This is a genomic window from Rahnella sp. NRRL B-41462, from assembly GCF_003263525.1.
GTDB lineage: Bacteria > Pseudomonadota > Gammaproteobacteria > Enterobacterales > Enterobacteriaceae > Rahnella > Rahnella aceris.
Genome location: NZ_JYDF01000081.1, coordinates 57,672 through 101,864 on the forward strand (window position 1 = coordinate 57,672; position 44,193 = coordinate 101,864).

Sequence of the window (44,193 nt, forward strand, 5' to 3'; positions counted from 1 at the left end):
ACACAGCGTGGTCAGCACCAGGAAACCGACAAAACCCGTCAGTGCAGCTGCACCGTCTTTGTCTTTGGACATGCCATACGCCACACCGATCGCAAACAGTACGGACATGTTTTCAATAATGGCGGAGCCAGATTTAATGAAAAATGCCGCCAGCGCATTGTCTCCCCCCCAACCCACAGGGTCGATCCAGTAACCGACGCCCATGAGGATTGCGGCGGCTGGCAACGTAGCAACGGGCACCATTAATGCCCGGCCAATCTTTTGTAAATAACTCAGTATATTCAACATTCCCCCTACTCGCCCGTAAGCGAATCACCAAAGTAGTTTAATTAGTATGTTTACTACCTTTTACATTTACCGTTCCGATTTAACCAACTGCAATTGCGAGTGTAAAAATATTATTTCGTATCGCAAATTAAAACCTCTCTTTTTGTGAGATTTGTCACCAAAAAGAGGTCATAACATGCCATTTCACTGGTCAATACACCAAACTTATTTTATCATTAAAAAAATCCAGACGGTATTGTGCCAGTCATAAACCGTTGCGGTGGTTTACGCTTAACAAGACCGCCCTGAACCCAAAACTGCTTTCTGACTTATTGTCCCGCGCTAGCACTTCTGCGGAGGACAGACACATTATATTCAATATTCTGAAACTAAGAGGTATCTGATGAGACTTATTCCATTAAACACCCCCACTGAAGTTGGCAAATGGGCTGCACGTCATATTGTTGAACGCATCAACGCATTTAAACCCACTGCTGACCGCCCTTTTGTTCTGGGCTTACCAACCGGTGGTACGCCGCTCGAAGCTTACAAACATTTAATCGCCATGCATAAAGCAGGCCAGGTTAGCTTTAAGAACGTAGTGACCTTCAACATGGACGAATATGTCGGTCTGCCGCAGGAACACCCTGAGAGCTACCATACGTTTATGTACAAAAACTTCTTTGACCACGTTGATATTCCACGCGAAAACATCAATCTGCTGAATGGTAATGCACCAGACGTCAACGAAGAATGCCGCCAGTACGAAGCGAAAATTAAGTCTTACGGCAAAATTCACCTGTTTATGGGCGGCGTGGGTAATGACGGTCATATCGCATTCAACGAACCAGCCTCTTCTCTGGCTTCCCGTACGCGTATCAAAACCCTGACCCATGAAACCCGTATCGCGAACTCACGTTTCTTCGACAACGATGTCTCTCAGGTGCCAAAATACGCCCTGACCGTTGGCGTGGGCACGTTGCTGGACGCAGAAGAAGTGATGATTCTGGTGACCGGCCATGCGAAAGCGCAGGCGCTGGAAGCGGCAGTTGAAGGTAATATCAACCATATGTGGACCATCAGCTGCCTGCAATTGCACGCGAAAGCCGTTATGGTGTGTGACGAACCGTCCACCATGGAACTGAAAGTCAAAACTGTTAAATATTTCCGCGAGTTAGAAGCGGAAAATATGAAAAATCTCTGATCCAAAATTATGCCCAAAGCCAGTCGGGTTGCGGCAAGGCGGCAACGAGCGAATCTCCGGGAGCTTACTGAAGTAAGTGACCGGAGTGAGTGAGGCAGCCAACGCAGCAGCAGCGTGACTGGAGAAGGGCAAACGTACTAGGGGGCATGATGTACGCTTTAGTGAACGGCCGGGTCTATACCGGTCATGACGTTCTGGATAACCACGCGGTGGTCATTGCCGATGGCAAAATTGAACGTGTCTGCCCGGTAAGTGAATTGCCGGCGAATGTGGAAACCCGCAGTCTGGATGGCGCCATTCTTGCCCCCGGATTTATCGATCTGCAACTTAATGGTTGTGGCGGCGTGCAGTTCAACGATTCACTGGAAGCCATTTCAGTAGAAACGTTAGAAATCATGCAGAAAGCCAATGAGAAATCCGGCTGTACCAGTTTCTTACCGACGCTGATTACCTGTAGCGACGACTACATGAAACACGGTATCAGCGTGATGCGCACCTATCTGGAAAAGTATCCGAACCAGGCACTGGGTCTGCACCTTGAAGGCCCCTACCTCAGCCCGCTGAAAAAAGGCACGCACAACCCGGCCTTTATCCGCCTGCCAGACAGCGCGATGATTGATTTTCTGTGTGCAAACGCGGACGTGATCACCCAACTGACGCTCGCACCCGAACAGGTTGATGCAAAATATATCCGCCAGATGCGTGATGCAGGAATAGTGATTTCCGCAGGCCATTCAAATTCCACCTATGCTGAAGCCCGTGCCGGTTTTGCCGCAGGTATCAGCTTTGCTACGCACCTTTATAATGCAATGCCAGCCATCACGGGCCGTCAGCCTGGTCTTATTGGTGCAATCTTCGATACGCCAGAAGTCTATACCGGCGTGATTGCTGATGGTCTTCACGTTGACTGGGCGAATATTCGCAATGCGAAAAAGCTCAAAGGCGAGAAGCTGGTGCTGGTCACTGACGCAACGGCTCCGGCTGGCGCGAATATTGATGAGTTCATTTTTGCCGGTAAAACAATATACTACCGTGACGGACTCTGTGTGGACGAAAACGGAACACTGAGCGGCTCTGCGCTGACGATGATCGAAGCGGTACAAAATAGCGTCGAACATGTTGGCATCGCGCTGGACGAAACGCTGCGTATGGCAACGCTTTATCCGGCACGCGCCATTGGTGTTGAAGACCAACTGGGCAGCATCGAAGCAGGTAAAGTCGCCAACCTCACCGCGTTCACTCATGATTTTAAAATCACAAAAACTATCGTTAATGGTGACGAAGTTTAATTGAGCGGATAACAGCATTGATGACAACTGGCGGACAGCAGGCACAAATCGGCAACGTTGATCTGGTTAAGCAGTTAAACGGCGCGGCGGTTTACCGCCTGATTGACCAACAAGGTCCCATCTCGCGCATTCAGATTGCTGACATGAGTCAGTTAGCGCCCGCCAGTGTGACCAAAATTACCCGACAATTGCTTGAGCGCGGGCTGATTAAAGAAGTTGATCAGCAGGCTTCCACCGGAGGGCGCCGCGCTATTTCTATCATCACCGAAACCCGCCCTTTCCATACCATCGCAGTACGTCTTGGTCGCCATGATGCGACGATAACGCTTTATGATCTCAGCGCAAAATCGCTGGCCGAACAACATTACGCCCTGCCCGAACGCACTCAGGAAACCCTGGAGAACGCGCTGTTCGAGGCTATACAGCAATTCATTGAACTAAATCAGCGCAAAATCCGCGAACTGATTGCCATTTCCGTCATCCTTCCGGGGCTGGTCGATCCGAATAAAGGCATCGTGCGCTATATGCCGCATATCAGCGTGGGCGCGTGGAAATTAGTCGATGCGCTGGAAGCCCGGTTTAAAGTCACCAGTTTTGTCGGCCACGATATCCGCAGTCTGGCGCTTGCCGAACACTACTTCGGTGCAACCCGCGACTGTCAGGACTCCATTTTGGTTCGTTTACACCGTGGTACCGGTGCCGGAATCATCGTTAACGGCCAGATTTTTCTCGGCAGTAACGGCAACGTCGGTGAAATCGGCCATATTCAGATCGACCCGCTGGGCGAACGCTGCCACTGCGGTAATTTCGGCTGTCTGGAAACCGTTGCGGCTAACGCTGCCATCGAAAATCGGGTGCGCCATTTACTGACGCAAGGCTACGCCAGCAAGCTGAGTCTGAATGACTGTTCAATTTCGGCGATCTGCAAAGCGGCCAACCGCCACGATCCGCTGGCAACCGAAGTCATCGAACACGTTGGCCGCCAGCTGGGTAAAGGGGTGTCGATCGCGATAAATCTGTTCAACCCGCAAAAAGTCGTGATTGCCGGCGAAATCACCGAAGCCGATAAGGTTCTGCTTCCGGCAATTCAGAACTGCATTAATGCGCAGGTTCTGAAAGATTTCCGCCGTAATTTACCGGTAGTGACCTCTGCCCTGAATCATCAGTCAGCGATTGGTGCGTTTGCCCTGGTTAAACGGGCGATGCTGAATGGCGTTCTGTTACAGCGTCTGATGGAAAATTAAGACGTGCTATAGTATCTGGCTGCCAGGAATGGGACTGAAAATGTGGGTTTGGAAATTATGACGATAAAGAACGTAATTTGTGACATTGATGGCGTGCTGTTGCACGACAATACCGCAGTACCTGGCGCCGATCGTTTTCTGGCGCGGATTCAGGAACAGGGAATGCCTCTGGTTATTCTCACTAACTACCCTTCCCAGACAGCACAGGATCTGGCAAACCGCTTCGGCGCTGCCGGTCTCGACGTGCCTGAAAGTGCATTTTTCACCTCTGCGATGGCCACAGCCGATTTCCTCAAACGTCAGGAAGGCAAAAAAGCCTATGTCGTCGGCGAAGGTGCGCTGATTCATGAACTCTATAAAGCCGGTTTTACCATTACCGATATCAATCCTGATTTCGTGATTGTCGGCGAAACCCGTTCTTATAACTGGGACATGATCCATAAAGCCGCCTATTTCGTGGCAAACGGCGCGCGCTTTATCGCGACAAATCCTGATAACCACGGACACGGTTTTGTTCCTGCCTGCGGCGCATTGTGTGCACCGATCGAAAAAATTACCGGACGCCAGCCATTTTATGTCGGCAAACCGAGTCCGTGGATTATCCGTTCGGCGTTAAATAAAATGCAGGCGCATTCCGAAGATACCGTCATTGTGGGGGATAATCTGCGTACTGACATTCTGGCGGGCTTCCAGGCAGGTCTGGAAACCGTTCTGGTGCTGACTGGCGTTTCCACGCTCAACGATATTGAGGGAATGCCTTTCCGTCCGACCTGGATTTACCCTTCAGTTGCCGATATCGACGTGATTTAAGCGTTTCCTGCCACTGCCTGAAAACGAGTCTGGAGCTTTATTCAGGCTCTTTTTTTTGTCTTGCCGTCTGATTTTTATCCACTTTTCTCTTTTTTTGAATCCTCCTCAATTTTTGGCGATTAAATTAATAATCCGCTAATAGAATCGCTATAAAACTGGTGATTCATCAAAGATCACCCACCATCAACCAACTATTTATCAGAAGAGCGTTAAACCACTTGCACAACATAGGGGTTTTGACGCATTTTCATAGTCAGCAACGCAACAACGCCGGGCTAAAACTGAAAGAACGGCAACGTTGATCCTCATTCGTAATCATAAAAATAACAGCCAGAGAAAGGTCGTTAGGGAGAAAGTCATATGTGTTCAATTTTCGGTGTGCTCGATATCAAAACTGACGCTGTCGAGCTGCGCAAAAAAGCGCTGGAACTGTCGCGCCTGATGCGTCACCGCGGACCCGACTGGTCCGGTGTGTTTGCCAGCGATAAAGCCATTCTGTCGCATGAGCGTCTGTCCATTGTCGACGTGAACAACGGCGCACAACCTTTGTACAACGCAGCACACACCCACGTTCTGGCTGTGAACGGCGAAATTTACAACCATCAGGCTTTGCGCGCAGAACTGGGCGACAAGTATGAATTCCAGACCGCATCTGACTGTGAAGTCATTCTGGCGCTGTATCAGGAAAAAGGCCCTGCCTTCCTCGATGAACTGCAAGGTATGTTCGCCTTTATTCTGTATGACACAGAAAAAGACGCGTACCTGATTGGCCGCGACCATCTGGGCATTATCCCGCTGTACATGGGCTACGACGAACACGGCAACATGTACGTCGCTTCAGAAATGAAAGCGCTGGTGCCGGTTTGTCGCACCATCAAAGAATTCCCGGCAGGCAGCTATCTGTGGAGCCAGGACGGTGAAATTCGCGAATACTACCAGCGTGACTGGTTTGACTTCGAAAACGTCAAAGACAATGTGACCGACGCTGCAGCGCTGAAAGATGCGCTGGAAGAAGCGGTAAAAAGTCACCTGATGTCTGACGTGCCTTACGGCGTGCTGCTGTCCGGTGGTCTGGATTCCTCCGTGATTTCCGCCATCACCAAGAAATTTGCCGGCCGCCGTATTGAAGATAAAGATCAGAGCGAAGCCTGGTGGCCGCAACTGCACTCCTTTGCCGTCGGTCTGCAAGGTTCACCGGACCTGCGCGCTGCTCAGGAAGTCGCCAACCATTTAGGCACCGTGCACCACGAAATTCACTTCACCGTGCAGGAAGGTCTGGATGCTATCCGCGATGTTATCTATCACATTGAAACGTATGACGTCACGACTATCCGCGCATCAACGCCGATGTATCTGATGTCGCGTAAAATCAAAGCGATGGGCATCAAAATGGTGTTGTCTGGCGAAGGCGCAGACGAAGTGTTGGGCGGCTACCTGTATTTCCATAAAGCACCAAACGCTAAAGAATTCCATGAAGAAACCGTGCGTAAATTGCTGGCCCTGCATATGTATGACTGTGCGCGTGCCAACAAAGCCATGTCAGCCTGGGGTGTTGAAGCCCGCGTCCCGTTCCTGGACAAAAAATTCCTCGACGTCGCGATGCGTATCAACCCGAAAGACAAGATGTGCGGCAACGGCAAGATGGAGAAACATATCCTGCGTGAATGTTTCGAGTCTTATTTGCCACACAGCGTGGCCTGGCGCCAGAAAGAACAGTTCTCTGATGGCGTAGGTTACAGCTGGATCGATACCTTAAAAGAAGTGGCCTCTCAGCAGATCACCGATCAACAGCTTGAAACTGCACATTTCCGTTTCCCGTACAACACGCCGACCTCGAAAGAAGGCTACCTGTACCGTACGATTTTTGAAGAGTTATTCCCGGTGCCAAGCGCGGCTGAATGTGTGCCTGGCGGGCCGTCAGTGGCCTGTTCTTCAGCGAAAGCTATTGAATGGGACGAAGCGTTCAAAAACATGGACGATCCTTCTGGCCGTGCCGTTGGCGTGCATCAGTCCGCTTATAAATAACCGATTTACCGGTAAATATCCTTGTAGCAAACGGGCCTCTTCAGGCCCGTTTTTTAATGGGTAAAGTCAGTAAAAATAATGTCTTTTGTCCAATTAATCACCAGAGTGGTTATAAGCCAGACAAATGGACGCCGTCAGGCCTTTTTCTCCAAAAAAGGTGTTGACGCAAAACGGTCATATACGCATAATGCGCCCCGCAACGCCGATGAAGGTAGCGCGAAAAAAGATGGCTACGTAGCTCAGTTGGTTAGAGCACATCACTCATAATGATGGGGTCACAGGTTCGAATCCCGTCGTAGCCACCATCTTTTTGCGGGAGTGGCGAAATTGGTAGACGCACTAGATTTAGGTTCTAGCGCCGCAAGGTGTGCGAGTTCAAGTCTCGCCTCCCGCACCATTTCCAGACATCGGCAGCACAGTTGGGGTATCGCCAAGCGGTAAGGCACTGGTTTTTGATACCAGCATTCCCTGGTTCGAATCCAGGTACCCCAGCCATACTTCTTTCTGTATAATTGGTAAGCACTTGAAATTTATTATTAAGTTAGTTAAATTAGTGCTTGAAGTTTTGAAGTAAGTCAGTAGAATTTGGCTACGTAGCTCAGCTGGTTAGAGCACATCACTCATAATGATGGGGTCACAGGTTCAAATCCCGTCGTAGCCACCATTTTACTTGCAGTACACTACTCAAAAGGTAGTGAGAAACAAAATTGGGGTGTCGCCAAGCGGTAAGGCTCTGGTTTCTGATACCAGCATACCCAGGTTCGAATCCTGGCACCCCAGCCACATTAGAAAGGCCTGCTTTTTAGCAGGCCTTTTGCTTTTCTGTATTTTAAATATTTATCTAAAAATAGAGGTCTGGTGGAGATGTTTTCCCACCAGCCTTGACGTCATTAAATCCCCAATGCGTATTTAAGTGCTTTGGTTTTCAGTGCGCCCGTACGTTGTGCGGTCATCAGCGCCAGATTACGCAACGCTTTCACCGGTGCCAGATCGTTACTGAAGGCGGTATAGAATAAATCCATCCCACTTTGCATCAGCAGATTATCCAGACGACGCTGACGCTGATAGCGCAGTAAGACTTTCTCGCTGCTCCACGCTTCATCATGATCACGCGCCTTTTCCAGCACCGATAACAATGCTTCCACATCACGGTATCCCAGATTGACGCCCTGCCCTGCCAGAGGATTGATGGTGTGCGCTGCGTCACCCACCAGCGCCAGCCCCGGTAAGACATAACGCTGAACGTGACGGCGAACCAGTGGGAATGCACCTGCGGATATTGCTTTCACTGTGCCCAGCCGTGCCGGGAAAGCCTGCATCACTTCTGTCGTAAGTTGCTGCATATTCAGCGTTTTCAGATAACGGATACGCTGCGGGCTGTCATACCAGACCAGCGAGGCCTGATTATCAAACAGCGGCAGGAACGCCCGCGGGCCGGAAGGGAAAAATTGCTGCCATGTCACGTACTGATTCGGCGTTGCGGTTTCGACATGAATCAGCATACAGTGCTGGCGGTATTCCCAGCCATCCACACCAATCCCCGCTAACTGCCGCACCAGGGAATTCGCACCATCGGCAGCGACCACAAGTGGCGTGCGCAGTAATTCACCCGTAGTCAGTTGCAAAGACCAGGTTTTATCATCGTGCTGCAAAAGGTGACGCAATTTTGCCGGGCACAAACGGGTCAGACTGGTGAGGGCATCAAACTGTTGCCACAGCGCCAGCTGAAGTACCCGGTTTTCGACCATGAAGCCCAGTTCCGGCAATCCGAGAGACTGCGCATCAAATTTCACTTCAGAACCGTCAACTTCCCAGGTTTCCAGGCGGCGGTATGGGACTGAGCGCATTTTCTCAACCGCACCCCACGCACCCAGTTTCTGTAAAAAGCGCACAGACGCACAACCAATCGCGGAGATACGCAAATCAGCCGGCGCTGACGGATCAAACCCGGCAGGTTCTTCATTCTCTATCAGAGCAACCTGCAATCCCTGCTGCGCCAGCCCCAGGGCTGTGGCAGCGCCCACCATGCCGCCACCCACAATGACTGCATCAAATGTCTTCTCAGAATTATTCATTTTATTCCGGCTTTCTGTTCAGTTCATTATGCGAAGTGTACCGGATTTTTGTGTTGGCATCAGGGCCTAAGCTGCTTTCCTGCACTGGTCAGCACTGGAGTGAGGGTTTACAATAGCGCCCCTGAACTATGCTATGCACTGCGGCACTGCCGATCTAACGTTTCCCGTATTGAGTACTGACACGCTGATGACTAAAAAACTGCACATAAAAACCTGGGGCTGCCAGATGAATGAATATGATTCATCCAAAATGGCTGACCTTCTCGACAGCACCCATGGTTACCAGCTGACGGATAACGCTGAAGAAGCAGACATTCTGCTGCTGAATACCTGCTCAATAAGGGAAAAAGCGCAGGAGAAAGTGTTCAGCCTGCTCGGACACTGGAAATTACTGAAAAAGAAAAACCCGAATATTATCATTGGGGTGGGTGGCTGCGTCGCATCACAGGAAGGCGAAATGCTGCGTAAACGTGCGCCTTGTGTCGACATCGTCTTCGGTCCGCAAACCTTGCATCGTTTACCGGAAATGGTGAACCACGTACGTGGCACCAAAAGCCCGGTCGTGGATATCAGCTTTCCTGAAATCGAAAAATTTGACCGCCTGCCGGAACCGCGCGCAGACGGCCCGACCGCTTTCGTTTCCATCATGGAAGGCTGCAACAAATATTGCAGCTTCTGTGTAGTGCCTTATACGCGCGGTGAAGAAGTCAGCCGCCCGTGCGATGACGTATTGTTTGAAGTGGCACAACTGGCCGCGCAAGGCGTGCGTGAAGTTAACCTGCTGGGCCAGAACGTTAATGCGTATCGTGGCGATGCGTTTGAGGGTGGCGTGTGCACCTTCGCTGAGCTGCTGCGTCTGGTGGCAGCGATTGACGGTATCGACCGTATCCGTTTCACCACCAGTCATCCGGTGGAATTTACTGATGATATTATAGAAGTCTATAAAGATACGCCTGAAGTGGTGAGCTTCCTGCATCTGCCGATCCAAAGTGGTTCCGATCGCATTCTGACGATGATGAAGCGTCCTCATACAGTGCTGGAATATAAATCGACTATCCGCAAGTTACGCGCCGCGCGTCCTGATATTCATTTCAGTTCAGATTTTATCATCGGTTTCCCTGGCGAAACGAACGAAGATTTTGAACGCACGATGGATTTGATTGCGCAGGTGAATTACGACGTCAGCTTCAGCTTCATCTATTCTCCGCGTCCGGGCACACCGGCGGCAGATATGGTTGATGATGTGAGCATGGATGAGAAGAAACAGCGTCTGGCGCTGTTACAGGACAGAATCACACAGCAAGTCATGCGCTTTAGCCGCGCCACGCTGGGTACTGTTCAGCGTATTCTGGTGGAAGGCACGTCCCGCAAGGACATTATGGAGCTGACCGGCCGTACCGAATGCAACCGCGTGGTCAACTTCGAAGGCACACCGGACATGATTGGTAAGTTCGTTGATGTCGAAATTGTCGACGTGTATGCCAACTCACTGCGCGGTGTGGTTGTCCGTACGGAAGAACAGATGGCGCTTCGCCTGCATGAATCACCACAATCAGTTATCGAACGCACCCGCAAAGAAAATGAATTGGGCGTTGGACTATATCAACCCTGAACCACCAGAATAATGCACAGCCTGAAATCAACAGGGCGCTCCGGCGTCCTGTTTCTTTTGAGATTTTCGGTAATAACCTCATCATAAGGGTTTAATTTTCCAGCAAAGGCCGCATATCCGGATGACGGTGCCTGCAACTGCTGCCACGGCGCAGCATATTTTGCCAAGGGCATGTATTATTAAGTCAGGTATGGTTGGCGGCTGAAAGCAGTGACTCAGCCGGGTGAAATGACAACTGGTCCGAAGTGACCCAGAGGATTCGTTTGAACGTTGTAACACAAGAGATTTTACTGGAGCCCGAAGACAACCAGCGTTTGCTGAGCCTGTGCGGGCCGTTTGATGACAATATCAAACAACTGGAGCGCCGGTTGGGCGTTGAAATCAACCGTCGTGATAACGCGTTTAAATTGGTCGGAAAGAGCCTGCCGGTTGCGGCAGCCGCCGACATCCTGCGTGATTTATACGTTGACACTGCGCCGCTGCGCGGTGAGATCCAGGATATCGATCCTGAAAAAATTCATCTGGCGATCAAAGAAAGCCGGGTGCTGGAACAAACAGCAGAAAGTGTGCCCGACTTCGGCAAAGCGGTCATCATCAAAACCAAGCGTGGCATGGTGAAGCCGCGCACGCCCAATCAGGCGCAGTATATCGCCAACATTCTCGACCACGACATCACCTTCGGGATCGGTCCTGCAGGTACCGGTAAAACATATCTGGCCGTGGCTGCTGCGGTGGATGCGCTGGAGCGTCAGGAAGTGCGCCGCATTCTTCTGACCCGCCCTGCCGTTGAAGCCGGTGAAAAACTGGGCTTCCTGCCGGGGGATCTCAGTCAGAAAGTTGACCCATATCTGCGCCCGCTGTATGACGCATTGTTCGAAATGCTCGGTTTTGAGAAAGTTGAAAAACTGATTGAGCGCAACGTTATTGAAGTCGCCCCGCTGGCTTACATGCGTGGACGTACATTGAACGACGCTTTTATTATCCTTGATGAAAGCCAGAACACGTCTATCGAACAAATGAAGATGTTCCTGACCCGTATTGGCTTTAACTCCAAAGCGGTGATCACCGGTGACGTGACGCAAATCGACTTGCCGCGTCATCAGAAATCAGGGCTTCGTCATGCGATTGAAGTGCTGTCGTCAGTCGAAGAACTCAGCTTTAACTTCTTCCACAGTGAAGACGTGGTACGTCACCCGGTCGTTGCGCGCATTGTTGTTGCGTACGAAGCCTGGGAAGAAGAAGATCAAAAACGCCGCGATGCGATTGCCGCAGAGCGTAAACATGAACATCAGAACAGCTCAACACAACAGGCCAGTCAATGAACACGGTAATCCTCGATTTACAAATTGCCTGCGAAGATGCAGCAGGTTTACCGTCAGAAAATGATTTTCAGACCTGGCTTGAAGCGGTTCTTCCTCAGTTTCAGGAAGAATCAGAAGTCACAATCCGTCTGGTCGATATCCCTGAAAGTCATGAACTTAATATGACTTATCGTGGGATGGATAAACCGACCAACGTGTTATCCTTTCCGTTCGAAGCACCTCCTGGTATGGAGATGCCGCTTCTTGGCGACCTGATTATTTGTCGCCAGGTTGTGGAGAAAGAAGCAAAAGAGCAGGACAAAGAACTTCTGGCTCACTGGGCGCATATGGTCATTCACGGCAGTTTGCATTTGCTGGGCTATGACCATATCGTTGACGAAGAAGCCGAAGAAATGGAATCGATTGAAACTGAAATCATGCAGGGTCTGGGGTATCCGGATCCGTATATTTCAGAGAAAGAAGATAACTAAGCTTCACAGTAAACTCGCGTAATGCCTGCCTGATAACGTGTTTATCCGCAGGCGTTTCGCATAATTTTCACTAACTACGAGTAAAAAAAACCAAACGCCATGAGCGATGACCATTCACAAAATAGTGACAGCCCCAGTCCCAAGAAGGGCTTCTTTTCCCTTATCCTTAGCCAGCTTTTTCACGGTGAACCAAAAAACCGTGGCGATTTGGTTGAGCTGATCCGTGATTCAGAACAAAACGATCTGATCGACCCCGATACCCGTGACATGCTGGAAGGCGTGATGGATATCGCCGAGCAGCGCGTCCGGGACATCATGATCCCACGTTCACAAATGATCACGCTAAAACGCAACCAGCCGCTGGAAGAGTGCCTCGATGTCATTATCGAATCTGCACACTCACGCTTCCCGGTGATCAGCGAAGATAAGGATCACATTGAAGGCATCCTGATGGCCAAAGACCTGCTGCCGTTTATGCGCACAGAGTCTGAGCCATTCAGCATAGATAAAGTGCTGAGAACCGCGGTCGTTGTCCCTGAAAGCAAACGCGTAGACCGCATGCTGAAGGAATTCCGCTCACAGCGTTACCACATGGCGATTGTCGTTGATGAATTCGGCGGCGTTTCAGGTCTGGTAACCATCGAAGATATTCTCGAACTGATCGTCGGCGAAATCGATGATGAGTACGATGAAGCAGAAGATCTGGATATCCGCCAGCTCAGCCGCCATACCTACACCGTCCGCGCACTGGCACCGATCGAAGATTTTAATGAAGTGTTCCGGACCCATTACAGTGACGACGAAGTCGATACGATTGGTGGTCTGGTCATGCAGTCATTCGGCCATTTACCGGCGCGTGGTGAAAGCATTGAAATTGACGGTTACCTGTTCAAGGTTGCGATGGCCGACAGCCGTCGTATCATTCAGGTTCATGTAAAAATACCGGACGACGCGCCGCAACCGATACTGGAAGAATAATTACTTCATGGCAATTGCCTCTTTATATCAACGCCAGCGGGTTCGCGCCCTGCTGGCGCTCTTTTTCGGTGCCTGTGGCACGCTGTCATTTTCCCCTTATGACTTCTGGCCTGCGGCGATCATTTCGCTGTGCGGTCTGCTGGCATTAACGCTCGATCGTCGTCCGGCTCAGGCCGCGCTCATCGGCTTTTTCTGGGGAATGGGTCTTTTTGGCAGCGGCGTAAACTGGGTGTATGTCAGCATCGCCACGTTTGGCGGCATGCCGGAAGCGATCAACCTTTTCCTGGTGGTCTTGCTGGCAGCGTATTTATCGCTGTACACGATGTTGTTTGCCGGCTTGTTCAGCAAACTGTGGCCGAAAACCACCTGGTGGAAACTGGCACTTGGCGCGCCCGCCTTGTGGCAAGTTACTGAATTCCTGCGCGGCTGGGTGCTGACCGGTTTCCCGTGGTTACAGTTCGGCTACAGCCAGATCGACGGTCCGCTGAAAGGCCTCGCGCCGATTACCGGCGTCGACGGCATCACGATTTTACTCACCTCGCTGAGCGGACTGATTGTGTACGCGGTACATCAGCGTCGCGTCACACCGGGAATTATCGCTGTTGCCATGCTGTTACTGCCGTGGCCGCTGCGTTATATCCACTGGTATCAGGAACAGCCAGATAAAACGGTCGATGTGGCGCTGGTTCAGGGCAATATTCCACAGTCCATGAAATGGGATCCGAAAGCGCTGGAAAGTGCGCTGCAGACCTATCTCGATCTCAGCCGCCCGTACGTGGGTAAATCCAGCATGATCATCTGGCCGGAATCAGCAATTTCAGACATTGAATCCGATCAGCAGGGCTTCCTGAGCATGGTGGATAATATCTACCGCTCACACGGCACCCAGTTAATCACCGGCATTATCGATGCCCGTCGCAATGAAGAAGGCATGAAAGTGTATAACAGCGCCATCGTGCTCGGCGGTGAAAAGCCCTATCACTATCCTGACGGAAACCGCTTCAACAAACATCATCTGGTGCCTTTTGGAGAGTTCGTACCGCTGGAAGCCATTCTTCGCCCGCTGGCACCTTTCTTCGATTTGCCGATGTCCGGGCTGACCAGTGGTGATTACGTGCAGAAACCGTTGTTTGTCAGTGGCCTGAATCTGACCACGGCGATTTGTTACGAAGTCGTCTTCGGCGAACAGGTGCGCGACAATCTGCAACCGGATACTAATTTCCTGCTGACAATTTCAAACGATGCCTGGTTTGGTCATTCGATTGGCCCATGGCAACACTTCCAGATGGCACGTATGCGTTCGCTGGAACTGGGTCGCCCGTTGCTGCGCAGTACCAATAATGGCATTACCGCCGTCGTTGATGCTCAGGGCGATGTGACCCACGAAATTCCGCAGTTTACCCGTCAGGTGCTGAACGTGAAGGTCACACCGACAACGGGTATGACACCTTATGCCCGGGCTGGCTGGTGGCCGGTGTGGTTTGCTACGGCAGTCATGGCGGCAGTTGCGCTGTGGTTGGGTCGCCGTAAATCCTGAGTACAAGCGTTTTGTTTCTAAAACAGGCACCTCCGGGTGTCTGTTCTTTTTTGTAGCACCCCTTTTTAATCTCAATACCCCTCCCCTTTTACCTGCTGCCGATTGTTTCGACTGCGGCATTAAGCGCTGCCGATTTGCCCGCTTATGAAGTTAAATCAGGCCATTTGGCACGACTCTTGCTACATCTGATTGAAAGATATCTGATTAGTTACTTTTTATGACAGGATGCATCATTTTGGTACAAACAGGCTGCTCCTCATGCACTTTCCGGGTGCATAGCCGTTTGATTGCTTTGATTTGGTGCGTGTCTCGTCTCAAAAAAGAAACAATGTGGTTTCATAATATTCACATTCAGCTATTTTCTAGCTTCATATGACGAGGCATTAGTACTTTCTGATCCCTGAGTTTGGATCCCTAATGACAGCAAGGAGTTGGACATGCAATTGCGCAAATTGGCGTTATCAGTACTGTTGGCAAGCGTTACCGTGAGCAGCTTTGCTCACGCAGAAGAACTGACCGGCACCCTGAAAAAAATTAAAGACAATGGCGTTATCGTGGTGGGTCACCGTGAATCCTCAGTGCCATTCTCTTACTACAACAACGAACAAAAAGTTGTGGGTTATTCACAGGACTATTCTGACGCTATCGTTGACGCAGTGAAGAAAAAACTGAACCTGCCTGACCTGCAGGTCAAAATGATGCCAATCACTTCGCAGAACCGTATCCCGCTGCTGCAAAACGGCACCTACGATTTCGAATGTGGTTCAACCACCAACAACCTGGAACGTCAGCAACAAGCAGCCTTCTCTGACACCATCTTTGTGATCGGCACACGTCTGCTGGTGAAAAAAGGTTCAGAGATTAAAGATTTCACTGACCTTAAAGGCAAAACTGTTGTTGTAACCTCCGGTACGACTTCCGAAGTTCTGCTGAACAAGCTGAACGAAGAGAAAAAACTGGATCTGCGCATCATCAGTGCCAAAGACCACGGTGACTCCTTCCGTACGCTGGAAACTGGCCGCGCAGTGGCCTTCATGATGGATGACGCCTTGCTGGCCGGTGAACGTGCGAAAGCCAAGAAACCAGACAACTGGGAAATTGTCGGTACGCCGCAATCCAAAGAAGCTTATGGCTGCATGATGCGTAAAGACGATGCTGAGTTTAAAAAACTGGTTGATGACACCATCGTGCAGGCACAAACCTCCGGTGAAGCAGGCAAATGGTTTGAAACCTGGTTCAAAAAACCGATTCCTCCGAAAAACCTGAATATGAACTTTGAGCTGTCCGATGACATGAAAGCTCTGTTCAAAGCGCCAAACGATAAGGCGCTGTAAGTCATACCAAATGGACGGGTATAACCAAGAGAAGAGTGAAAAGTGACTAAAATACAAGGTTGGACCACCAACCTGTGATGATACAGATGCGGGGTGGTCGTTCCCCACCCCGCATTCTTTCCCATTCACTTTAGGCGGATTGCGTCATCACTCAGATGGGTAAGCCTTTACCCGCTTTACGGAGTTTTTATGTCAATAGATTGGAACTGGGGCATTTTTCTGCAACAAGCCCCCTTCGGTAACACCACTTATCTGGGTTGGATTTGGAATGGATTTCAGGTCACTGTCGCACTGTCAATTTGCGCATGGATAATCGCCTTCCTCATCGGTTCTCTGTTCGGTATTTTGCGTACCGTCCCCAACCGCATCCTTTCGGGTATTGGTACCTGTTACGTCGAATTATTCCGTAACGTGCCATTAATCGTGCAATTCTTCATTTGGTATCTGGTGGTCCCTGAACTGCTGCCTGAAAATATCGGCATGTGGTTTAAATCCGAACTGGCGCCTGACGTACAGTTCTTCACTTCCTCGGTAATTTGCCTCGGGTTGTTCACCGCCGCCCGTGTATGCGAACAGGTGCGTGCAGCCATCCAGTCCCTGCCAAGCGGACAACGCAATGCCGGACTGGCGATGGGCCTTACGCTGCCGCAAACTTACCGCTATGTGCTGTTGCCCAATGCTTACCGCGTGATCGTGCCGCCAATGACCTCTGAGATGGTTAATCTGGTGAAAAACTCCGCCATTGCCTCGACCATTGGTCTGGTTGATATGGCCGCACAAGCCGGTAAGCTGCTGGATTACTCCGCGCATGCGTATGAATCATTCACTGCAATCACCGTTGCTTATGTCCTTATCAATGCCGTCATCATGCTGCTGATGCATTTCGTAGAACGTAAAGTCCGCCTGCCGGGCAACATGGGAGGGAAATAAGCATGCATGAATTCGACTGGAGTTCTATTGGTCCCGGCCTGCCCTATCTGTGGCAAGGCATGGTCATTACGCTGAAGATAACGTCGCTGGCGATTGTAGTCGGTATTTTGTGGGGCACCCTGCTGGCGGTCATGCGCCTGTCAACGTTCAAGCCGATCAGCTGGTTTGCCTCGGCTTACGTCAACCTTTTCCGCGCGGTTCCGCTGGTCATGGTGCTGTTGTGGTTCTATCTGATTGTGCCGGGCTTTCTGCAAAAAGTGCTCGGACTGTCACCTAAAACCGATATCCGCCTGATTTCTGCGATGGTCGCGTTTGCGTTATTTGAAGCGGCGTATTACTCGGAGATTATCCGCGCAGGGATTATCAGCATCGCACGCGGTCAGTCTTCTGCAGCGCTGGCGCTGGGTATGACACAGTGGCAGTCGATGAAGCTGGTTATCCTGCCGCAGGCTTTCCGCGCGATGGTGCCGTTACTGCTGACGCAGGCTATCGTTTTGTTCCAGGATACTTCGCTGGTGTATGTTCTGGGCCTCGCAGACTTCTTCCGCAGCGCATCTAATATTGGTGACCGTGACGGTACGCTGGTTGAGATGGTGCTGTTTGCAGGACTTATTTACTTTGTTATCAGCCTTTGTGCTTCCTTGCTGGTGCGTTATTTGAAGAAAAGGACCGTTTCATGATTTCACTGAAGAATGTTTCTAAATGGTACGGGCACTTTCAGGTGCTTACCGATTGCAGCACCGAAGTTAAAAAAGGTGAAGTTGTGGTGGTTTGCGGGCCTTCAGGCTCAGGGAAATCGACGCTGATCAAAACCGTTAACGGACTCGAACCAGTTCAGAAAGGTGAGATCCTGGTCAACGGGACGCCGGTCAATGACAAGAAGACCAATCTGGCGCAACTGCGTGCAAAAGTGGGCATGGTTTTCCAGCATTTCGAACTGTTCCCGCACCTTTCCATCATCGATAACCTGACACTGGCGCAAGTCAAAGTTTTAAAACGTGATAAAGCGGCAGCGAAAGACAAAGGCCTGAAATTACTGGATCGTGTCGGTTTGTCCGCGCACGCCAATAAATTCCCCGGCCAGCTTTCCGGTGGTCAGCAACAGCGTGTGGCGATTGCCCGTGCATTGTGTATGGATCCGATCGCGATGTTGTTTGACGAACCGACGTCCGCTCTTGATCCGGAAATGATCAACGAAGTGCTCGACGTTATGGTTGAGCTGGCAAACGAAGGTATGACAATGATGGTGGTGACACACGAAATGGGCTTCGCCCGTAAAGTGGCCAACCGCGTGATTTTCATGGATGAAGGCAAGATTGTAGAAGATCGCAATAAAGACGATTTCTTCAATAATCCGGAATCCGATCGCGCCCGGGATTTCCTGGCGAAGATCCTGCACTGACCGGCACTGAAAAAAAGAAAGCACACCTGCCCCATCTCTCCGGGGCAGGTGTCTGACGCTTAAGGTTCAAACGGACGACGCGTAAACTCAGTGTTACCACATTTCGGGCATTTACTCAGAATTTCCGGCGTATACACCGCTAAGTGAAAATGACAGTTTTCACACACCAGATTGCCCAGACCGACGACTTCTCCGCTGTGATAAATCCCGTGATGGCTGACATCTTTAAAAACCTCTTTCCATTCCAGCTGGGTTTTATCGGTCATATCGGCCAGCTCTTTCCACAAGCTTTCTTTAATGACCCGCATGAACACACTGTCCGTGCCGTCATCTTCTTCTGCCACGGCTTGCTGGTTTTCTTCATAGTTGCGGGCAAATTCGTGCAAATCGCGGCGTACCGCCGACGTTAACTGTTCAATCTGGATTTCCGTCAGCTTGCCCTCTTCCTGCAGTCTGACGCGGGCATCCTGTACCAGCGCGCTGATATCACGTTCACCGTGTTTTAACCGCTCGGTCAGTGATGTCACCAACTGACGGTAAGATTGCGTAATATTGCTCATATTTCCTCTCCTTGAACTGTCATAACCATTTTCACGGCGGGAACGCACTGCCTTTATTTTAGTCGTAAATCCCTGATCCGTTGCGCAGATTATCTCGCGCTGACTCGCAGATTATGAATATTGCGCCAGAAGCGGACAGAAATTCCCTTTAGCCTTCGCTGGGTGTTGTTGCTCCAACCGCTTATCAGCTATGCTATGCGGATCTTTTGATTAAAACTTTTTGAGCTACAGGCGTAGCTGTTTTCACTCACAGGACCACCGGCCGCCATGCAAGAGCAATACCGTCCAGAAGACATCGAGTCACACGTTCAGCTTCACTGGCAAGAGAAGCAAACCTTCAAAGTTACCGAACAGCCTGGCAAGGAGAAATATTATTGCCTCTCCATGTTGCCTTATCCATCAGGCCGTCTCCACATGGGACACGTGCGCAACTACACCATCGGTGACGTGATTTCCCGTTACCAGCGCATGCTCGGTAAAAACGTTCTGCAGCCGATTGGCTGGGATGCGTTTGGCCTGCCAGCGGAAGGAGCAGCGGTTAAAAACAACACCGCACCTGCGCCGTGGACTTACGAAAACATCGAATACATGAAGAACCAGCTTAAATTGCTGGGCTTCGGCTATGACTGGGATCGTGAAATCGCGACCTGTAAGCCTGATTATTATCGCTGGGAACAATGGTTCTTCACCAAGCTGTACGAAAAAGGTCTGGTTTATAAGAAGACCTCCGCAGTGAACTGGTGTCCGCATGACCTGACCGTTCTGGCGAATGAACAGGTTATCGACGGCTGCTGCTGGCGTTGCGATACCAAAGTAGAACGCAAAGAAATTCCTCAGTGGTTTATCAAAATCACCGATTACGCCGATCAGCTGCTTAACGATCTGGACACGCTGGAAAGCTGGCCAGAGCAGGTGAAAACCATGCAGCGCAACTGGATTGGCCGTTCCGAAGGCGTGGAAATCACCTTTGATGTGGCTGACAGCGATGAAAAAGTCACGGTGTACACCACCCGTCCTGATACGTTTATGGGCGCGACCTACGTCGCTGTGGCTGCCGGTCATCCTCTGGCACAGTTGGGCGCACAGAATAATCCTGCGCTGAACGATTTCATCGACGAATGCCGTAACACCAAAGTTGCCGAAGCAGAAATGGCGACGATGGAAAAGAAAGGCATGGCAACCGGTCTGTTTGCCATTCACCCGCTGTCCGGTGAAAAGCTGCCAGTCTGGGTCGCTAACTTCGTTCTGATGGAGTACGGCACCGGCGCGGTAATGGCCGTTCCAGCTCACGACCAGCGTGACTGGGAGTTCGCCACCAAATATGACCTCCCTATTAAGCGCGTGATTAAGTCACTTGTTGAAGAAGCATATGAAGAAGCCATATTTAAAGGCACAACAAGTCATGTAGATCCAATACCATTAGCCGTTAGTGATCCATCGGAGCTCATGAGTTTAGAAAATGACTTATATAATGAGCGTAGTGAACCATATTTGGAAAAAGATGGAATATCTTATAATTCTGGTAAGTATGACGGCTTAAGATATCAGGAAGCTTGGAACGCTATAGCAGATGACCTTGTCATTAAAGGCGTAGGTCAGCGCAAAGTGAACTATCGCCTGCGCGACTGGGGGGTTTCCCGTCAACGTTACTGGGGCGCACCAATTCCGATGATCACGTTGGAAGACGGCACCGTTATTCCTGCGCCTGAAGATCAACTGCCGGTTGTTTTGCCGGAAGATGTGGTCATGGACGGTATCACCAGCCCGATTAAAGCGGATCCTGAGTGGGCGAAAACTACCGTCAACGGTATGCCGGGTCTGCGTGAAACCGACACCTTTGACACCTTCATGGAATCTTCCTGGTATTACGCGCGTTATACCTGCCCGCAATACGACGAAGGTATGCTGGATCCTGCGGCCGCCAACTACTGGTTGCCAGTCGATCAGTATGTCGGTGGTATTGAACACGCCATCATGCACCTGATGTATTTCCGCTTCTTCCACAAACTGATGCGTGATGCAGGTTTGGTGGATTCTGACGAACCGGCCAAGCGCCTGTTGTGTCAGGGTATGGTTCTGGCTGACGCGTTCTACTACACCGGTAACAGCGGCGAACGTATCTGGGTTTCCCCGGCGGATGCCATTGTTGAACGTGATGAAAAAGGTCGCATCACCAAAGCCACTGACCCGCAAGGCCACGAACTGGTTTACGCGGGCATGAGCAAGATGTCCAAGTCTAAAAACAACGGCATCGACCCGCAGGTGATGGTCGATAAATACGGTGCAGATACCGTGCGTCTGTTTATGATGTTCGCTTCTCCGGCAGAAATGACGCTGGAATGGCAAGAGTCCGGCGTTGAAGGGGCAAACCGCTTCCTGAAACGTGTCTGGAAACTGGCCTTCGAGCACACAGAAAAAGGTCGTGTTGCCGCTCTGGATGTGGCTTCTCTCAATGAAGCACAGAAAGATCTGCGTCGTGACTTGCATAAAACCATCGCCAAAGTGACCGATGATATCGGCCGTCGTCAGACCTTCAACACCGCTATCGCGGCAATCATGGAACTGATGAACAAGCTGGGTCGTGCACCTCAGGATAGCGAACAGGACCGTGCGCTGCTGCAGGAATCCTTGCTGGCGGTTGTCCGTATGCTTTATCCATTCACTCCGCACGTCTGCTTCAGCCTCTGGCAGTCGCTGCAAGGAGAAGGCGACGTGGATACCGCGCCATGGCCACAAGCTGATGAGCAGGCAATGGTTGAAGATTCCAAGCTGGTCGTTGTACAGGTGAACGGTAAAGTGCGTGCTAAAATCACCGTAGCCGCTGATGCTACCGAGCAACAAGTGCGCGATCGTGCGGCAGAAGAACATTTGGTCGCAAAATATCTGGATGGGGTTACGGTTCGCAAAGTAATCTACGTCCCGGGCAAACTGCTTAACCTGGTTGTAGGTTGAGTCAAGGAGGATCTGTGCGACATCCCATAATGACATTGCTGCTCACCGCAGCAGTGCTGGTTACAGCAGGTTGTGGATTCCATTTACGTGGGAAAACCAATGTTCCTGACGAACTGAAAACAATCGTTTTGGACAGTGGGGATCCATATGGTCCGTTGACTCGTAATATCAGGACCCAGTTGCGTCTAAGTAATGTGACCATTGTTGATGATCCGACCAAAGAACAGCGTAAGGATATCCCGTCGCTGCGCATTGGGGCTGAGTCAGTGGGTCAGACTACCGCATCAATCTTCCAGGACGGTAAGACTGCGGAATATCAGATGGAAATGAACATTAATGCGACGGTTCTGATGCCTGGCAAGGATTTGTATCCTATCCATGTAAAAGTGTTCCGTTCCTTCTTTGACAACCCGTTAACGGCGCTGGCCAAAGATAACGAACAGGACATCATTATCGAGGAAATGCGCCAGCAGGCTGCGCAGCAACTGATCCGTAAGTTGCTGACCGTCCATGCTTCAGAATTGCAGAAAGCAGAGGATGTCGGCGGGCGTCAGGTAGAAGTCATTTCTACCGGTTCATCAGCCACGACGTCGTCTGATGCCTCTGCGGCATCTTCCACGGCACCGGCCACCCCTTCCGCACAATGATCCGAGTTTATCCGGAACAACTTGCCGCGCAGCTCCGTGAGGGGCTGCGCGCTTGTTATGTGTTATGTGGAAACGACCCTTTGCTTTTGCAGGAAAGCCAGGACAGCATACGTCACGCTGCCCAGCAGGCTGACTTCCAGGAGCACTACACCTACATTCTTGACGCCCATACCGAATGGGAGTCCATCTTCAGCATCTGTCAGGCCCTGAGCCTGTTTGCCAGCCGGCAGACCCTGATGCTTATTCTGCCCGAAAATGGCCCGACGGCGCCGATGGCAGAACAATTACTCAAACTGACCACCCTGCTCCACGACGATATTCTGCTGCTGTTGCGCGGTACAAAACTGACTAAAGCGCAGGAAAACAGCGCCTGGTTTAAAGCGTTAAGTGACAAAGGTGTTTTCGTCAGTTGTCAGACGCCCGAACAGGCACAACTTCCCCGCTGGGTGACCCGTCGCGCCAAAGAACTTTCACTTGAACTCGATGAACCGGCTAATCAGCTTTTGTGCTACTGCTATGAAGGAAATTTGCTGGCGCTGGCGCAGTCGCTGGAGCGTCTTTCCCTGCTCTATCCGGATGGCAAACTCACGCTACCGCGCGTCGAAGAGGCCGTCAACGATGCGGCACATTTCACACCTTATCACTGGCTGGATGCGTTACTGGCCGGGAAAAGTAAGCGAGCCTGGCATATTTTGCGTCAGTTGCAACAGGAAGACAGCGAGCCGGTTATTTTACTGCGAACCGTACAGCGTGAGCTGCTGATGCTGCTCAATCTGAAACGGAAAATGGACACGACGCCGATCAGGACCCTGTTTGATCAACAAAAAGTCTGGCAAAACCGCCGGGCGCTGGTGACTCAGGCACTGCAACGCCTGTCTCTTGCCCAGCTGTCTCAGGCCGTTCGCTTACTGACCCAGATGGAAATCACACTAAAACAGGATTACGGTCAGTCAGTCTGGGCCGAGCTTGAAAGCCTGTCTATGCTACTCTGTGGGAAATCCTTACCCACCGGATTGACGGAGTTGGGTTCGTATTGAAGCAGGACACCGTTATGCCGCGCCGCGCCGCACATTCTTCTGCAACCGCTGAAAAGCTGCTGGCTTTTTTTGGCGGTACGTTTGACCCGATCCATTATGGTCATCTGAAACCCGTTGCAGCGCTGGCAGCGCAGGCCGGGTTTGATCAGGTGATCCTGCTGCCCAACAACGTTCCTCCCCACCGGCCACAACCCGAAGCCACGCCGCAGCAACGTCTGCATATGGCGAAGCTGGCTGTGGCGGATAACGCGCTGTTTTCAGTCGACCCCCGCGAGCTGGCTGTTGATACGCCCTCCTACACGATTGAGACACTTGCAACGTTACGTAAAGAACATGGCGACAAATGCCCGCTGGCGTTTATCATTGGCCAGGATTCGTTACTGACGCTGCATAAGTGGCACCGCTGGGAATCGTTACTGGATTTCTGTCATATCGTGGTGATGGCGCGTCCGGGTTATCAGGAACAACTTGATACACCGGAACTGCAGAAATGGTATGACGCCCATCGGGTGAATGATGCCAATGCGCTTAAGCAAAAACCGGCCGGATTCATTTATCAGGCCAATACCCCATTGCTGGATATTTCAGCGACTGAAATCCGTGAACGCCGTCATGCGGGTCTTGATTGCTCAGATTTACTGCCTTCCGCCGTTGAGCGTTATATAGAATCACAGGGCTTGTACCGCGAGTAGCTAACGCGTGCTATACTGCGCCGCTTAATTTCGGCTCTCGATAACGCTGCGTAATCAACCAATACAATGTATTGATTGTTAAACGTTTTAAGCTGTTTTCCAGACAACCGCTATGTTTATCCTTCATGAGATTGATCATTGCTTCGGTGCCACACCGGCGGACATCTCGTGAGGTCAATTGTTTCAAACATCCCCAGGGGGAACCTTTGCAAGGTAAAGCGCTCCAAGATTTTGTTGTCGATAAAGTCGATGACCTGAAAGCACAAGACATCATCGCCATTGATGTTAAAGGTAAATCCAGTATTACTGACTGCATGATTATCTGTACCGGCACGTCAAGCCGCCATGTCATGTCCATCGCCGGGCATCTGGTTGAAGAAATTAAAGCCGTTGGCCTTGATGCCATGGGTGTGAAAGGCATTAATGAAGCTGACTGGGTGGTTGTCGATCTGGGCGAAGTGATCGTGCACGTTATGCAGGAAGAAAGCCGTCAGTTGTATGAGCTTGAGAAACTCTGGGGCTGATGCGTGAAGCTGCAACTTGTCGCCGTCGGCACCAAAATGCCTGACTGGGTGCAAACCGGTTTTAACGATTATCTGCACCGTTTCCCTAAAGATATGCCGTTTGAACTGACAGAGGTTCCGGCCGGGAAACGTGGGAAGAACGCAGACATCAAGCGCATTCTTGAAAAAGAAGGCGAGCAGATGCTGGCCGCTGTCGGTAAAGGGAATCGCATCGTGACGCTGGATATTCCAGGGACACCATGGGAAACCCCGCAACTGGCGCAACAACTGGAACGCTGGAAGCAGGACGGACGCAATGTCAGCCTGTTGATCGGCGGTCCGGAAGGGCTGGCACCGGCCTGTAAAGCAGCAGCGGAACAGAGCTGGTCGCTCTCTCCGTTGACGCTTCCTCACCCGCTGGTGCGGGTTCTGGTGGCGGAAAGTCTTTATCGCGCCTGGAGTATTACCACTAATCATCCATATCACCGCGAATAACGGGTGGTGAATGTCAGCAACATGAATTAAGTAGTGGGATGAAAATAGATCGTAACCCTTTTCGCGACTATACGGCTGAATCAGCCCTCTTTGTGCGCCGTGCACTGGTGGCGTTTATCGGCATTCTGCTACTTAGCGGCGTTTTAGCTTTTAATCTTTATAATCTGCAAATTGTCCGTTTTCAGGATTACCAAACCCGTTCTAACGATAACCGTATCAAGCTGGTGCCGATCGCGCCCAGCCGCGGCATTATCTATGACCGCAACGGTACGCCGCTGGCGCTGAACCGCACGATCTATCAGCTTGAACTGGTGCCGGAAAAAGTGGACGATTTGCAGGCCACGCTTGAAGGCCTCAAACCGATAGTTGACCTCACGCAGGAAGATATCGATAACTTCAAAAAAGAGCGCCAGCGTTCGCGACGCTTTACGTCTATTGCCGTCAAAACGGCCCTGACTGAAGTTCAGGTTGCGCGTTTCTCCGTCAACCAGTTCCACTTCCCCGGCGTTGAAGTCAAAGGCTATCAGCGTCGCTACTATCCGTATGGTTCAGCGCTGACGCACGTTATCGGCTATGTATCGAAAATCAATGACCGTGACGTTGAACGCCTCGATAAAGATGGCATTCTGGCCAACTATGCCGCCACGCACGACATTGGTAAGCTCGGCATTGAGCGCTATTACGAAGACACGCTTCACGGTAAAACCGGCTATGAAGAAGTTGAAGTGAACAACCGTGGCCGCGTTATCCGCCAGCTACACGAAGAACCGCCGCAGGCGGGCAAAGATATTTACCTGACGATCGACTTGCCATTACAGCAATATATTGAAGTCTTGCTGACCGGCAGCCGCGCCGCTGTGGTGGTTACCGATCCGCGCGATGGCGCCATCCGTGCACTGGTGTCTAACCCGAGTTATGACCCGAACCTGTTTGTGGATGGCATCTCAAGTAAAGATTACAACACGCTGCTTAACGACCCCAATAAGCCGCTGATCAACCGGACAACGCAGGGGGTTTATCCGCCAGCGTCTACTGTGAAACCGTATATTTCAGTTTCTGCGCTGACAACGGGTGTTATCAATAAAAACACCTCCCTGTTTGATCCAGGCTGGTGGCAGTTACCGGGTTCAGACAAGCGTTACCGCGACTGGAAACACTGGGGGCATGGTCGCCTGAATGTGACGAAAGCCCTTGAGGAATCGGCTGATACCTTCTTCTATCAGGTTGCTTATGATATGGGGATTGACCGTCTTTCCGAGTGGATGGGCAAATTTGGTTACGGCCAGTACAGCGGTATCGATTTATCAGAAGAACGTAGCGGGAATATGCCAAACCGCGACTGGAAATTTAAACGCTTCAAAAAACCCTGGTATCAGGGCGACACCATTCCGGTGGGTATCGGTCAGGGCTACTGGACCGCAACTCCAATCCAAATCATGAAAGCCATGACCACGCTGATTAATGACGGCAATGTCAAAACGCCACATTTGTTGCTGAGCACCAAAGTTGATGGCCAGCAGGTGCCGTACAAACAACAGGAAACGACCCAGATTGGCGATATTCATTCCGGCTATTGGGAAATTGCCAAAGACGGTATGTATGGCGTAGCAAACCGTCCGAACGGTACGGCCCGCAAGTACTTTGCTGACGCGCCTTATAAAGCCGCCGCAAAATCCGGGACAGCACAAGTTTACGGTTTGAAAGCCAATGAAATCTATAATGCGCATAAAATCGCTGAGCATCTGCGTGACCACAAGCTGATGACCTCTTTTGCACCCTATGACAAACCGACCGTGGCCGTTGCCGTGGTTCTGGAGAATGGCGGTGCGGGTCCGGCAGTGGGGACAATTTCACGCCAGATACTCGACCACATTTTACTGGGCGACAACACGACACAATTACCGGCTGACGCGCCAGCGCCACCGGGAACCGAAGGTGATTAACCGTCAATGACTGAGAACCAACAAAAAAGATCATTGTGGTCGAAAATGCATATCGACCTGACGATGTTGCTGATCGTGCTCGCGCTGCTGACCTACAGTGCGTTCGTGATGTGGAGCGCCAGTGGTCAGGACATGGGCATGATGGAACGTAAAATCGGCCAGATCCTGATGGGTCTGGTGATTATGCTGGTCATGGCACAAATCCCGCCGCGCGTTTACGAAAGCTGGGCACCTTATCTCTACATCTTCTGCGTTTTCCTGCTGGTGCTGGTGGATGCCTTCGGCAGTATCAGTAAAGGTGCACAGCGCTGGCTGGATCTGGGGATCATTAAATTCCAGCCGTCAGAACTGGCGAAAATCGCCGTGCCTCTGATGGTCGCGCGCTTTATCAATCGCGACGTTTGCCCGCCTTCACTTAAAAATACCGCGATTGCCCTGGCATTAATCTTCATCCCTACCCTGCTGGTCGCGGCACAGCCCGATCTGGGCACCTCGATTCTGATTGCCGCATCCGGTTTATTCGTGCTGTTCCTTTCGGGCATGAGCTGGAAACTGATTGCCGTCGCCGCCCTGCTGGTTGCCGCATTTATCCCGATCCTGTGGTTCTTCCTGATGCACGACTATCAGCGCGACCGCGTCATGATGTTGCTTGATCCTGAAAGCGATCCGCTGGGTGCGGGCTATCATATTATTCAGTCTAAAATTGCCATCGGCTCTGGCGGTTTTTCCGGCAAAGGCTGGTTGCATGGCACGCAGTCTCAGCTGGAATTCCTGCCCGAGCGACATACCGACTTTATCTTCGCTGTACTCGCCGAAGAACTGGGGTTGATTGGTGTTCTGGTGCTGCTTGGGCTGTACTTATGCCTGATCATGCGCGGTCTGGTGATCGCCGCCCATGCACAGACTACTTTTGGCCGCGTGATGTCCGGCGGACTGATGCTGATTCTGTTCGTTTATGTGTTTGTTAACATCGGCATGGTCAGTGGTATTGTCCCGGTAGTTGGGGTACCTTTGCCTCTGGTCAGCTATGGCGGGTCAGCACTCATCGTGCTAATGGCAGGGTTTGGTATCGTTATGTCGATACATACTCATCGAAAAATGTTGTCGAAAAACTTATAGAGGTGAGCAATGCGTAAGGAGTGGCTTGGAGCTGTCATTATCGGTTTGCTGTTAAGTGGTTGTGCCACTGAAGATACACAGCAACAACAACCGGCACCGCAGCAAGCCTACAATGGCCCTGTGGTAGAAATCGGCGGGGCTGATCCGCGTTACGAACCTTATAATCAGGGCACGATGCAGGATTATACCGTTAACGGTAAAACCTATAAGATCATCAAAGACCCGTCCAACTTTTCGCAGGTAGGACAAGCGGCCTGGTACAGTCAGGAGAATGGAGGCAACACTACCGCGCTCGGTGAAGAATTCGACCCGACAGCCATGACCGCTGCGCATCCGACATTGCCGATCCCAAGCTATGTCCGCGTCACCAACATGGCGACAGGACGCATGCTGGTCGTGCGTGTTAACGATCGTGGCCCTTATGTGCCGGGCAAAATTATCGATTTGTCTCAGGCTGCGGCAGACCGTCTGAACCTGACCAACAGCACCAAAGTACGCATTGATTTTATCAACGTTGCGCCTGACGGCACGCTCTCCGGCCCGGGGACTATTGGTACGACCGTCGCCAAACAATCTTATGCATTACCGTCTCGTCCAAGTTTAGGCGCCAGCAACATGGGGACGCCGACGCTGACAGCAGAGCCGACGAATACGTCAGATGTACGCCCGATCAGTAACAGCACCCTGAGTAATCCTAATGCTGCGCCATTAACGAATGACGAAGATAACAACGGCACCGTAGCCTCTGCGCCAGCAGCGACCACGATGTCCGGTAACAGCGGCGGCGGCGGGTTTCTGAGCGCGCCAACACCTCTGCGTCAGGGTGTGTTAGAAGGCAGCGAACCGGTAACAGCACCGGTTGCTGTCGCCAGTGCCGCGCCGGTAGCAGCAGCTGCGGCCTCCGCAGCGCCTGCGCATACCACTGCCATTCCTTCCTCGGGATTTATGGTACAGGTTGGCGCACTGAGTAATCCTCAGAACGCGCAACTGTGGCAAAAAAGCCTCAGCCAGCGCTTCTCTGTACCCGGTAAAGTACAGGCGAATGGCAGCACCTATCGCGTGCAGCTTGGTCCGTTCAGCACCCGCCAGCAGGCCGAACAGCTGAAACAGCGACTGGCCAGCGAAGCTCAGCAGCAGTCTTTCGTCACTGCTGGCATGTAATCTCAAAATACGGGGCATCGGCCCCGTTCTTATAAGTCCCCTGTCTTATAAGTAAAAGTCAGTAAGCGCCGGTAATCGAAGATGTCTGACTTATGACTCTTCTGCTATAGTGGCGCACGTTTATCACTTACTCCCACGGATGTTGTTGTCCCGATCATGAAACTTGTAAATACTTCACGTTTAGTCAAAAGCCTCGCATTTGGCACCGTAATCACTCTGAGTGCAGCGTCCGCCTATGCCGACGATGTTAATTTAAAAACAATGATCCCTGGCGTTCCGCAGATTGATGCTGAAGCCTATATCCTGATCGACTACAACTCCGGCAAAGTTCTGGCAGAAATGAATGCCGATGCGCGCCGCGACCCAGCCAGCCTGACTAAAATGATGACCAGTTATGTTATCGGTCAGTCCATCAAAGCCGGCAAAATCTCTCCGACCGACATCGTTACCGTGGGTCCGGACGCCTGGGCAACCGGCAATCCGGTGTTCAAGGGCTCTTCCCTGATGTTCCTCAAACCCGGCGACCGTGTACCGGTTTCTGAACTCAACCGCGGGATCATTCTGCAATCCGGTAACGACGCCTGTGTGGCAATGGCCGACCATGTGGCCGGAAGTCAGGATGCTTTCGTTGCCATCATGAACAATTACGTGAACTCGCTGGGTCTGAAAAATACCCATTTCGGCACCGTTCATGGTCTTGATGCCGCTGGCCAGTACAGCTCAGCCCGCGATATGGCGCTGATTGGTCAGGCGCTGATCCGTGATGTACCGGAAGAATATGCCACCTACAAAGAGAAAGAATTCACCTTCAACAATATCCGCCAGATGAACCGTAACGGTTTGTTGTGGGATAACAGCCTGAATGTTGACGGCATTAAAACCGGTCATACTGATTCAGCGGGCTATAACCTGGTAGCTTCTGCGACAGAAGGCCAGATGCGCCTGATCTCTGCCGTCATGGGTGGTCACACCTACAAAGGCCGTGAAGTTGAAAGTAAAAAGTTACTGACCTGGGGCTTCCGTTTCTTCGAAACCGTTTCTCCGCTGAAAGCCGGTAAAGAGTTCGCGTCAGAACCTGTCTGGTTCGGTGATACCGACCGCGTCGCACTGGGCGTTGAGAAAGATGCTTACCTGACGATCCCGCGTGGTCGTATGAAAGATCTGAAAGCCAGCTACGTGCTGAACACACCGGAACTGCATGCGCCCTTGCAGAAAAATCAGGTGGTTGGGTCGATCAATTTCCAGCTTGATGGCAAAACCATTGATGAGCGCCCTCTGGTGGTCATGAACGAAGTGAAAGAAGGCGGCTTCTTCGGTCGCATCGTGGATTACATCAAACTGATGTTCCACCACTGGTTTGGCTAAGTTGCCCGCTTGAAAAAGTTTGCAACAATCCCCATATAACCGGTATAGATTATAGCTCCCGCTACGGCGGGAGTTATACTTTCAGAGACAACACTTAATACGCTGTACAACACGCTGGAGTGCACATGAAAACCAAACTGAACGAACTGCTCGAATTCCCTTGTCCCTTTACCTACAAAGTAATGGGCCTGGCACAACCCGAGCTGGTAGACCAGGTTGTGGAAGTCGTGCAACGCCATGCGCCTGGCGATTACAATCCTCAGGTAAAACCGAGCAGTAAAGGGAATTACCACTCCGTTTCGATTACGATCACTGCGACTCACATCGACCAGGTCGAAACCCTGTACGATGAACTGGGCAATATCGAAATTGTCCGCATGGTGCTGTAAGCCCTTTCTGACCGATCCGCGCGGGAGTCACACTGTCGCGCGTTTTCCCCCTCTTCAATGACGATAACTGCCGTGCAATCACAAAATCCGCAAGAACGTATCGTACTGCGCCAGCTTGGTCTTCAGCCCTATGAACCGGTTTCTCTGGCCATGCACCATTTTACTGAGCACCGAAATGCCGACTCGCTTGATGAAATCTGGCTGGTTCAGCATCACCGTGTCTTTACGCAGGGTCAGGCAGGCAAAGCTGAACATGTTCTGATGCCCGGTGATATTCCGGTTATCCAGAGCGATCGCGGCGGTCAGGTGACGTATCACGGTCCCGGTCAGCAGGTAATGTACGTGATGGTGGATTTAAAACGAAAAAAACTCGGTGTCCGTCAACTGGTGACGGCAATTGAGCAAACGGTGGTGGATACGCTGGCACACTTCTCTATCGACGCTTATCCGCGTGCGGACGCGCCGGGCGTGTATGTCGATGGCAAAAAGATTTGTTCGCTTGGTTTGCGCATCCGCAAAGGTTGTTCGTTACACGGCCTGGCATTAAATATTGATATGGATCTGGAGCCTTTCCACCGCATCAACCCCTGTGGTTATGCTGGCCTTGAAATGACGCAGGCTAGCCTCGAAAAACCGGGGCTGACGGTCGATCAGGTGATGCCGGTTCTGGTGAAATCCTTCAACCATCGCCTTGATTATCAGCAGGTTGATTATCTGCCCTGGCAGATAGAACATTACGCCCCTTCTCCGCCGTGATTTTTGGGCAGAGCTGATACGGCTGTATTGATCTTTTCTCGCGTACCTCGTGTTTTTGTCATTTATCGGGAGCGCGAGAAAATATTTACACACCATTAACACCCCATCAGCCCCCTCAGCGAACCGCTAAAATAATCAGTATTTTCAAAATATTACATTCAATTAATGACTCCTTTTTTGATAACCCTTCCTGTTTAAGGTTAAAAAATTGCAGCATTTAGCACTTCCGGTCATGACGAAGGGCTGAACGAAGGGATGCTTCAATGATATAATTTCCGCATTATTTCTACTTTTTTTGATGAATCAGCCAGTTCATTGAATGTCCTGAAAAAACTCGGATAACGAGTGACAAACCTGGAAGCTGCAAGATTATGAGTAAACCGATTCAGATGGAACGCGGCGTCAAATACCGCGATGCAGATAAGATGGCGTTAATTCCGGTGAAAACCGTGGTCAGTGACCGGCAGGAAATGTTACGTAAGCCGGCATGGATGAAAATCAAACTGCCTGCCGACTCAACAAAAATTCAGGGCATTAAATCAGCACTGCGCAAGAATGGCCTGCATTCCGTTTGTGAAGAGGCGGCCTGCCCTAACCTTTCCGAGTGCTTCAACCACGGTACCGCAACGTTCATGATCCTCGGTGCCATTTGTACCCGTCGCTGCCCGTTCTGCGATGTGGCACATGGTCGTCCAACCGCACCTGATACCAACGAGCCGGAAAAACTGGCACAGACTATTTCTGATATGGGTCTGCGTTATGTCGTGATCACCTCGGTTGACCGGGATGACTTGCGCGACGGCGGTGCTCAGCATTTTGCGGATTGTATTACGGCTATCCGTGCAAAAAACCCGACCATCAAAATCGAAACGCTGGTACCAGATTTCCGTGGACGTATGGATCGTGCGCTGGAAATTCTTAACGCCAGCCCGCCGGACGTGTTTAACCACAATCTGGAAAACGTGCCGCGTGTTTACCGCCAGGTTCGTCCGGGTGCTAACTACGAGTGGTCCCTGACGCTGCTGCAACGTTTTAAAGAAGCGCATCCGGAAATTCCAACCAAATCAGGTCTGATGGTGGGTCTGGGCGAAACAAACGAAGAAATTATCGAAGTGATGCGCGATCTGCGTCGTCATGGCGTAACGATGCTGACACTCGGCCAGTACTTACAGCCAAGCCGTCACCATCTTCCGGTGCAGCGTTATGTGAGCCCTGAAGAGTTTGATCAGATGAAAGAAGCAGCGATGGAAATGGGCTTCACCCATGCAGCCTGCGGTCCGTTCGTGCGTTCTTCTTATCACGCCGACCTGCAAGCCAAGGGGTTAGAAGTTAAGTAATATCTCGTTACTTTTTCGCTTCAGAAAGACAAAAAGGTTGTTCGCAAGAACAACCTTTTTCGTTTGCTAAGAGGCCGGAGACTGACGTTCTGAAAACTCAGTCTTTGTGCTCAACACGTTGAGCTGGCTTTTCTTCTGCGGTTTTTTCAGCAGAAGCGGGAGTCGGATCATCGTTCATGGCTTTCTTAAAGCCACGCAGTGCCGCGCCCAGGTCACCGCCCAGAGAACGCAGTTTGCTGGTACCGAACAACAGAACGATCAGCACGCCGACCACCAACAATTTAGTAATACTTAAACCTTCCATACATACCTTCTTTACACTGAGTGCTGGAAAACAGCAGTGACAATTTGCCGTTATTAACGGCCATTCGCGACGTTAATACAACCCGAAAATGTAACAGAACGGATCCGCAACTGTGCGCATTGTGACCAGAGTGAGTTATTATGAGCGTGAACAGCACGCCCATAAAGGACTTCTGTCTTTATTTACAGCAAACCACCTGCAAACTTGATTTCGGATCAGATAAAGCGGCTCAGGAAAGCCTGTGTCCGCTGATGTTTCGGATTGACCAGAACATCATCCGCTGCCCCCTGCTCAACGACAACGCCGCGATCCATAAACACCACGCGATCTGCAGCCTCTTTCGCAAAACCGATTTCATGCGTCACCACAATCATCGTCAGCCCCTGCTTTGCCAGATCCCGCATGGTAGCCAGCACTTCGCCCACCAGTTCAGGGTCGAGTGCGGACGTTGGCTCATCGAACAACATCAGTTTAGGTTTCACCGCCAGCGCACGGGCGATAGCAACGCGCTGTTGCTGACCACCGGAAAGATGACGCGGGTAGGCATTCGCTTTATCACTCAGGCCGACTTTTTGCAGCAATTCACGCGCATATTTCTCCGCTTCATGACGGCTTTCTTTATGCACACCAACCGGCGCTTCAATGATGTTTTGCAATACGGTCATGTGCGGATAAAGATTGAATTGCTGGAATACCATGCCGATATCCCGGCGTTGCCGCGCAATCGCCCGTTCGGGCAGTTTATGCAGACGGTCTCCGCGCAGTTCATAACCGATTTGCTCGCCACCGACCATAATGGAACCGCGATCAATATCTTCCAGATGATTTATACAGCGCAAGAATGTCGATTTACCTGAACCCGACGGCCCGAGGATCACCACCACTTCGCTGGGTTTCACATCCAGATCAATCCCCTTCAGCACTTCGTTATCACCATAACTTTTATGCACATTACGGGCGACCACCAGTGATGCTTGTCCGGATGACTGTACGTCAGCGGGCAATTGACTCATAAGTCCTCCTTTTGGGCCATGCCCGGTGAATTGATGATCGGCGCGGTTTTTTCTTCCGCATTGCTCTGACGCCGTTTGGCATTTGGCAACGTCCGGCGTGTACCGCGGGAATAATAGCGTTCAATCGCAGACTGTCCGAGATTGAGCAATGACGTGATAAACAGATACCAGATCACCGCCACCATCAGCATAGGCACCACTTCAAAGGTCCGGTTGTAGACAGTTTGCACGGAATACAGCAAATCGCCCATCGCGATAACGCTGACCAGCGACGTCGCTTTAATCATGCTGATCAGCTGGTTACCGGTCGGCGGAATAATCGAACGCATGGCCTGCGGAATGATGATCCGGCGCAGCGCACGGCCACGACTCATGCCAAATGCCTGCGCGGTTTCCGCCTGACCGTTATCGACTGACAGCAAGCCTGCCCGAATGATTTCTGCCATATATGCCGCTTCATTCAGCGCCAGACCGGCAATGGCAGCAGTCAGCGGCGTGATCAGATCATTGGTATTCCAGCTCATGTACTCCGGGCCAAACGGGACGCCGAGTACCACGCGCGGGAACAGCGTCGACATGTTGTACCAGAACAATAACTGTACCAGCAGCGGCGTGCCGCGGAAGAACCAGATATACAGCCCTGCTAATCTTCTCAGCAACAGGCTGTCAGACAAACGGGCAATCGCCAGCATCAGCCCGATGAACACACCGAGCAGCATCGACACCACGGTAAGGCCGAGCGTGACGCCCAGACCTTTGATCACCGACCCTTCCGTGAACCACTGCGCCACCACATGCCATTCGAAGTTCGGGTTGTGCGAAACGGCCCAAACCACATCAGCGGCAATCAGCAACACCACTATCCAGGCAATCCAGCGGCCGTAGTTACGCGGTGCGTGGGAAAACTCAACGTTACGTCGCGGATCCTGCGTATAGTCGTCCTTGACTGCCGGCGTTGAACTATACGATTTATCCGTCATTTAGACTGCGCCTTTGCCAGGTTAATGCCCGGTGCTGAAATCATATTGCCTTCCAGCCCCCATTTTTTCATGATGATGGCGTACGTGCCGTTGTCGAACAGTTTCTGATAACCGGCGAGGATCGCGTCACGAACCGGTGAGTCTTTGGCGACGACCGTCCCCTGGAAGATATCGCCAAAGCCGTTGGATTTGCCGGTGCCGGTCAGTTCAAGCTGACCGTTGGCTTTTTCCACAAAATAGGTCAGCGGTGCCTGAGAAGAGAAGAACGCGTCGGAACGGTTAGAACGAACCGCCAGAATCGACGTAGGCTGATCGGCAAATGACTGTACAGTCACGGCCGGTTTGCCGTCTTTGACACACACATCAGACTGCTTACGGATAACCTGTTCAGCCGATCCCCCCGCCATCACGGCAATGCGTTTACCGCAGGTATCATCAAGGGAATTGATGTTTTCCGGGTTACCTTTGCGCACCCCGAAGACGACATATTCTTTGACGAAATCGATGAAATCATTTTTCGCCTGACGATCGGGATAATCGCCGATCGGGCCGATGCCCATCTGGTAGCGTCCTGCGGCCATGCCGCTGAGGATGCCGGATAAGCCGCTCACGGAAGCATGCTCTATTTTTACACCCATGACTTGTGCCAGCGCATGCGCCAGATCCGCACTCGCGCCATCCAGACCGTTGGCGCTGGTCACGATTTCATACGGAGGGAAAGAGCCGTTATTCACAGAGGTCATCACACCTGACTTCTGAATATCCGCAGGTAATTTTGCGTGGATCGCCGGATCCATCGTCTGAGTCGGGATTGTCACGTTTTCAGCAGCAAAGGCATTTATGGAAGATACGGAAAGTAATGCAGCGGTCAGTACAGCAATCTGACGAAGTTGTTTTGCCATCATTCTCTTGTTTCCTCTGTGTAAAAAGTCGGTCTGTGAGTTTATGAATGTTGTGGTTTTATAGTGATTACCTTCCGTGGCAACTTTCCGGGTTTTTCTTTTTATGGCTGTTTATCTATAGAAAAAACAAACGCATCCCCTGGTGAGGGCGCGGTACTGCATGAGCGCTGAGGCAGCCGTTGAGGACCGGCCGCGCACAGACTCAGTCGTTACGCAGTTGCGGTAAACCAAAACGACGGTTTGCCAGCACCGGTAACACTTTTCTGGCATGCGCCAGACGATCTTTATCCAGGTCGGCAAACACCAGTGCCGGGGCCTCGGCTGCGCGGGCAATAGCCACACCCAGCGGATCAACCACCATACTGTTGCCGATATTGCGCTCGCCACATTCACCCACGGCCACCATATAGGTGGTGTTTTCCAGTGCGCGTGCCGTGACCAGCACTTCCCAATGCATTTCTTTCAGCGGACCTTTCACCCACGCGGCAGGCAGCACCAGTACATCGGCACCGTCGAGCACCAAACGCCGCGCCAGTTCCGGGAAACGCACGTCATAACAGGTCATCAGGCCGACGTTAAACCCGGCGACATTCACCAGCGGCGGTATTTCGTCACCCGCCGTGACATTTTTTGATTCCTGAGAGGAGAACGCATCATAAAGATGCAACTTTTGATATTCAGAAATAATCTCGCCATTACGGATTGAAATCAGCACGTTATATGCACGGCCATCCGGTGCAGGCGTATGCACGCTCATCATGGTGGTCATCTGATTGCCACGACTGGCCGCCAGCAACTGACTGACAAACGGGCCATCCAGAGGTTGTGCTGCTTTTAAAACCAAATCCGGATCGGTAATGTCACGCGCCAGAATGCCTTCCGGCAGCACCAGCAAATCCACGCCCGCTTCGACAGATTTCGCCATCAGCGAAAGACAGGTTTCGACGTTGGCTTCCCATTCACGGGAAACAGCAAACTGACCTAATGCAACTTTCATTTTTGACTCCCCCCGTCGCTTATTTGTGAAAGCGATCGGTTAAGTGTTACTGAGCAAAGTTCGGGAACAAATCTCCCGGCGTCAGGCGCCTGGCAGTCAGCCCCTGGGCATGTAATTCCTGCGCAAAATCGTCGATCATCTTTTCATTGGCGGCGTAACCGTTTGCATTCCAGTCCGCAGGTAAATCGACCACAGTGCGACGTAAATCATCCAGCAACCATGGCGTGGTATCGGCATATTTCGCGCGCTTATCCATCCAGACTTCATAAGAGCGATCGATGATTTCGCTCAGCGCCTGCGGTAACCACGGATGCTCCTCGGCCAGCGCAGGTTTGATTGCCAGCAGGTGGATGCCCGGGATGTACCCGACGCGGTTGAAATAGGCCAGTTCGGCGGCACGAAAATCCGGCTGGAACTGACGGAAACCGGAATCAGGCTTGAAGAATCCCTCAGGCATAAACGGTGTAAATACCGCATCCAGCCAGCCTTCCTGTAACAACTCCATCATAGGACGTTCTTCCGGCACGGCTTCGATGCGCCCTTCGCGGCCAAAACCGGCCAGACGGTCAACAATCGGGTGCGCTTCGGTCAGGCGGCCGACATACCAGTTCGCATCTTCAATGCCCACACCTTCAAGTGCCAGCAACGTGCGGGTCCAGGTATTGCCGGAATCCTGCCAGCCGGTCAGGCCAATACGTTTACCGGCCAGTTGATAAAGTTCGGTCAGCGGGCTGTCTTCACGGGTGATGATGCAGCGCTGACGGAAGCCGCGCATCAGAAAATGCGGTATCGCCAGTAAATCAGATTCGCCCCGCGCACGCCCTTGTGCATAACGGCTGAAAGACACTTCACCCGCATCGTATTTATCGCTGGTCCCCAGGTTATCAACTAAAGTGCCCACGCGGTCTATCTCGAGATTAAACCCTTCCGGTTTAAGATCGCCTAATGCCAGCGGCGTAAAATAATCCCAGTCACGAACCGCCAGCCTGATGGTAATCGTCACATCTTTCCCCTTAAGTGTCAGCATGGTTAATATGCAGAAAAACAACTGTGCGTTTACAAACCTGCCCGAAAACACACCAAATTCTTTTACTAAGGCCATCATCTTCACGGCAAGATGATTATTTTATCGCCTGCGTTGGCTAAGTTTGATACTAATGGCATAAATTAATATGTACAATAGAATCTTTGTTACTGAACAAAAGGCAAAAAAATGACAGAAAACTCTCTCGAAAAAACGCTGGATGCAGAATGGTTGGCGACGCAATTACAGGATCGTTCCATGCGGGGCATTGCGATTGAAACCGCAGCGATGATCCGATCCGGTGTGATCGAGATTGGTACGCATCTTCCCGCCGTGCGTGAACTCGCGCAGGCGCTGGGCGTCAGTCCGGCCACGGTTTCAGCCGCCTGGGGTCAGTTGCGACGTCAGAAAGTGATCGCCGGACGGGGGCGAAACGGCGTCTGGGTGTGCGGCGATATGCTGTCTCCACGACCGGCACGCTTCGAGAAAATCGGCAATTTTGGTGAGCATATTATTGCGGATCTGGCGCTGTCATCGCCGGATCCGGCACTGTTGCCTGACTTGCACGAAGCCATGCAGCGCGGTGTTGGCGCAGACAATCTGAACAGTTATCAGCGTGAGGCTATCGCGCCGTCGCTGCTTGAGGCCGCACGCCAGGACTGGCCTTATGACGCCCCCGCTTTTATGGCGGCGGATGGTGGATTTGACGGCATGAACCTGACGCTGCAAACCCTGCTGATGCAGGGTTCGGTGGTGGCAATTGAAGACCCGACTGCCACACGCCTGCTGGATATGCTGGACAATCTCGGTGCGCAGGTCATTCCGGTGAAGTGCGACGAATTCGGCCCCACGCCGGAATCACTCAGTCAGGCACTGCTGAAAAATCCTTCAGCCTTTATTTTTCAGCCACGTACCCATTCGCATTGTGGCCATGCGATTAACGCAGAACGTTATGCTGCGCTGGCCAACATTCTCAGCCAAAGTAACACACTGATTATTGAAGATGACGGGATCGGACAGTTGTCACGTTACGCGCCGCTGAGTATGGGCAGCAAACTGCCGGACCGCACGGTGCATGTCCGTTCTTATTCCAAAGCGTACGGCCCGGATTTGCGGCTGGCGGTGATTTCGGGATCGGTGGATTTAATCAAACAAATCAAATCATTCCGTAACTTTGGTGCCGGCTGGTCGAGCCGTATTTTGCAGGAAGCGCTGGCGTGGCTGATTAACGATCCGAAAACGCAGGAAGGGATTACGCAGGCTAAAAAAGTGTATGCGGAGCGACGCAAAGCCATGTCCGATGCGTTGCGCATTCGCGGCGTGAATATCCCCGACCGCGACGGACTGGCGATGTGGATCCCGGTGCCATCGGAACAGTTTGCGCTGGTAACGATGGCCGCGCGTGGTATTGCGGTTCTGCCCGGCGAACGCAGCCGCATCGGGCCGGGGCAATTTATCCGTATCAGCACCAGTCAGATGAAACCGGAGCAGGTTGATCTGATCGCCGACGCTATCGTGCTGGCGCTGGATGTCTGATCATTCAGAGTTTTTTCAGCAGATACTTTGGCGATTCCTCGTACTGCGCCCGCGCATAAAAAGTGTGGGCGCGTACACGGCGGGTATGGCTGTGAACTTCCATCCGGTCACACCCCCGGTCCGCTGCCAGACGTTCGGCCTCATCCAGCAATTTCTGGCCAATACCGCTGCCACGCGCGTGATCGCTGACGCACAAATAACTGATACGGCAAAATTCGCCAGCCAGCGCAATTTGCGGAATGAAATGCAACGAAATAAACCCGACAGCCTGACCTTCTGTTTCGGCCACTAACAGGCGGCTGTCCGGGTTCACGGCCATTTTTGCCACACGTTCAGCTATCGCTTCAGACCTGTTGGGATAATCCAAATCCCCCAGCAATTGCGCCAGAACTGGCGCATCCTGCAGGGTACCTTCTCTGATTAACATCGCCTTTTCCTTTTCACAAACTGTTTCCGAAACGCGTCTACACAAGCGCCATCACACAATGTAAACTGAGCGCCTGCATTACTTTGCACTGTGGAGATGACATTCCTCCCAAACCGCCTTTACCGGCTGATGATGTCTGCGCAATCTCGCGAGAGGTTCGTAGCGTCATGCCCGGGCCTTTCTGAATTTCATCTATTTTTTAAGGTATCACTATGTTTAGCACCTTACTTGCAGTCTTTATTGGCGGTGGTATTGGCAGCGTTGTGCGCTGGTATGTCAGTCTCAAAATGAACGGAATGAGTCCGCTACTGCCCGCCGGCACCCTGACCGTGAATCTGGTCGGCGCCTTTATCATTGGTCTGGGCATCGCGATTTTCACCCGCCTGACCCATATCGACCCGGTATGGAAGCTGCTGATCACCACCGGCTTCTGCGGTGGCCTGACAACCTTCTCCACCTTCTCTCTGGAGGTGGTTTACATGCTACAGGATGGTCGCTTTGGCGCCGCCCTGCTGAACATGGCACTGAATCTGGCCGGCTCACTGGCCATGACATTACTGGCGTTTATGCTGGTCAGCTGGTTCAGCGCACACTGATCCTATCCTCCGGCGATGCCTTTTTAATGACAAAAGGCATCGCTGTGATAAATCTGTGACGCGGGTTCACCTCCTCCCGCCGTATCTTAATGTTTCCTTCATCTTATCTGCAGATAATAGCGTCAGTTCACTCTGGTTTATCTTTGAGGTATGACATGTTTTCTGTTCCAAAAACGTCTTCTGAGTTCCTGGTTGTTGCCCTCTGTGTTCTGACAGTTGTGGCTTTTTTACAGGCATACTTTGCTTAACAGCCCCGCCTGACCCGCAGCCCCCCTTTCCCGTAAACGGCGCATTCCTCTGGATTGCGCGTTTGCCTTTGTGCGTCACGCTTAATTGCGCGGAAACGAAACGCCACTTTTTATTTCATTCATAATACAAATATTTACCTGTTCCTCCTTATTGCCTATACTTGAGAATGATCGTTCGCAACCTACATCAGTCACATTACCGGGTATCTCATGCTTCACCCACAACAATGCACTAAAGATGCGCGCATCAGCGCCCGACGCGACCAGATTATTGCCGCCGCCCGCCTGTGTTTTCGCAAGCATGGTTTTCATGGTGCCGGTATGGCTGAAATCGCTAAAACTTCACAGCTCAGTGTGGGGCAGATATACCGCTACTTCGCCAATAAAGATGCGATCATCGAAGATATCGTGCGGCGAATAGTGATGAAAAAAATCAGGCTGATGACCGGCAATGCGCATAATTTGCAGCAGGTGGCTCATAACCTGGCGCACCGTCGGATTGGCAATTTAAGCGCGCCGTATAAAGAAGATCAGTGCATCGAACAAAAAGAGCAGGCCGAAATTGACCACGCGCTGATGCTGGAAGTCGCCGCAGAAGCGACCCGTAATCCGATCGTGGAAAAAATCTGGCGTGACTCCGAAAAACAGCTTTTTAACGAAGCAAAAACGCTCCTCAGTGCCACCTTCCCGCAATTTTCCGATGCTGAAATGACCGCAAAAGTCGAATCATTAGCGGTGATTTGCGAAGGCACGGCTTTTCGTCGCCTGACGACTGTTCACGCCGACGCTGAGATTCTGGAAGCCTTATACCATCGCTACTTCCGGAGCCTCTTCGAAACGGATTTAACCACCAGCAAACTGGAATAAACTTTCACCATGAGCGCTCACCTGCACGAAAAACGCCTCGGTTACGCCCTTGTTCTCGGCTCGCTTGCCGCACTCGGGCCGTTATGTACGGATTTATATTTACCGGCATTGCCGGAGATGGCTGGCGACCTGAATACGTCCACCGCCAGCGCGCAGTTAAGCCTGACCGCCGGTTTACTCGGCCTCGGTTTCGGCCAGTTACTGTTCGGCCCGCTAAGCGACCGCTATGGCCGTATGCGCCCGCTGTTATGGTCACTGGCGTTATTGCTGGCTGCCTCGGTTTGGTGTGCGGTGGCACAGGACATCAGTCAGCTGATTGTCGCTCGTCTGTTGCAAGGGATCGCCGGTGCCGGTGGCGCGGTATTGTCACGCGCGGTGGCAAGGGATTTGTATAACGGGCACGAACTGACACGGTTTTTTGCGTTGCTGATGCTGGTGAACGGGCTGGCACCGATCATCGCCCCGGTACTGGGCGGCGCAATGTTGCACTGGGTTAACTGGCGGGGAATATTCGGCGTACTGGCGTTTATTGCCATCTTACTGTTCAGCTTCTCCTCGCTAAAATTGCATGAAACCTTAACGCCCGAACGCCGTTCAGGGGGCGGTATTTTCAGCATGCTGGGCTCGGTATTCAGCCTGCTGAAACATCGTCCGTTTATGGGGCTGTGCCTGACACAGGGCTTTATTATGGCCGGGATGTTCGCGTATATCGGCGCGTCACCTTTTGTGCTGCAACAGATTTACCATCTCAGCCCGCAGATGTTCAGCCTGTGCTTTGCGATTAACGGCATCGGCCTGGTGATTTCCGCACAGGTGTCTACCCGTCTGAGCCGCCGCTTCGGCGAAATGGCGCTGGTCAAGGCCGGTTTGTGCATCGCCGCAGTGGCCTCGGTGGCGCTGGTGATTGCCGCCAGCCTGAATGCGCCACTCGTGATGTTACTGGTGCCGCTGTTCTTCTCGGTGATGGTGATCGGGATTATCAGCCCGAATGCAGGCTCGCTGGCGATGCAAAGTCAGGGGAAAAATGCAGGCAGCGCGTCTGCCCTGCTGGGCGTGTGTATGTTTGCGCTCGGGGCGGTTGCCGTACCGGTAACGGGTTTCGGCAGCCATCCGGCGTTGTCGATGGGGCTGACCATTCTCGGCTGCTACGCGATTGCTATCCTGATGTTCGTGACGCTGGTGCGTAAACCGGCATAAGGTTCTGGCGAACGACAGGCAAAAAAAAACCCGCTTCGGCGGGTTTTTCAATAAATCGGCTAAAGTCAGATAGCGATAACGTTAGCAGCCGACGGGCCTTTGGCACCATTGGTGATTTCGAACTCTACGCGTTGGCCTTCAGCAAGGGTTTTGAAACCGTTGCTGGAAATAGCAGAGAAATGAACGAAAACATCTTTGCTGCCATCTTCAGGGGTAATGAAACCAAAACCTTTAGATTCATTGAACCACTTAACGCTACCTTTAATCTTAGACATCAAACTTACCTTTACGTGAATGTTGGACACAAAATGTGTGTCAAACACAGTACAGCAACAGATTTGGCTTTTGTCCAGAATTCTGATGGCAATAAGCGATAAACCTCTCACTCTTCACCTTCTGCTGCTTTTTTCTGCTGCCAAAAAGCCCCTTAATAGCCTTATGACATCAACCGGTTAGAAGAATGAGTCATCATCATTGTTGAAATCATCAGTGTTGAAGTCATCATTTCCAAACCCCAAATCCGAATTGTCATTACGCAGCGACGCATCTTCCCATGACGGCTGATTGCTGTCGAAACCCTGACTGTTATCGAGGAAGCTGCTGTCGGCAGGATTGAGATCCTGCACTGGCGGTTCTTCGATGATATT

General features: G+C 51.6%; 42 protein-coding genes, 5 tRNA genes, 1 pseudogene and 1 riboswitch (1 of these 49 cut by a window edge). Of the genes and pseudogenes, 36 read left to right on the top strand and 12 right to left on the bottom strand.

Going from position 1 to position 44,193, the window contains the following annotated elements; all coding sequences use genetic code 11:
• Window positions 1–285, bottom strand: partial view of an N-acetylglucosamine-specific PTS transporter subunit IIBC gene (gene nagE, locus UC14_RS18535; protein ID WP_112198176.1) — the 5' portion only. It extends 1,752 nt beyond the left edge of the window; 285 of the gene's 2,037 nt are visible here — the first part of the coding sequence; it begins with the start codon at window positions 283–285; its stop codon lies beyond the left edge, outside the window.
• 385 nt (window positions 286–670) lie between these two features.
• Between nagE and nagB the strand changes: the two genes are divergently transcribed.
• From nagB to UC14_RS18585, 10 genes are all read left to right on the top strand, one after another.
• On the top strand, window positions 671–1,471 hold the full coding sequence (nagB, locus tag UC14_RS18540; RefSeq protein ID WP_013576474.1) for a glucosamine-6-phosphate deaminase: 801 nt from the start codon (window positions 671–673) through the stop codon (window positions 1,469–1,471).
• A gap of 149 nt (window positions 1,472–1,620) precedes the next feature.
• A complete protein-coding gene (gene nagA / locus UC14_RS18545; protein WP_013576475.1) occupies window positions 1,621–2,760 on the top strand; it encodes an N-acetylglucosamine-6-phosphate deacetylase in 1,140 nt (379 codons plus the stop codon).
• A 20-nt stretch (window positions 2,761–2,780) separates the two neighbouring features.
• Window positions 2,781–4,004, top strand: coding sequence for an N-acetylglucosamine repressor (locus UC14_RS18550; RefSeq protein ID WP_013576476.1), 1,224 nt, complete (start codon window positions 2,781–2,783; stop codon window positions 4,002–4,004).
• A gap of 57 nt (window positions 4,005–4,061) precedes the next feature.
• A complete protein-coding gene (locus UC14_RS18555; protein WP_015690266.1) occupies window positions 4,062–4,814 on the top strand; it encodes an HAD-IIA family hydrolase in 753 nt (250 codons plus the stop codon).
• A 360-nt stretch (window positions 4,815–5,174) separates the two neighbouring features.
• On the top strand, window positions 5,175–6,839 hold the full coding sequence (gene asnB / locus UC14_RS18560) for an asparagine synthase B (RefSeq protein WP_013576478.1): 1,665 nt from the start codon (window positions 5,175–5,177) through the stop codon (window positions 6,837–6,839).
• Window positions 6,840–7,067: 228 nt separating this feature from the next.
• Window positions 7,068–7,144: transfer RNA gene (locus UC14_RS18565), tRNA-Met, on the top strand.
• A 7-nt stretch (window positions 7,145–7,151) separates the two neighbouring features.
• A tRNA-Leu gene (locus UC14_RS18570) sits at window positions 7,152–7,236 on the top strand.
• Window positions 7,237–7,259: 23 nt separating this feature from the next.
• Window positions 7,260–7,334: transfer RNA gene (locus UC14_RS18575), tRNA-Gln, on the top strand.
• A 92-nt stretch (window positions 7,335–7,426) separates the two neighbouring features.
• Window positions 7,427–7,503 (top strand) — tRNA-Met (locus UC14_RS18580).
• Window positions 7,504–7,547: 44 nt separating this feature from the next.
• Window positions 7,548–7,622, top strand: a tRNA-Gln gene (locus tag UC14_RS18585).
• Between the two features lie 107 nt (window positions 7,623–7,729).
• Here the strand turns inward: UC14_RS18585 and ubiF are convergent.
• Entirely contained in the window at window positions 7,730–8,914 is a 1,185-nt protein-coding gene (ubiF, locus tag UC14_RS18590; protein ID WP_112198170.1) for a 3-demethoxyubiquinol 3-hydroxylase, read from the bottom strand.
• Between the two features lie 187 nt (window positions 8,915–9,101).
• Between ubiF and miaB the strand changes: the two genes are divergently transcribed.
• The 9 genes from miaB to UC14_RS18640 all read left to right on the top strand — a co-directional run bounded on the left by miaB (window position 9,102) and on the right by UC14_RS18640 (window position 18,499).
• Window positions 9,102–10,526: a tRNA (N6-isopentenyl adenosine(37)-C2)-methylthiotransferase MiaB gene (gene miaB, locus UC14_RS18595; protein ID WP_013576480.1), complete on the top strand. Its 1,425-nt coding sequence runs from the start codon at window positions 9,102–9,104 to the stop codon at window positions 10,524–10,526.
• A gap of 245 nt (window positions 10,527–10,771) precedes the next feature.
• Window positions 10,772–11,848 (top strand): PhoH family protein, encoded by a 1,077-nt coding sequence (locus UC14_RS18605; protein ID WP_112151683.1) that lies wholly within the window; start codon window positions 10,772–10,774, stop codon window positions 11,846–11,848.
• A complete protein-coding gene (ybeY, locus tag UC14_RS18610) occupies window positions 11,845–12,318 on the top strand; it encodes an rRNA maturation RNase YbeY (protein WP_013576482.1) in 474 nt (157 codons plus the stop codon). The genes UC14_RS18605 and ybeY overlap by 4 nt, the downstream gene beginning before the upstream one ends.
• Window positions 12,319–12,417: 99 nt before the next feature.
• Complete coding sequence (gene corC, locus UC14_RS18615) at window positions 12,418–13,296, top strand: CNNM family magnesium/cobalt transport protein CorC (RefSeq protein ID WP_013576483.1); 879 nt, start codon at window positions 12,418–12,420, stop codon at window positions 13,294–13,296.
• Window positions 13,297–13,303: 7 nt separating this feature from the next.
• Entirely contained in the window at window positions 13,304–14,833 is a 1,530-nt protein-coding gene (gene lnt / locus UC14_RS18620; RefSeq protein ID WP_112151684.1) for an apolipoprotein N-acyltransferase, read from the top strand.
• 437 nt (window positions 14,834–15,270) lie between these two features.
• Window positions 15,271–16,167: an amino acid ABC transporter substrate-binding protein gene (locus UC14_RS18625; RefSeq protein WP_013576485.1), complete on the top strand. Its 897-nt coding sequence runs from the start codon at window positions 15,271–15,273 to the stop codon at window positions 16,165–16,167.
• A 189-nt stretch (window positions 16,168–16,356) separates the two neighbouring features.
• Complete coding sequence (locus UC14_RS18630; RefSeq protein ID WP_013576486.1) at window positions 16,357–17,097, top strand: amino acid ABC transporter permease; 741 nt, start codon at window positions 16,357–16,359, stop codon at window positions 17,095–17,097.
• A 2-nt stretch (window positions 17,098–17,099) separates the two neighbouring features.
• Entirely contained in the window at window positions 17,100–17,777 is a 678-nt protein-coding gene (gltK, locus tag UC14_RS18635) for a glutamate/aspartate ABC transporter permease GltK (RefSeq protein ID WP_013576487.1), read from the top strand.
• Window positions 17,774–18,499, top strand: a complete 726-nt coding sequence (locus tag UC14_RS18640; RefSeq protein ID WP_013576488.1) for an amino acid ABC transporter ATP-binding protein — start codon at window positions 17,774–17,776, stop codon at window positions 18,497–18,499. The genes gltK and UC14_RS18640 overlap by 4 nt, the downstream gene beginning before the upstream one ends.
• Before the next feature lie 59 nt (window positions 18,500–18,558).
• Here UC14_RS18640 and UC14_RS18645 read toward each other — a convergent pair whose 3' ends face one another.
• Window positions 18,559–19,059: a zinc ribbon-containing protein gene (locus tag UC14_RS18645; protein ID WP_013576489.1), complete on the bottom strand. Its 501-nt coding sequence runs from the start codon at window positions 19,057–19,059 to the stop codon at window positions 18,559–18,561.
• Window positions 19,060–19,326: 267 nt separating this feature from the next.
• On the opposite strand from UC14_RS18645, the gene leuS reads away from it, so the two are divergent.
• The 13 genes from leuS to lipA all read left to right on the top strand — a co-directional run bounded on the left by leuS (window position 19,327) and on the right by lipA (window position 33,455).
• A complete protein-coding gene (gene leuS / locus UC14_RS18650) occupies window positions 19,327–22,011 on the top strand; it encodes a leucine--tRNA ligase (protein WP_112198171.1) in 2,685 nt (894 codons plus the stop codon).
• 14 nt (window positions 22,012–22,025) lie between these two features.
• Complete coding sequence (gene lptE / locus UC14_RS18655) at window positions 22,026–22,658, top strand: LPS assembly lipoprotein LptE (RefSeq protein ID WP_037037035.1); 633 nt, start codon at window positions 22,026–22,028, stop codon at window positions 22,656–22,658.
• On the top strand, window positions 22,655–23,695 hold the full coding sequence (gene holA, locus UC14_RS18660; RefSeq protein WP_013576492.1) for a DNA polymerase III subunit delta: 1,041 nt from the start codon (window positions 22,655–22,657) through the stop codon (window positions 23,693–23,695). Before lptE ends, holA begins: the two co-directional genes overlap by 4 nt.
• Before the next feature lie 14 nt (window positions 23,696–23,709).
• A complete protein-coding gene (gene nadD, locus UC14_RS18665; RefSeq protein WP_013576493.1) occupies window positions 23,710–24,387 on the top strand; it encodes a nicotinate-nucleotide adenylyltransferase in 678 nt (225 codons plus the stop codon).
• A 206-nt stretch (window positions 24,388–24,593) separates the two neighbouring features.
• Window positions 24,594–24,911, top strand: a complete 318-nt coding sequence (gene rsfS, locus UC14_RS18670) for a ribosome silencing factor (RefSeq protein ID WP_015698163.1) — start codon at window positions 24,594–24,596, stop codon at window positions 24,909–24,911.
• A gap of 3 nt (window positions 24,912–24,914) precedes the next feature.
• Complete coding sequence (gene rlmH / locus UC14_RS18675) at window positions 24,915–25,385, top strand: 23S rRNA (pseudouridine(1915)-N(3))-methyltransferase RlmH (protein ID WP_013576495.1); 471 nt, start codon at window positions 24,915–24,917, stop codon at window positions 25,383–25,385.
• A 38-nt stretch (window positions 25,386–25,423) separates the two neighbouring features.
• Window positions 25,424–27,328: a peptidoglycan DD-transpeptidase MrdA gene (mrdA, locus tag UC14_RS18680; RefSeq protein WP_013576496.1), complete on the top strand. Its 1,905-nt coding sequence runs from the start codon at window positions 25,424–25,426 to the stop codon at window positions 27,326–27,328.
• Window positions 27,329–27,334: 6 nt separating this feature from the next.
• Complete coding sequence (mrdB, locus tag UC14_RS18685) at window positions 27,335–28,447, top strand: peptidoglycan glycosyltransferase MrdB (RefSeq protein WP_013576497.1); 1,113 nt, start codon at window positions 27,335–27,337, stop codon at window positions 28,445–28,447.
• A gap of 9 nt (window positions 28,448–28,456) precedes the next feature.
• The gene (gene rlpA / locus UC14_RS18690) at window positions 28,457–29,608 is read left to right on the top strand and encodes an endolytic peptidoglycan transglycosylase RlpA (protein ID WP_112198172.1); all 1,152 of its coding nucleotides are present in this window, start codon (window positions 28,457–28,459) and stop codon (window positions 29,606–29,608) included.
• A 156-nt stretch (window positions 29,609–29,764) separates the two neighbouring features.
• Window positions 29,765–30,973 (top strand): D-alanyl-D-alanine carboxypeptidase DacA, encoded by a 1,209-nt coding sequence (gene dacA, locus UC14_RS18695; protein WP_013576499.1) that lies wholly within the window; start codon window positions 29,765–29,767, stop codon window positions 30,971–30,973.
• A gap of 125 nt (window positions 30,974–31,098) precedes the next feature.
• Entirely contained in the window at window positions 31,099–31,362 is a 264-nt protein-coding gene (gene ybeD / locus UC14_RS18700; protein WP_013576500.1) for a DUF493 family protein YbeD, read from the top strand.
• 57 nt (window positions 31,363–31,419) lie between these two features.
• Window positions 31,420–32,118, top strand: coding sequence for a lipoyl(octanoyl) transferase LipB (lipB, locus tag UC14_RS18705; protein WP_037037026.1), 699 nt, complete (start codon window positions 31,420–31,422; stop codon window positions 32,116–32,118).
• A gap of 371 nt (window positions 32,119–32,489) precedes the next feature.
• The gene (lipA, locus tag UC14_RS18710; RefSeq protein WP_013576503.1) at window positions 32,490–33,455 is read left to right on the top strand and encodes a lipoyl synthase; all 966 of its coding nucleotides are present in this window, start codon (window positions 32,490–32,492) and stop codon (window positions 33,453–33,455) included.
• A gap of 97 nt (window positions 33,456–33,552) precedes the next feature.
• On the opposite strand, the gene tatA is transcribed toward lipA, so the two are convergent.
• The 6 genes from tatA to UC14_RS18740 form a co-directional block, all read right to left on the bottom strand.
• Window positions 33,553–33,759, bottom strand: coding sequence for a Sec-independent protein translocase subunit TatA (gene tatA, locus UC14_RS18715; protein ID WP_112198173.1), 207 nt, complete (start codon window positions 33,757–33,759; stop codon window positions 33,553–33,555).
• A 215-nt stretch (window positions 33,760–33,974) separates the two neighbouring features.
• Window positions 33,975–34,772 (bottom strand): amino acid ABC transporter ATP-binding protein, encoded by a 798-nt coding sequence (locus UC14_RS18720; protein WP_013576505.1) that lies wholly within the window; start codon window positions 34,770–34,772, stop codon window positions 33,975–33,977.
• Window positions 34,769–35,752: an amino acid ABC transporter permease gene (locus UC14_RS18725; protein ID WP_013576506.1), complete on the bottom strand. Its 984-nt coding sequence runs from the start codon at window positions 35,750–35,752 to the stop codon at window positions 34,769–34,771. The genes UC14_RS18720 and UC14_RS18725 overlap by 4 nt, the downstream gene beginning before the upstream one ends.
• Window positions 35,749–36,657 carry an ABC transporter substrate-binding protein gene (locus UC14_RS18730; RefSeq protein ID WP_013576507.1) on the bottom strand — a complete coding sequence of 303 codons (909 nt, stop codon included), beginning with the start codon at window positions 36,655–36,657 and terminating at the stop codon, window positions 35,749–35,751. Before UC14_RS18730 ends, UC14_RS18725 begins: the two co-directional genes overlap by 4 nt.
• Before the next feature lie 199 nt (window positions 36,658–36,856).
• A complete protein-coding gene (locus tag UC14_RS18735; RefSeq protein WP_112198174.1) occupies window positions 36,857–37,651 on the bottom strand; it encodes a deaminated glutathione amidase in 795 nt (264 codons plus the stop codon).
• A gap of 46 nt (window positions 37,652–37,697) precedes the next feature.
• Window positions 37,698–38,654: a nitrate ABC transporter substrate-binding protein gene (locus tag UC14_RS18740; protein WP_041673235.1), complete on the bottom strand. Its 957-nt coding sequence runs from the start codon at window positions 38,652–38,654 to the stop codon at window positions 37,698–37,700.
• A 210-nt stretch (window positions 38,655–38,864) separates the two neighbouring features.
• Between UC14_RS18740 and UC14_RS18745 the strand changes: the two genes are divergently transcribed.
• A complete protein-coding gene (locus UC14_RS18745) occupies window positions 38,865–40,211 on the top strand; it encodes an aminotransferase class I/II-fold pyridoxal phosphate-dependent enzyme (protein ID WP_013576510.1) in 1,347 nt (448 codons plus the stop codon).
• A 4-nt stretch (window positions 40,212–40,215) separates the two neighbouring features.
• Here UC14_RS18745 and UC14_RS18750 read toward each other — a convergent pair whose 3' ends face one another.
• Complete coding sequence (locus tag UC14_RS18750) at window positions 40,216–40,638, bottom strand: GNAT family N-acetyltransferase (RefSeq protein ID WP_112198175.1); 423 nt, start codon at window positions 40,636–40,638, stop codon at window positions 40,216–40,218.
• Window positions 40,639–40,721: 83 nt separating this feature from the next.
• Window positions 40,722–40,784: riboswitch (Fluoride riboswitch) on the top strand.
• A 66-nt stretch (window positions 40,785–40,850) separates the two neighbouring features.
• On the opposite strand from UC14_RS18750, the gene crcB reads away from it, so the two are divergent.
• From crcB to UC14_RS18765, 3 genes are all read left to right on the top strand, one after another.
• Window positions 40,851–41,234, top strand: coding sequence for a fluoride efflux transporter CrcB (crcB, locus tag UC14_RS18755; protein WP_037037017.1), 384 nt, complete (start codon window positions 40,851–40,853; stop codon window positions 41,232–41,234).
• A 458-nt stretch (window positions 41,235–41,692) separates the two neighbouring features.
• Window positions 41,693–42,349, top strand: coding sequence for a TetR family transcriptional regulator (locus UC14_RS18760; RefSeq protein ID WP_013576513.1), 657 nt, complete (start codon window positions 41,693–41,695; stop codon window positions 42,347–42,349).
• Between the two features lie 9 nt (window positions 42,350–42,358).
• Window positions 42,359–43,546: a multidrug effflux MFS transporter gene (locus tag UC14_RS18765; protein WP_013576514.1), complete on the top strand. Its 1,188-nt coding sequence runs from the start codon at window positions 42,359–42,361 to the stop codon at window positions 43,544–43,546.
• A gap of 65 nt (window positions 43,547–43,611) precedes the next feature.
• On the opposite strand, the gene cspE is transcribed toward UC14_RS18765, so the two are convergent.
• Both cspE and UC14_RS18775 read right to left on the bottom strand, forming a co-directional pair.
• On the bottom strand, window positions 43,612–43,821 hold the full coding sequence (cspE, locus tag UC14_RS18770) for a transcription antiterminator/RNA stability regulator CspE (protein ID WP_009636912.1): 210 nt from the start codon (window positions 43,819–43,821) through the stop codon (window positions 43,612–43,614).
• 177 nt (window positions 43,822–43,998) lie between these two features.
• Window positions 43,999–44,193, bottom strand: a pseudogene (locus UC14_RS18775) (DUF2076 domain-containing protein); the annotation flags it as partial.

Coding starts and splice junctions, on each gene's coding strand:
- nagB (WP_013576474.1), top strand. CDS start 671: ATGAGACTTATTCCATTAAACACCCCCACTGAAGTTGGCAAATGGGCT.
- nagA (WP_013576475.1), top strand. CDS start 1,621: ATGTACGCTTTAGTGAACGGCCGGGTCTATACCGGTCATGACGTTCTG.
- UC14_RS18550 (WP_013576476.1), top strand. CDS start 2,781: ATGACAACTGGCGGACAGCAGGCACAAATCGGCAACGTTGATCTGGTT.
- UC14_RS18555 (WP_015690266.1), top strand. CDS start 4,062: ATGACGATAAAGAACGTAATTTGTGACATTGATGGCGTGCTGTTGCAC.
- asnB (WP_013576478.1), top strand. CDS start 5,175: ATGTGTTCAATTTTCGGTGTGCTCGATATCAAAACTGACGCTGTCGAG.
- ubiF (WP_112198170.1), bottom strand. CDS start 8,914: ATGAATAATTCTGAGAAGACATTTGATGCAGTCATTGTGGGTGGCGGC.
- miaB (WP_013576480.1), top strand. CDS start 9,102: ATGACTAAAAAACTGCACATAAAAACCTGGGGCTGCCAGATGAATGAA.
- ybeY (WP_013576482.1), top strand. CDS start 11,845: ATGAACACGGTAATCCTCGATTTACAAATTGCCTGCGAAGATGCAGCA.
- corC (WP_013576483.1), top strand. CDS start 12,418: ATGAGCGATGACCATTCACAAAATAGTGACAGCCCCAGTCCCAAGAAG.
- lnt (WP_112151684.1), top strand. CDS start 13,304: ATGGCAATTGCCTCTTTATATCAACGCCAGCGGGTTCGCGCCCTGCTG.
- UC14_RS18625 (WP_013576485.1), top strand. CDS start 15,271: ATGCAATTGCGCAAATTGGCGTTATCAGTACTGTTGGCAAGCGTTACC.
- UC14_RS18630 (WP_013576486.1), top strand. CDS start 16,357: ATGTCAATAGATTGGAACTGGGGCATTTTTCTGCAACAAGCCCCCTTC.
- gltK (WP_013576487.1), top strand. CDS start 17,100: ATGCATGAATTCGACTGGAGTTCTATTGGTCCCGGCCTGCCCTATCTG.
- UC14_RS18640 (WP_013576488.1), top strand. CDS start 17,774: ATGATTTCACTGAAGAATGTTTCTAAATGGTACGGGCACTTTCAGGTG.
- UC14_RS18645 (WP_013576489.1), bottom strand. CDS start 19,059: ATGAGCAATATTACGCAATCTTACCGTCAGTTGGTGACATCACTGACC.
- leuS (WP_112198171.1), top strand. CDS start 19,327: ATGCAAGAGCAATACCGTCCAGAAGACATCGAGTCACACGTTCAGCTT.
- holA (WP_013576492.1), top strand. CDS start 22,655: ATGATCCGAGTTTATCCGGAACAACTTGCCGCGCAGCTCCGTGAGGGG.
- nadD (WP_013576493.1), top strand. CDS start 23,710: ATGCCGCGCCGCGCCGCACATTCTTCTGCAACCGCTGAAAAGCTGCTG.
- mrdA (WP_013576496.1), top strand. CDS start 25,424: ATGAAAATAGATCGTAACCCTTTTCGCGACTATACGGCTGAATCAGCC.
- mrdB (WP_013576497.1), top strand. CDS start 27,335: ATGACTGAGAACCAACAAAAAAGATCATTGTGGTCGAAAATGCATATC.
- rlpA (WP_112198172.1), top strand. CDS start 28,457: ATGCGTAAGGAGTGGCTTGGAGCTGTCATTATCGGTTTGCTGTTAAGT.
- dacA (WP_013576499.1), top strand. CDS start 29,765: ATGAAACTTGTAAATACTTCACGTTTAGTCAAAAGCCTCGCATTTGGC.
- ybeD (WP_013576500.1), top strand. CDS start 31,099: ATGAAAACCAAACTGAACGAACTGCTCGAATTCCCTTGTCCCTTTACC.
- lipB (WP_037037026.1), top strand. CDS start 31,420: ATGACGATAACTGCCGTGCAATCACAAAATCCGCAAGAACGTATCGTA.
- lipA (WP_013576503.1), top strand. CDS start 32,490: ATGAGTAAACCGATTCAGATGGAACGCGGCGTCAAATACCGCGATGCA.
- tatA (WP_112198173.1), bottom strand. CDS start 33,759: ATGGAAGGTTTAAGTATTACTAAATTGTTGGTGGTCGGCGTGCTGATC.
- UC14_RS18720 (WP_013576505.1), bottom strand. CDS start 34,772: ATGAGTCAATTGCCCGCTGACGTACAGTCATCCGGACAAGCATCACTG.
- UC14_RS18725 (WP_013576506.1), bottom strand. CDS start 35,752: ATGACGGATAAATCGTATAGTTCAACGCCGGCAGTCAAGGACGACTAT.
- UC14_RS18730 (WP_013576507.1), bottom strand. CDS start 36,657: ATGATGGCAAAACAACTTCGTCAGATTGCTGTACTGACCGCTGCATTA.
- UC14_RS18735 (WP_112198174.1), bottom strand. CDS start 37,651: ATGAAAGTTGCATTAGGTCAGTTTGCTGTTTCCCGTGAATGGGAAGCC.
- UC14_RS18745 (WP_013576510.1), top strand. CDS start 38,865: ATGACAGAAAACTCTCTCGAAAAAACGCTGGATGCAGAATGGTTGGCG.
- UC14_RS18750 (WP_112198175.1), bottom strand. CDS start 40,638: ATGTTAATCAGAGAAGGTACCCTGCAGGATGCGCCAGTTCTGGCGCAA.
- crcB (WP_037037017.1), top strand. CDS start 40,851: ATGTTTAGCACCTTACTTGCAGTCTTTATTGGCGGTGGTATTGGCAGC.
- UC14_RS18760 (WP_013576513.1), top strand. CDS start 41,693: ATGCTTCACCCACAACAATGCACTAAAGATGCGCGCATCAGCGCCCGA.
- UC14_RS18765 (WP_013576514.1), top strand. CDS start 42,359: ATGAGCGCTCACCTGCACGAAAAACGCCTCGGTTACGCCCTTGTTCTC.
- cspE (WP_009636912.1), bottom strand. CDS start 43,821: ATGTCTAAGATTAAAGGTAGCGTTAAGTGGTTCAATGAATCTAAAGGT.